This window comes from Serratia sp. KG1D (assembly GCF_037150675.1).
GTDB lineage: Bacteria > Pseudomonadota > Gammaproteobacteria > Enterobacterales > Enterobacteriaceae > Serratia > Serratia nematodiphila.
The window spans coordinates 56,393-112,042 of record NZ_JBAGIH010000007.1 but is presented as its reverse complement, the minus strand read 5'-3'; the positions used below and the strand labels follow the sequence as shown (position 1 = coordinate 112,042).

Annotated in this window: 55 protein-coding genes (1 of these 55 running past the window's edge); 22 read left to right on the top strand and 33 right to left on the bottom strand. The window is 59.8% G+C overall.

Going from position 1 to position 55,650, the window contains the following annotated elements:
• The first annotated feature begins 27 nt into the window (after window positions 1-27).
• A complete protein-coding gene (locus tag WFM45_RS24675) occupies window positions 28-75 on the top strand; it encodes a spot 42 RNA, inhibition of DNA synthesis (RefSeq protein ID WP_071892919.1) in 48 nt (15 codons plus the stop codon).
• Window positions 76-353: 278 nt separating this feature from the next.
• Here the strand turns inward: WFM45_RS24675 and yihA are convergent, their stop codons facing one another.
• On the bottom strand, window positions 354-998 hold the full coding sequence (yihA, locus tag WFM45_RS23675; protein ID WP_004931258.1) for a ribosome biogenesis GTP-binding protein YihA/YsxC: 645 nt from the start codon (window positions 996-998) through the stop codon (window positions 354-356).
• A gap of 734 nt (window positions 999-1,732) precedes the next feature.
• On the opposite strand from yihA, the gene yihI reads away from it, so the two are divergent.
• Together yihI and hemN are read left to right on the top strand one after the other, a co-directional pair.
• Window positions 1,733-2,275, top strand: coding sequence for a Der GTPase-activating protein YihI (gene yihI, locus WFM45_RS23670; RefSeq protein WP_015379455.1), 543 nt, complete (start codon window positions 1,733-1,735; stop codon window positions 2,273-2,275).
• Between the two features lie 182 nt (window positions 2,276-2,457).
• Complete coding sequence (hemN, locus tag WFM45_RS23665; protein WP_336957455.1) at window positions 2,458-3,831, top strand: oxygen-independent coproporphyrinogen III oxidase; 1,374 nt, start codon at window positions 2,458-2,460, stop codon at window positions 3,829-3,831.
• Window positions 3,832-3,865: 34 nt separating this feature from the next.
• Here hemN and WFM45_RS23660 read toward each other — a convergent pair whose 3' ends face one another.
• The 4 genes from WFM45_RS23660 to glnA form a co-directional block, all read right to left on the bottom strand.
• A complete protein-coding gene (locus WFM45_RS23660) occupies window positions 3,866-3,988 on the bottom strand; it encodes a YshB family small membrane protein (protein WP_004931250.1) in 123 nt (40 codons plus the stop codon).
• A gap of 113 nt (window positions 3,989-4,101) precedes the next feature.
• On the bottom strand, window positions 4,102-5,514 hold the full coding sequence (gene glnG, locus WFM45_RS23655; RefSeq protein WP_033631367.1) for a nitrogen regulation protein NR(I): 1,413 nt from the start codon (window positions 5,512-5,514) through the stop codon (window positions 4,102-4,104).
• Between the two features lie 8 nt (window positions 5,515-5,522).
• On the bottom strand, window positions 5,523-6,572 hold the full coding sequence (gene glnL / locus WFM45_RS23650) for a nitrogen regulation protein NR(II) (protein ID WP_004931246.1): 1,050 nt from the start codon (window positions 6,570-6,572) through the stop codon (window positions 5,523-5,525).
• 194 nt (window positions 6,573-6,766) lie between these two features.
• A complete protein-coding gene (gene glnA, locus WFM45_RS23645; RefSeq protein ID WP_004931244.1) occupies window positions 6,767-8,176 on the bottom strand; it encodes a glutamate--ammonia ligase in 1,410 nt (469 codons plus the stop codon).
• Window positions 8,177-8,546: 370 nt separating this feature from the next.
• On the opposite strand from glnA, the gene typA reads away from it, so the two are divergent.
• The 5 genes from typA to fabY all read left to right on the top strand — a co-directional run bounded on the left by typA (window position 8,547) and on the right by fabY (window position 13,475).
• Window positions 8,547-10,370, top strand: coding sequence for a ribosome-dependent GTPase TypA (typA, locus tag WFM45_RS23640; protein WP_004931243.1), 1,824 nt, complete (start codon window positions 8,547-8,549; stop codon window positions 10,368-10,370).
• 166 nt (window positions 10,371-10,536) lie between these two features.
• On the top strand, window positions 10,537-11,127 hold the full coding sequence (gene yihX, locus WFM45_RS23635; RefSeq protein WP_004931242.1) for a glucose-1-phosphatase: 591 nt from the start codon (window positions 10,537-10,539) through the stop codon (window positions 11,125-11,127).
• A gap of 51 nt (window positions 11,128-11,178) precedes the next feature.
• On the top strand, window positions 11,179-12,072 hold the full coding sequence (locus tag WFM45_RS23630) for a virulence factor BrkB family protein (protein ID WP_021504485.1): 894 nt from the start codon (window positions 11,179-11,181) through the stop codon (window positions 12,070-12,072).
• Complete coding sequence (gene dtd / locus WFM45_RS23625; protein ID WP_025304712.1) at window positions 12,069-12,506, top strand: D-aminoacyl-tRNA deacylase; 438 nt, start codon at window positions 12,069-12,071, stop codon at window positions 12,504-12,506. Before WFM45_RS23630 ends, dtd begins: the two co-directional genes overlap by 4 nt.
• A gap of 21 nt (window positions 12,507-12,527) precedes the next feature.
• Window positions 12,528-13,475 carry a fatty acid biosynthesis protein FabY gene (gene fabY / locus WFM45_RS23620; RefSeq protein ID WP_004931235.1) on the top strand — a complete coding sequence of 316 codons (948 nt, stop codon included), beginning with the start codon at window positions 12,528-12,530 and terminating at the stop codon, window positions 13,473-13,475.
• 37 nt (window positions 13,476-13,512) lie between these two features.
• Here fabY and WFM45_RS23615 read toward each other — a convergent pair whose 3' ends face one another.
• Together WFM45_RS23615 and WFM45_RS23610 are read right to left on the bottom strand one after the other, a co-directional pair.
• Window positions 13,513-15,174, bottom strand: coding sequence for an AsmA family protein (locus tag WFM45_RS23615; protein WP_103086274.1), 1,662 nt, complete (start codon window positions 15,172-15,174; stop codon window positions 13,513-13,515).
• A gap of 128 nt (window positions 15,175-15,302) precedes the next feature.
• The gene (locus WFM45_RS23610) at window positions 15,303-16,703 is read right to left on the bottom strand and encodes a nucleobase:cation symporter-2 family protein (protein WP_021504483.1); all 1,401 of its coding nucleotides are present in this window, start codon (window positions 16,701-16,703) and stop codon (window positions 15,303-15,305) included.
• A 240-nt stretch (window positions 16,704-16,943) separates the two neighbouring features.
• Between WFM45_RS23610 and gltS the strand changes: the two genes are divergently transcribed.
• The gene (gltS, locus tag WFM45_RS23605) at window positions 16,944-18,155 is read left to right on the top strand and encodes a sodium/glutamate symporter (RefSeq protein ID WP_060557979.1); all 1,212 of its coding nucleotides are present in this window, start codon (window positions 16,944-16,946) and stop codon (window positions 18,153-18,155) included.
• A gap of 46 nt (window positions 18,156-18,201) precedes the next feature.
• Here gltS and recG read toward each other — a convergent pair whose 3' ends face one another.
• The 6 genes from recG to WFM45_RS23575 all read right to left on the bottom strand — a co-directional run bounded on the left by recG (window position 18,202) and on the right by WFM45_RS23575 (window position 24,892).
• The gene (gene recG, locus WFM45_RS23600; RefSeq protein ID WP_336957448.1) at window positions 18,202-20,283 is read right to left on the bottom strand and encodes an ATP-dependent DNA helicase RecG; all 2,082 of its coding nucleotides are present in this window, start codon (window positions 20,281-20,283) and stop codon (window positions 18,202-18,204) included.
• Entirely contained in the window at window positions 20,280-20,975 is a 696-nt protein-coding gene (gene trmH / locus WFM45_RS23595) for a tRNA (guanosine(18)-2'-O)-methyltransferase TrmH (protein ID WP_004931227.1), read from the bottom strand. Before trmH ends, recG begins: the two co-directional genes overlap by 4 nt.
• Window positions 20,976-20,980: 5 nt before the next feature.
• A complete protein-coding gene (spoT, locus tag WFM45_RS23590) occupies window positions 20,981-23,092 on the bottom strand; it encodes a bifunctional GTP diphosphokinase/guanosine-3',5'-bis pyrophosphate 3'-pyrophosphohydrolase (RefSeq protein ID WP_004931224.1) in 2,112 nt (703 codons plus the stop codon).
• Between the two features lie 18 nt (window positions 23,093-23,110).
• Window positions 23,111-23,386, bottom strand: a complete 276-nt coding sequence (gene rpoZ / locus WFM45_RS23585; protein ID WP_004931221.1) for a DNA-directed RNA polymerase subunit omega — start codon at window positions 23,384-23,386, stop codon at window positions 23,111-23,113.
• Window positions 23,387-23,440: 54 nt separating this feature from the next.
• A complete protein-coding gene (gene gmk, locus WFM45_RS23580; protein ID WP_004931218.1) occupies window positions 23,441-24,064 on the bottom strand; it encodes a guanylate kinase in 624 nt (207 codons plus the stop codon).
• A 210-nt stretch (window positions 24,065-24,274) separates the two neighbouring features.
• Entirely contained in the window at window positions 24,275-24,892 is a 618-nt protein-coding gene (locus WFM45_RS23575) for a trimeric intracellular cation channel family protein (protein WP_025304704.1), read from the bottom strand.
• Window positions 24,893-25,145: 253 nt separating this feature from the next.
• On the opposite strand from WFM45_RS23575, the gene WFM45_RS23570 reads away from it, so the two are divergent.
• Window positions 25,146-25,580 carry a DUF3574 domain-containing protein gene (locus WFM45_RS23570; protein ID WP_336957446.1) on the top strand — a complete coding sequence of 145 codons (435 nt, stop codon included), beginning with the start codon at window positions 25,146-25,148 and terminating at the stop codon, window positions 25,578-25,580.
• 34 nt (window positions 25,581-25,614) lie between these two features.
• Here the strand turns inward: WFM45_RS23570 and WFM45_RS23565 are convergent, their stop codons facing one another.
• Window positions 25,615-26,799, bottom strand: coding sequence for a NupC/NupG family nucleoside CNT transporter (locus WFM45_RS23565; RefSeq protein ID WP_033631364.1), 1,185 nt, complete (start codon window positions 26,797-26,799; stop codon window positions 25,615-25,617).
• A 375-nt stretch (window positions 26,800-27,174) separates the two neighbouring features.
• Between WFM45_RS23565 and WFM45_RS23560 the strand changes: the two genes are divergently transcribed.
• Complete coding sequence (locus tag WFM45_RS23560; RefSeq protein ID WP_033631363.1) at window positions 27,175-27,564, top strand: hypothetical protein; 390 nt, start codon at window positions 27,175-27,177, stop codon at window positions 27,562-27,564.
• 55 nt (window positions 27,565-27,619) lie between these two features.
• Here the strand turns inward: WFM45_RS23560 and WFM45_RS23555 are convergent, their stop codons facing one another.
• Window positions 27,620-28,483, bottom strand: coding sequence for a YicC/YloC family endoribonuclease (locus tag WFM45_RS23555; protein ID WP_015379441.1), 864 nt, complete (start codon window positions 28,481-28,483; stop codon window positions 27,620-27,622).
• A 126-nt stretch (window positions 28,484-28,609) separates the two neighbouring features.
• On the opposite strand from WFM45_RS23555, the gene rph reads away from it, so the two are divergent.
• Both rph and pyrE read left to right on the top strand, forming a co-directional pair.
• Complete coding sequence (gene rph, locus WFM45_RS23550; protein ID WP_025160305.1) at window positions 28,610-29,326, top strand: ribonuclease PH; 717 nt, start codon at window positions 28,610-28,612, stop codon at window positions 29,324-29,326.
• A gap of 96 nt (window positions 29,327-29,422) precedes the next feature.
• A complete protein-coding gene (gene pyrE / locus WFM45_RS23545) occupies window positions 29,423-30,064 on the top strand; it encodes an orotate phosphoribosyltransferase (protein WP_004931204.1) in 642 nt (213 codons plus the stop codon).
• Between the two features lie 31 nt (window positions 30,065-30,095).
• On the opposite strand, the gene slmA is transcribed toward pyrE, so the two are convergent.
• From slmA to coaBC, 3 genes are all read right to left on the bottom strand, one after another.
• Window positions 30,096-30,692: a nucleoid occlusion factor SlmA gene (gene slmA, locus WFM45_RS23540; protein ID WP_004931203.1), complete on the bottom strand. Its 597-nt coding sequence runs from the start codon at window positions 30,690-30,692 to the stop codon at window positions 30,096-30,098.
• A 250-nt stretch (window positions 30,693-30,942) separates the two neighbouring features.
• Complete coding sequence (dut, locus tag WFM45_RS23535) at window positions 30,943-31,401, bottom strand: dUTP diphosphatase (protein ID WP_015379440.1); 459 nt, start codon at window positions 31,399-31,401, stop codon at window positions 30,943-30,945.
• Window positions 31,379-32,596 carry a bifunctional phosphopantothenoylcysteine decarboxylase/phosphopantothenate--cysteine ligase CoaBC gene (gene coaBC / locus WFM45_RS23530; protein ID WP_033633512.1) on the bottom strand — a complete coding sequence of 406 codons (1,218 nt, stop codon included), beginning with the start codon at window positions 32,594-32,596 and terminating at the stop codon, window positions 31,379-31,381. Before coaBC ends, dut begins: the two co-directional genes overlap by 23 nt.
• A gap of 183 nt (window positions 32,597-32,779) precedes the next feature.
• Between coaBC and radC the strand changes: the two genes are divergently transcribed.
• The 4 genes from radC (at window position 32,780) to mutM (ending at window position 35,038) form a co-directional block, all read left to right on the top strand.
• On the top strand, window positions 32,780-33,463 hold the full coding sequence (gene radC / locus WFM45_RS23525; protein ID WP_004931197.1) for a RadC family protein: 684 nt from the start codon (window positions 32,780-32,782) through the stop codon (window positions 33,461-33,463).
• 262 nt (window positions 33,464-33,725) lie between these two features.
• Complete coding sequence (gene rpmB / locus WFM45_RS23520) at window positions 33,726-33,962, top strand: 50S ribosomal protein L28 (RefSeq protein ID WP_004931195.1); 237 nt, start codon at window positions 33,726-33,728, stop codon at window positions 33,960-33,962.
• An 11-nt stretch (window positions 33,963-33,973) separates the two neighbouring features.
• Window positions 33,974-34,141, top strand: coding sequence for a 50S ribosomal protein L33 (gene rpmG, locus WFM45_RS23515; protein ID WP_002442576.1), 168 nt, complete (start codon window positions 33,974-33,976; stop codon window positions 34,139-34,141).
• Window positions 34,142-34,222: 81 nt separating this feature from the next.
• Window positions 34,223-35,038: a bifunctional DNA-formamidopyrimidine glycosylase/DNA-(apurinic or apyrimidinic site) lyase gene (mutM, locus tag WFM45_RS23510; RefSeq protein ID WP_028128080.1), complete on the top strand. Its 816-nt coding sequence runs from the start codon at window positions 34,223-34,225 to the stop codon at window positions 35,036-35,038.
• Window positions 35,039-35,043: 5 nt separating this feature from the next.
• On the opposite strand, the gene coaD is transcribed toward mutM, so the two are convergent.
• From coaD to waaA, 3 genes are read right to left on the bottom strand one after another with little or no spacing between them, the layout of a single operon-like run.
• Window positions 35,044-35,529 (bottom strand): pantetheine-phosphate adenylyltransferase, encoded by a 486-nt coding sequence (gene coaD, locus WFM45_RS23505; RefSeq protein WP_033631353.1) that lies wholly within the window; start codon window positions 35,527-35,529, stop codon window positions 35,044-35,046.
• 3 nt (window positions 35,530-35,532) lie between these two features.
• Window positions 35,533-36,306, bottom strand: coding sequence for a glycosyltransferase family 2 protein (locus WFM45_RS23500; protein WP_172575034.1), 774 nt, complete (start codon window positions 36,304-36,306; stop codon window positions 35,533-35,535).
• Window positions 36,307-37,584 carry a lipid IV(A) 3-deoxy-D-manno-octulosonic acid transferase gene (waaA, locus tag WFM45_RS23495; RefSeq protein WP_015379436.1) on the bottom strand — a complete coding sequence of 426 codons (1,278 nt, stop codon included), beginning with the start codon at window positions 37,582-37,584 and terminating at the stop codon, window positions 36,307-36,309.
• Between the two features lie 125 nt (window positions 37,585-37,709).
• Here waaA and WFM45_RS23490 point away from each other — a divergent pair, with 125 nt between their 5' ends.
• Window positions 37,710-38,723, top strand: coding sequence for a glycosyltransferase family 9 protein (locus tag WFM45_RS23490; protein ID WP_033631351.1), 1,014 nt, complete (start codon window positions 37,710-37,712; stop codon window positions 38,721-38,723).
• A gap of 41 nt (window positions 38,724-38,764) precedes the next feature.
• Here the strand turns inward: WFM45_RS23490 and WFM45_RS23485 are convergent, their stop codons facing one another.
• Genes WFM45_RS23485 through rfaQ form a run of 3 tightly spaced genes read right to left on the bottom strand, consistent with a single transcriptional unit; the run spans window position 38,765 to window position 42,077 of the window.
• The gene (locus WFM45_RS23485; RefSeq protein ID WP_085058912.1) at window positions 38,765-39,868 is read right to left on the bottom strand and encodes a glycosyltransferase; all 1,104 of its coding nucleotides are present in this window, start codon (window positions 39,866-39,868) and stop codon (window positions 38,765-38,767) included.
• Between the two features lie 2 nt (window positions 39,869-39,870).
• Complete coding sequence (locus tag WFM45_RS23480; RefSeq protein ID WP_033631349.1) at window positions 39,871-40,998, bottom strand: glycosyltransferase family 4 protein; 1,128 nt, start codon at window positions 40,996-40,998, stop codon at window positions 39,871-39,873.
• Window positions 40,995-42,077 (bottom strand): putative lipopolysaccharide heptosyltransferase III, encoded by a 1,083-nt coding sequence (gene rfaQ / locus WFM45_RS23475; protein ID WP_033631348.1) that lies wholly within the window; start codon window positions 42,075-42,077, stop codon window positions 40,995-40,997. The genes WFM45_RS23480 and rfaQ overlap by 4 nt, the downstream gene beginning before the upstream one ends.
• Before the next feature lie 210 nt (window positions 42,078-42,287).
• On the opposite strand from rfaQ, the gene WFM45_RS23470 reads away from it, so the two are divergent.
• Complete coding sequence (locus tag WFM45_RS23470; protein WP_033631347.1) at window positions 42,288-43,244, top strand: polysaccharide deacetylase family protein; 957 nt, start codon at window positions 42,288-42,290, stop codon at window positions 43,242-43,244.
• A gap of 8 nt (window positions 43,245-43,252) precedes the next feature.
• Window positions 43,253-44,347: a glycosyltransferase family 9 protein gene (locus WFM45_RS23465; RefSeq protein WP_103086277.1), complete on the top strand. Its 1,095-nt coding sequence runs from the start codon at window positions 43,253-43,255 to the stop codon at window positions 44,345-44,347.
• A gap of 36 nt (window positions 44,348-44,383) precedes the next feature.
• Here WFM45_RS23465 and WFM45_RS23460 read toward each other — a convergent pair whose 3' ends face one another.
• From WFM45_RS23460 to rfaD, 6 genes are read right to left on the bottom strand one after another with little or no spacing between them, the layout of a single operon-like run.
• Window positions 44,384-45,361 (bottom strand): glycosyltransferase, encoded by a 978-nt coding sequence (locus WFM45_RS23460; RefSeq protein WP_166730451.1) that lies wholly within the window; start codon window positions 45,359-45,361, stop codon window positions 44,384-44,386.
• The gene (locus WFM45_RS23455; protein ID WP_033631344.1) at window positions 45,358-46,599 is read right to left on the bottom strand and encodes an O-antigen ligase family protein; all 1,242 of its coding nucleotides are present in this window, start codon (window positions 46,597-46,599) and stop codon (window positions 45,358-45,360) included. Before WFM45_RS23455 ends, WFM45_RS23460 begins: the two co-directional genes overlap by 4 nt.
• Window positions 46,600-46,627: 28 nt before the next feature.
• Entirely contained in the window at window positions 46,628-47,794 is a 1,167-nt protein-coding gene (locus WFM45_RS23450) for a glycosyltransferase (RefSeq protein WP_033631343.1), read from the bottom strand.
• Window positions 47,791-48,756, bottom strand: coding sequence for a lipopolysaccharide heptosyltransferase RfaC (gene rfaC, locus WFM45_RS23445; RefSeq protein ID WP_033631342.1), 966 nt, complete (start codon window positions 48,754-48,756; stop codon window positions 47,791-47,793). Before rfaC ends, WFM45_RS23450 begins: the two co-directional genes overlap by 4 nt.
• 2 nt (window positions 48,757-48,758) lie before the next feature.
• On the bottom strand, window positions 48,759-49,805 hold the full coding sequence (gene rfaF / locus WFM45_RS23440) for an ADP-heptose--LPS heptosyltransferase RfaF (protein WP_103086279.1): 1,047 nt from the start codon (window positions 49,803-49,805) through the stop codon (window positions 48,759-48,761).
• A 22-nt stretch (window positions 49,806-49,827) separates the two neighbouring features.
• The gene (gene rfaD, locus WFM45_RS23435) at window positions 49,828-50,757 is read right to left on the bottom strand and encodes an ADP-glyceromanno-heptose 6-epimerase (RefSeq protein WP_033631340.1); all 930 of its coding nucleotides are present in this window, start codon (window positions 50,755-50,757) and stop codon (window positions 49,828-49,830) included.
• A gap of 240 nt (window positions 50,758-50,997) precedes the next feature.
• Between rfaD and kbl the strand changes: the two genes are divergently transcribed.
• Both kbl and tdh read left to right on the top strand, forming a co-directional pair.
• Window positions 50,998-52,194 (top strand): glycine C-acetyltransferase, encoded by a 1,197-nt coding sequence (gene kbl, locus WFM45_RS23430; RefSeq protein WP_004931154.1) that lies wholly within the window; start codon window positions 50,998-51,000, stop codon window positions 52,192-52,194.
• A 9-nt stretch (window positions 52,195-52,203) separates the two neighbouring features.
• On the top strand, window positions 52,204-53,229 hold the full coding sequence (gene tdh, locus WFM45_RS23425; RefSeq protein ID WP_004931152.1) for an L-threonine 3-dehydrogenase: 1,026 nt from the start codon (window positions 52,204-52,206) through the stop codon (window positions 53,227-53,229).
• Window positions 53,230-53,270: 41 nt separating this feature from the next.
• Here the strand turns inward: tdh and WFM45_RS23420 are convergent, their stop codons facing one another.
• The 3 genes in view from WFM45_RS23420 to gpmM are tightly spaced (at most 9 nt apart) and all read right to left on the bottom strand, a layout consistent with a single transcriptional unit that may run on beyond the window.
• Complete coding sequence (locus WFM45_RS23420; RefSeq protein WP_336957428.1) at window positions 53,271-54,224, bottom strand: divergent polysaccharide deacetylase family protein; 954 nt, start codon at window positions 54,222-54,224, stop codon at window positions 53,271-53,273.
• 2 nt (window positions 54,225-54,226) lie between these two features.
• Window positions 54,227-55,561 carry a murein hydrolase activator EnvC gene (gene envC / locus WFM45_RS23415; RefSeq protein ID WP_048326700.1) on the bottom strand — a complete coding sequence of 445 codons (1,335 nt, stop codon included), beginning with the start codon at window positions 55,559-55,561 and terminating at the stop codon, window positions 54,227-54,229.
• Window positions 55,562-55,570: 9 nt separating this feature from the next.
• Window positions 55,571-55,650 carry the final stretch of a 2,3-bisphosphoglycerate-independent phosphoglycerate mutase gene (gpmM, locus tag WFM45_RS23410; RefSeq protein ID WP_336957425.1) on the bottom strand. The gene runs 1,465 nt beyond the window's last position, so 80 of the gene's 1,545 nt are visible here — the last part of the coding sequence; its start codon lies beyond the right edge, outside the window; it ends in the stop codon at window positions 55,571-55,573.

Here is a 55,650-nt window from a genome sequence, read left to right as displayed (position 1 = left end):
GTTACAGGCGTAGGGTACAGAGGTAAGATGTTCTATCTTTCAGACCTTTTACTTCACGTAATCGGATTTGGCTGAATATTTAGCCGCCCCAGTCAGTATTGACTGGGGCGTTTTTTATTGTAAAAACAGCAGCAAACCATACGTTTTTCCTATCGATAGGCCCCGCTTTTCATTTCAGCTTCCGCTCCCTCAATCCGCGTAATTCGGCGAGACAAGCCCGTTTTGGCAATAAGTCTTTATGATGGCTTTATTTCAAAAGTGTAATTAGATAACAAAAAATCCCGCCTGCGGCCGTTCTGCGGGCATAAAAAAGCCGATGCGGTAAGACATCGGCTCAAACGTGCGATCAGGGCTTATTCGCCGATGTCCTCTTCCGGCAGCACTTCCGGCGGGATCTCGTTAAACCAGGTGTCCAGCTTCTGGCGCAGCTTGTCGACGCCGATCTTTTTCAGCGATGAGAAGGCTTCGACCTGGATATCCCCCATAAACGGCAGCACCGCTTCACGCACCATGTTGAGCTGCGCCTTGCGTGCGCCGGAGGCCAGCTTGTCGGCCTTGGTCAGCAACACCAGCACCGGCGTGCCGACGTCGACCGCCCACTGGATCATCTGCTGGTCGAGATCTTTCAGCGGATGGCGGATATCCATCAGCACCACCAGCCCTTTCAGGCTGTTGCGCATCTGCAGGTATTCGCCCAGCGCGCGTTGCCATTTGCGCTTCATTTCTTCCGGCACTTCGGCGTAGCCATAACCCGGCAGGTCGACCAGACGAATGCCGTCTTCCACTTCGAACAGGTTGATCAGCTGGGTGCGCCCCGGCGTCTTACTGGTGCGCGCCAGGCTTTTTTGGTTGGTCAGCGTATTCAGCGCGCTGGATTTACCGGCGTTGGAACGGCCGGCAAAGGCGACTTCAATTCCTGCATCCCCCGGAAGATGGCGAATATCGGGTGCGCTGGTGACGAAATGGGTCACATGATAGTTGTAGTTCTTGCTGGTCAAAATTTTTCGTCTCCGTGAGGATGGCTAACTGGTTGGCGATTATAACTGCATCAGCGGTAAAAATGGCGTGTTTCTCCGTTTTTAAGCGGCGGGGCGCGATAAAACGACAGTTAAGCCGACCGTACGTTGTGAGACATTTGCCATTCGAATCGCGGGTAATGTCGCTTTATTCGAAAGTGATATTTATGTTTTTATTTTAAAAACAACATGTTATTTTTTCGTTGTGTGAAAATGTCAGTCAAATCGGCGTCAGGTGCCTTGAGCCTTCGCAACAATAACGTAAAGTACTCGTTAACGCAGGGTTGCGCAGGATTAGGGAACATCCGGGAAGGATGACAAATCTCAGGGAATGCACAGGGCGTGCAATGAGTGCCAGGATGAACGCAAAAGGAAGTGACCCTTTCGCACCGGAATAGGCGGCAGGCACATCGGATGGTGAAGTATCGGCAGTTTGGATGCCCGCAGGAAGCGCGCTCGGGAAGAGCGGATGCGAAAGGATTGCGCCATGGACGATTTTCCTTTCAGGATGAAGGACGTAGTGGCAGGGAATGCGGTTATAGCAGAAGGAAAAACCGGGATGTTGCATGTACGCAAGGAGCGCGTAACAGGAATACCCTTCGCAAGAAGGTGCGAAATAGGCGGCAGGTTTAACCTGCCGCCTTTTTTCTTTGTCCGCTTTCTGCTAGATTCCGCCGCAATTCTATACTGAATCTACATACCTAAGAGCACACGCTATGAACCAGCCATCAAAAGCACCTCGCGGCAGCGCGGCGAAGTCAAAAACGAAAAAGAAAAGCCGTATGGAGCTCGATCAGGAAGCGCGCGAGCGCAAACGCCTGAAAAAGCGCCGCGGCCACGCTTCCGGTTCACGCACTCAGGTCGAGTCCGGCAGCCAGAAAAACAAATCGGCGGCGGAAGCCAAAGATCCGCGTATCGGCAGTAAAGTGCCGGTTGCGCTGGTGGTCGACGAAACCAAAGTGAAGGCCAAACCGCAGCCGAAGCCAAAGGCCGAAGCGAAACCGCGTCTGTCGCCGGAAGAAGAGCTGGCGAAGCTGGAAAATGACGAACGCCTGAACGCGCTGCTGGATCGCATCGACGATGGCGAAACGCTGAACGCGCAAGAGCAGGCGTATGTCGACAAGACGCTGGATCGTATCGATGTGCTGATGGACGTGCTGGGCATCGAGCTGGGCGATGAAGACGACGAAGAAGAAGAAGAGAAGCAGGAAGATATTCTGAAGCTGCTGAAAGGCGGTAACCCGAAGGACGCCTTTTAACGCGCCATGTGGCTGATCCCGACAATAGCCCTACTCTTGATGTGTTATCTGCTGTGGTTATTCGGTAAACTATGGCGGCTGTCTAAGCGCAAAGCGCGTTTTCGCAGCGCTTCCGTGGCCAGACAGCGCAGACAACCGCCCCTCTCCCGGCCCGGTAGAAAAAGATATCGGAAGGAGTGAGCATGTCAGAGCAGACGATTGTCTGGGATTTGGCCCTGATCCAAAAATATAACTACTCAGGGCCGCGTTATACCTCATACCCCACGGCGCTGGAATTTAACCAGCGCTACGACGAAGCGGCGTTTCAACGCGCCGCGGCGCGCTACCCTGAGCGGCCGCTGTCGCTGTACGTGCATATCCCTTTCTGCCATAAGCTGTGCTATTTCTGCGGCTGCAACAAGCTGGTGACGCGCCAGACGCACAAGGCCGACGAATACCTGAACGTTTTGGCGCAAGAGATCGCCAGCCGTGCGCCGCTGTTCGCCGGCCGCAAGGTTGGCCAGATGCACTGGGGCGGCGGTACGCCAACCTATCTGGATAAAGCGCAAATCAGCCGGCTGGTGGCGCTGCTGCGCGAACATTTTGATTTTCTGCCCGATGCGGAGATGTCGATCGAGGTCGATCCGCGCGAGATAGCGCTGGATGTGCTCGATCATTTACGCGCCGAAGGCTTTAACCGCCTGAGCATGGGGGTGCAGGATTTCAACAAGCAGGTGCAGCAGTTGGTCAACCGCGAGCAGGACGAAGCCTTTATCTTCGCCCTGATCGAGCGGGCCAAAGCGCTGGGCTTCCGCTCGACCAATATCGATCTGATCTACGGCCTGCCGAAACAGACGCCGGAAAGCTTCGCCTTCACCCTGCAGCGGGTGGCTGAACTGAATCCCGATCGCCTCAGCGTGTTCAACTACGCGCATATGCCGAATTTATTCGCCGCCCAGCGCAAAATCAAAGACGCCGATCTGCCCAGCGCGCAGCAGAAGCTGGATATCCTGCAGCAGAGCATCGCGTTCCTGACTGACGCCGGCTATCAGTTTATCGGTATGGATCACTTTGCACGCCCGGACGATGAGCTGGCGATTGCGCAACGCGAAGGCAAGCTGCACCGCAATTTCCAGGGTTATACCACCCAGGGCGACAGCGATTTGCTGGGGTTGGGCGTGTCGGCCATCAGCATGCTCGGCGACAGCTATGCGCAGAACCAGAAAGAGCTGAAGCGTTACTATGAGAGCGTACCGGCGCAGGGCAACGCCCTGTGGCGCGGGCTGGCGCTGACGAACGACGATTGCCTGCGGCGCGATCTGATCAAAACCCTGATCTGCAACTTTCGGTTGGCGTATCAGCCGCTCGAACGGCAATACGGCATCGATTTCACCGCCTATTTCGCCGAAGACCTGCAGCTGCTGGCGCCGTTTGAACGCGATGGGCTGGTGGAGCGCGACGAGCAGGGCATTCGTGTGACGCCGCGCGGGCGCTTGCTGATCCGCAATATCTGCATGTGTTTTGACCGCTATCTGCGGCAACAGGCGCGCAGCCAGCAGTTCTCACGGGTGATCTGAGGATGAAAAAACAGCCGCTGATGCGGCTGTTTTTTTAACTGAAGAAGTTAATCAGCGCGGCGCACAACACTGCGGCGACCGCCGCCTGCGGGGTGTGGCTGGCGGCGGAGCCCAGCTCCGCGCCCTGAGAAATGAATGCGATGAATGAGTCCAGCATCGTCAACCTCCAGAGTGTGCGACACGATCATACTGCGCCCGCACCTGCTGTAAAGCCTGAGGTTGGCGTTTTTTTGTGCGCCGGACTGCGTTTTTCATCATCCATCCCCGTTCCTATTCCATGCCCAGCTCTTTAAGCTTGCGGGTGAGGGTATTGCGCCCCCAGCCCAGCAGGCGCGCGGCTTCCTGTTTGTGCCCCTGGGTGTGGCGCAGGGCGGTGGTGAGCAGCGTGCGCTCCATTTCCGGCTGTGCTTCCGACAGCAGATTTTGATGACCGGAACGCAGCGCGCGATCGGCCCACTGCGCCAGCAGCGTGGCCCAGCTGTCCGGCAGACTGTGGCTGGGGCTCTCCGGCACAGCGGTTTCGAACAGTTCACCCGGCAGATCCTGAATCAGCACCTCTTGCCCGGCGGCCATCACCGTCAGCCAGCGGCAGGTGTTCTCCAACTGGCGCACGTTGCCCGGCCAGGGCAGGCGGGTCAGCGCGGTTTCGGTTTCCGGATGCAGGTTCTTGGCCTCGACGCCCAGCTCCTTGGCGGCGATCTGCAGGAAGTGGCGCGCCAGCCGCGGGATGTCTTCACGGCGTTCGCGCAGCGGCGGCAGGTGTACGCGGATCACGTTCAGGCGGTGGAACAGATCCTCGCGGAACTTGCCTTCCTGTACCCGCAGCTCCAGGTTCTGGTGCGTGGCGGCGATGATGCGCACGTCGACCTTCACCGGCGCATAGCCGCCGACCCGGTAGAACTGGCCGTCCGCCAGCACCCGCAGCAGGCGCGTTTGCACGTCGAGCGGCATATCGCCGATCTCGTCGAGGAACAGCGTGCCGCCGTCGGCCTGTTCAAAGCGCCCCTGACGGATTTGGTTAGCGCCGGTGAAGGCGCCTTTCTCGTGGCCGAACAGCTCGGACTCGATCAGATCCTTGGGAATAGCGGCCATGTTCAGGGCGATGAACGGTGATTTGGCGCGCGGGCTGTGGCGGTGCAGCGCATGTGCCACCAGCTCTTTACCGGTGCCGGATTCGCCGTTGATCAGCACGCTGATCGACGAACGCGACAGCCGGCCGATGATGCGAAACACGTCCTGCATCGCCGGCGCTTCGCCGATGATGTCCGCCGCCGGATCGCTGGCCGGCTGGCTGCGCACCGGCTGCTGCTGTTCCTGATAATGGCTGATGGCGCGCTCGACCAGCGCCACCGCTTCGTCGATGTCGAACGGCTTCGGCAGGTAGTCGAAGGCCCCTTGCTGATAAGCGCTGACGGCGGCGTCCAAATCCGAATGCGCGGTCATGATGATCACCGGCAGCATCGGGTGGCGCTGTTTGATCTGCTTGAGCAGCGCCAGACCATCAATGCCCGGCATGCGGATATCGGACAGCAGCACGTCGGGGGTTTGCGTGGCCAAGGCTTCCAGCACGTCATTGCCGCCTTCGAAGGTGGCGCAGCTCAGGCCCGCGCCGGTGAGCGCGCGCTCAAGCACCCAGCGGATGGAGCTATCGTCATCGACGATCCAGACTATCCCTCGTTGCATTGCAAACCTCACTGGCGAATGGGCAGGTAGACCGAGAATTCGGTATGACCTGGCCAACTGTTGAACTCAATTTTTCCGCAATGCTGATCGATCAGATTGCGGGCGATGGATAATCCCAGGCCGGTACCGCCTTCACGGCCGCTGACCATCGGGTAAAACAGCGTGTCCTGCAGCTGCGCCGGCACGCCGGGGCCGTCGTCTTCGACGTCGATGCGCGCCGCCAGGCGGTAGCGGGTGCCGTGCAACGTAATCTGAAACGCGGTGCGGGTGCGCAGCGTGATGGTGCCGCCCGCCTCACCCAGCGCCTGCAGCGCATTGCGGGTGATGTTCAGCAGCACCTGTTCTATCTGATCCGGGTCGTGGGCCATTTCCGGCAGGCTCGGATCGTAGTCGCGCACCAGCGTGACGTTATCCGGCATTTCCAGCGACACCAGCTGGCAGACGCGCTCCGCGACCTGATGGATGCTCTGGGTGATGTGCTGGCCGGGCCGCTGCGGTCCGAGCAGGCGATCCACCAGATTGCGCAGCCGATCGGCCTGCTCAATGATCACCTTGGTGTATTCGGTCAGCGCCGGATCGGGCAGCGCCTTGGCCAGCAGCTGCGCCGCGCCGCGCAGGCCGCCCAGCGGGTTTTTAATTTCGTGCGCCAAACCGCGCACCAGATCGCGGGCCGCCACCTGTTGGGCATGCTGCAGTTGTTCCTGGCTCAGGCGGCGCTGATTGTCCATCGGCGCCAGTTCGACCAGGATATAGCCTTCCGGCAGCGCCTGAGCGGTCAGGGAAAGGATATGCGCGCGGCCGTCGACCACCAGAGTCACTTCGTTGTCGGTGAAGCCCTGCCCGGCGCGCAGGCTTTCGCGCATCAAAGAGACGTTCAGCGAAAAATAACCGAGCAAATCGGGCAGCGGCGTGCCGAACAGCTTGCGGGAGCTTTGCGCCAGCAGCTGCTGTGCCGCCGGGTTGGCGTAGTGAACCGCCAGAGAGTCATCCAACAGCAGGATGCTGTTGATGAGTGAATTGAGGATCTGCCCAGCATCGGGCAGCTTGCCAGTTGCCATACAGCAGACTCCTGCACCTTTTTAGTGCATCTATCCTACTCCATCCGGGATCGACACGGTATGGAATAGTTTTGCAGAAAATACGGTGGAGAAAAAAACCCATCCGAAGATGGGCTGAAAGTTTCCACGGCAACAAAAAAGCGATAACAAAAATTGTGGGCGCCGTCCGCCAGGGCAGACGGCGCGGGTAGGGCTTAGACGCTGTAGTACAGTTCGAACTCAACCGGGTGTGGCGTCATGCGAATGCGGTCCATCTCTTCTTTGCGCAGTTCGATGTAGGCATCGATCGCATCGTCGGTGAACACGCCGCCGCGGGTCAGGAACTCGCGGTCTTCGTTCAGTGCGGCCATCGCCTCGTCCAGCGAGCCGGCCACTTTTGGGATCTCGGCTTCTTCTTCCGGCGGCAGGTCGTACAGGTTTTTGTCCATGGCGTCGCCAGGGTGGATCTTGTTGATGATGCCGTCCAGGCCGGCCATCAGCAGCGCGGCGAAGCACAGGTATGGGTTAGCCGCCGGATCCGGGAAGCGGGCTTCGATGCGGCGCGCTTTCGGGCTGGCGACCACCGGGATACGGATGGACGCGGAGCGGTTACGGGCGGAGTAAGCCAGCATCACCGGCGCTTCGTAGCCTGGTACCAGACGTTTGTACGAGTTGGTGGTCGGGTTGGCCAGCGCGTTGATCGCCTTGGCGTGCTTGATGATGCCGCCGATGTAGAACAGTGCGGTTTCAGACAGGCCGCCGTATTTGTCGCCGGCGAACAGGTTGGTGCCGTTCTTGGACAGCGACATGTGGCAGTGCATGCCGGAACCGTTGTCGCCGAACATGGGTTTCGGCATGAAGGTCGCGGTTTTACCGAAGGCGTGCGCCACGTTGTGCACCACGTACTTGTAGATCTGAATTTCGTCGGCTTTCTTGGTCATGGTATTGAAGCGGGTTGCCACTTCGTTCTGACCGGCGGTCGCCACTTCGTGGTGGTGCGCTTCAACCACCAGGCCCATCTCTTCCATGGTCAGACACATGGTGGAACGCAGATCCTGCGAAGAGTCGACCGGTGGAACCGGGAAGTAACCGCCTTTCACCGCCGGACGGTGGCCTTTGTTGCCGCCGTCGTATTTTGTGCCGGAGTTCCAGGCGCCTTCGATGTCGTCGATCGCCACGTGGGAACCGCGGATGCTGCTGCCGAAGCGGATGTCGTCGAACAGGAAGAACTCAGGCTCTGGCCCGAACAGCACGGTGTCCGCGATGCCGGAGGAGCGCAGGAAGTCTTCGGCGCGTTTGGAGATGGAGCGCGGGTCGCGATCGTAGCCTTGCATGGTGCCCGGCTCGAGAATGTCGCAGCGAATGATCAGCGTAGGTTCTTCGAAGAACGGATCCAGAACCGCCGTGCTGGCGTCCGGCATCAGCACCATGTCAGATTCGTTGATGCCCTTCCAACCACCGATAGAGGAGCCGTCAAACATTTTACCTTCTTCGAAGAAGTCGGCGTTTACCTGGTGAGCCGGGATAGTCACGTGCTGTTCCTTACCCTTGGTGTCAGTGAAACGCAGGTCTACGAATTTCACTTCATGCTCATTCAGCATCGTCAAAACGTGTTCAGCGGACATACTTAACTCTCCCGGTTTATCATTGTCGTCGTCGTGGAACGAATCTGTGGAACTGGCTTTTTTTCGCCTTGAAAAGACTAAAGCGAAAAGCGTGCCAACTTTTAAAAAAGGCTTTCATCGCCTTTCTGCGCGGGTTTTACCCAACCACAGTATGCACCATCAGTGATAAATTGCACCGAAATGGTGCAATTGGGGTGAGCGTGGGCACTGAAATGGTGCAAAAGTGCAACGATTGCGGCTTTTTGCACCGTGAAAGGGATCACAAACTGACCGGTACGCGGTTGTTTATAAGAGATGGTTGTGATCTTGTTTAGTCCCTCGCTTAATACGTGTACAATAGCGCGCTATTTCTAATGCCCGAGGCAAAGCTGTGATCGAAAATTTGCGTAACATCGCCATTATTGCCCACGTTGACCATGGTAAAACCACCCTGGTTGATAAGCTGCTGCAACAATCCGGTACTTTCGGAGAGCGTGCGGAAGCCACCGAACGCGTAATGGACTCCAACGATTTGGAGAAAGAGCGTGGGATTACCATCCTCGCAAAAAACACCGCCATTAATTGGAACGGTTACCGTATCAACATCGTGGATACCCCGGGACACGCCGACTTCGGCGGCGAGGTAGAGCGCGTGATGTCGATGGTTGACTCGGTGCTGCTGGTTGTGGATGCAATGGATGGCCCTATGCCGCAAACCCGCTTCGTGACCAAGAAGGCCTTCGCCAACGGTCTGAAGCCGATCGTGGTCATCAACAAGGTTGACCGTCCTGGCGCGCGCCCTGACTGGGTTGTGGATCAGGTGTTCGACCTGTTCGTGAACCTCGACGCGACCGACGAGCAGCTCGACTTCCCGATCATCTACGCTTCTGCGCTGAACGGCATCGCCGGCGTCGACCACACCGACATGGCGGAAGACATGACCCCGCTGTATCAGGCGATCGTCGACCACGTGTCTGCGCCGCAGGTTGAGCTGGAAGCGCCATTCCAGATGCAGATCTCCCAGTTGGACTACAACAACTACCTGGGCGTTATCGGCATCGGCCGCATCAAGCGCGGTAAAGTGAAGCCGAACCAGCAGGTCACCATCATCGACAGCGAAGGCAAAACTCGCAACGGTAAAGTGGGTAAAGTGCTGGGTCACCTGGGTCTGGAGCGTATCGACAGCACCCTGGCGGAAGCGGGCGACATCATCGCCATCACCGGCCTGGGCGAGCTGAACATCTCCGACACCATCTGCGACACCAACGCCGTAGAAGCGCTGCCGGCGCTGTCCGTCGACGAACCGACCGTCACCATGTTCTTCAACGTCAACACCTCGCCGTTCTGCGGTAAAGAAGGCAAGTACGTGACGTCGCGTCAGATCCTGGATCGTCTGAACAAAGAGCTGGTGCACAACGTGGCGCTGCGCGTCGAAGAAACCGACGATGCGGACGCCTTCCGCGTCTCCGGTCGTGGCGAGCTGCACCTGTCGGTGCTGATCGAAAACATGCGTCGCGAAGGTTTCGAGCTGGCGGTTTCCCGTCCGAAAGTTATCTTCCGCGAAATCGATGGCCGCAAGCAGGAGCCATTCGAGAACGTGACGCTGGATATCGAAGAGCAGCATCAGGGTTCCGTGATGCAGGCGATGGGCGAGCGTAAAGCTGACCTGAAAAACATGGATCCGGACGGTAAGGGCCGCGTGCGTCTCGACTACGTGATCCCAAGCCGCGGTCTGATCGGCTTCCGTAACGAATTCATGACCATGACTTCGGGTACCGGCCTGCTGTACTCCACCTTCAGCCACTACGACGACGTGCGTCCGGGCGAAGTGGGCCAGCGTCAGAACGGCGTGCTGATCTCCAACGGCCAGGGCAAAGCGGTCGCGTTCGCGCTGTTCGGCCTGCAGGATCGCGGCAAGCTGTTCCTGGGCCACGGTGCGGAAGTGTATGAAGGCCAGATCATCGGTATTCACTCACGTTCCAACGACCTGACCGTAAACTGCCTGACCGGTAAGAAGCTGACCAACATGCGTGCTTCCGGTACTGACGAAGCGACTACCCTGGTTCCGGCCATCAAAATGACCCTGGAGCAAGCTCTGGAGTTCATCGATGACGACGAACTGGTAGAAGTAACGCCAACCTCGATCCGTATCCGTAAGCGTCACCTGACGGAAAACGATCGTAAGCGTGCCAGCCGCGGTCCTAAAGACGCTTAATCGCTGATTGAGTGTCTCATGCTTAGGGCGCGGTTCTCGCGCCCTGAGTTTTTTCCTCTGTTGTTCCCCGTTTGTGCGGCGCGCTATGCGCTTTTCCGTTCGCTCCCTGTTCAGCTGTTCCTTTTCCCGCTACAGTGAAATCTCACCGGCCCATCAGGAGAGGACTATGCTGTATATCTTTGATTTAGGTAATGTGATCGTCGATATCGATTTCAAGCGTGTGCTGGGCGTGTGGAGCAATTTGAGCGGCACGCCGTTGGCGGTGCTGTCCGATCGTTTCGCCATGGGTGAGGTGTTCCAGCAACATGAGCGCGGTGAAATCAGCGATGAAGACTTCGCCGGCAAGCTGTGCGATGAAATGGGCATTGCGCTCAGCTTCGAACAATTTGCCACCGGTTGGCAGGCGGTATTTGTCGCGCTGCGCCCGGAAGTGATCGACATCATGCAGCGCCTGCGCAACGAAGGCCACCGGGTGGTGGTGCTGTCGAACACCAACCGCCTGCACTGCAACTACTGGCCGCAGCACTATCCTGAAGTGGCCGCCGCCGCCGATCATCTCTATTTGTCGCAAGATCTCGGCATGCGCAAGCCGGAGGCCGATATCTATCAACATGTGCTGGCCGCGGAAAACACCGCCGCCGCCGACGCGGTGTTCTTCGACGATCACCCGGCGAACGTCCTCGCCGCGCAGGCGCTGGGGATCAAGACGGTGCACGTCACCGATCGCGACGTGGTGCCGGCCTATTTTGCTCAATGAGCGCAGGGCGCGTTAAGCTTAAGGCGTATCAACGGACATCAAGGAGTGACCATGTCGTTTTTCCGCCGCAAGAAGCTGCCCTCTGCGATTAAGCCCGGCGTCACCTTCGGACGGCTGCTTTACCAGCGTATCGATCATGATGGCCTGACGATGTTGGCGGGCCATCTCGCCTATGTTTCCCTGCTGTCGCTGGTGCCGCTGGTCACCGTGGTGTTCGCGCTGTTCGCGGCTTTCCCGATGTTTTCCGACATCAGCGAGCAGCTGAAGAGCTTTATCTTTTCCAATTTCGTGCCGGCCGCCGGCAACGTGATCCAGAACTACCTGGAACAGTTCGTCGCCAATTCCAACAAGATGACCGCCGTCGGCACCTGCGGGCTGATCGTCACTGCGCTGTTGCTGATTTCCTCGGTGGACAGCGTGCTGAACACCATCTGGCGCAGCAAGAACAAACGGCCGATCGTCTTCTCCTTCGCCGTGTACTGGATGGTGCTGACGCTTGGGCCGCTGCTGGTGGGCGCCAGCATGGCCATCAGTTCTTACCTGCTGTCGCTCAACTGGCTGGCGCAGACCGGCGTCAATGGCCTGGTGGATCAGGTGCTGCGCATCTTCCCGTTGATTTTGTCGTGCATCTCCTTCTGGCTGCTGTATTGCATCGTGCCGACGGTGCGCGTGCCGCCCAAAGACGCGCTGATTGGCGCGGTGGTGGCCGGATTGCTGTTCGAGCTGGGCAAGAAGGGATTCGCGCTGTACGTCACCATGTTCCCTTCCTATCAGCTGATTTACGGCGTGCTGGCGGTGATCCCGATTTTATTCCTGTGGGTCTACTGGAGCTGGTGTATCGTGTTACTTGGCGCGGAAATCACCGTGACCATCGGCGAATATCGCGACTACCGCCGGCAGAAGGCGGAGCAACAGGAACCAAAAGCAGAAGGGCAGCAGGAATGATTGCGTTGATTCAACGGGTGTTAAACGCCAGCGTCACGGTGGGTGGCGAGACGGTAGGCAAAATTGGCCCCGGTTTGTTAGTGTTATTGGGCGTGGAGCAGGGCGATAACGAGCAAAAAGCGCAGCGCCTGTGCGAACGCGTGTTGGGATACCGCATTTTCGGCGACGAGAACGACAAGATGAACCTCAACGTCCAGCAGGCCGGGGGCAGCGTGCTGGTCGTTTCGCAGTTCACCCTGGCGGCGGACACCCAGAAAGGCATGCGGCCCAGCTTCTCGCGCGGCGCCGCGCCGCAGGAAGCCGATCGGTTGTATCAATATTTTGTTGGCCAGTGCCGCGAACGCGGCGTAGAGACCCAGACCGGCGAGTTCGCCGCCGACATGCAGGTGGCGCTGGTCAACGATGGTCCGGTGACATTCTGGCTACAGGTCTAAGCATTCGGAGAACAGGCGTCTATGTATCACCTACGAGTACCCGTAACAGAGCAAGAACTGAAAGAGTATTACCAGTTTCGCTGGGAAATGCTGCGCAAGCCGCTGCACCAGCCGGTGGGTTCGGAAAAGGATGCCTATGACGCCATGGCCCATCACCAAATGGTGGTGGACGAGGCCGGTAAAATCGTCGCCATCGGGCGGCTGTACATCAATGCCGACAACGAGGCGGCGATCCGTTTTCTGGCGGTAGACCCGACGCTGCAGGATAAAGGGCTGGGGACGCTGGTGGCGATGACGCTGGAGTCCGTCGCGCGGCAGGAAGGCGTGAAGCGGGTGGTGTGCAGCGCCCGTGAAGATGCGGTGGATTTCTTTGCCAAGCTGGGGTTCGTCAATCAGGGCGAGATCACTGCGCCGCAGACCACCCCGATCCGCCACTTTTTGATGATCAAACCGGTAGCGACGCTGGACGATATCCTGCATCGCCCCGACTGGTGCGGCCAATTGCAGCAGGCCTGGTATGAACATATCCCCCTGAGCGAAAAGATGGGCGTGCGCATCAGCCAGTACACCGGCCAGCGCTTCGTCACCACCATGCCGGAGATCGGCAACCAGAACCCGCACCATACGCTGTTTGCCGGCAGCCTGTTCTCGCTGGCGACGCTGACCGCCTGGGGGCTGATTTGGCTGCTGCTGCGCGAGCGCCATCTCGGTGGCACTATCATTCTGGCGGACGCGCACATTCGCTACAGCAAACCGATCACCGGCAGGCCGCGGGCGGTGGCGGATCTCGGTTCGCTAAGCGGTGATTTGGCGCGTCTGGCGCGAGGCCGCCGCGCGCGCGTGCACGCCGAAGTGCATCTGTTCGGCGATGAGGATAAGGGCGCGGTGTTCGAAGGCACTTACATGGTGTTGCCGGCCGAGCCGGATGTGCCGCTGGATCAGGGCGGTTCCGAAGCGCTGGAAGAGTAAAACGGCGGCCCTGCCTGGCGGCGGGCCGCGCGATAGATTACGGCAGCTGTTGGTTCACCGTCTGGCCGTCGCCGGCGGTGGCTTGCAGAGTCCCCTTCAATGAAGCTTTGAACGGCCCGTCGCTGTTCAACAGCCCTTTCAACTGCAGCTCAAGGTTGCCGTCGCCCGTCAGCGGCACCGGCTGCCATCCCCATTGCTGCAAGGTATTGAGCGGTACCGAACGGCCGTGCAGCGTCAGCTGGAACGGCTTGCCCGGCAGCTGATCGACGGTCGCGTTGGCCTCAAGCAGCCCATTGGGCATAAAGGCGCTGAGTTCGGTGACGGCGATCTGGTTGGCGTCGGCGTTCAGCGCCAGCGAAGGGCGCCGCACATCGATTTTGTTGAAGGTGGCCTCGCTGCCGTTCAGGTTTAACGAACCGGACCAAATGCCCCACTGGTGGTCGCGCGCCAGCAGCAGGTTGCTGCCGTAACCGTCCAGCGCGGTGATCTGGAACGGGAATGCCGGGTTGATATCGATAATCAGATTGCGGTTGGTGGTCAGCTTGGTGACGTACACCTCCGCCAGCCATTCCGGCAGCGGTTTCAGCCACAGCTCGCGCCAGTCGATAGGCAGGGTGTACTCCAGCGCCGCCATGGCCACTTCATCCAGCTGCAGGCGTTTGCCGGCGCGCAGCCAATTGCCGGAGGTGCGCAGCAGCCCGCCTTCCCAGCGGGTGGTGAATTGCTGAATGGCGATGCCGGCGGAGGAGAGGCGCAGGGTGGCGATCGGGTCGATCAGGTGGAAACCGCCGTTGATCACATCGCTGGCATTGACGTTGAGCGAGCCGTCTTCGCTGCGCCAGTCGCCTTTTTCGATGCTGACGTTTTGCAGCGACAGATCGAGATCGTTAAACGCCCACGCCTTGCCTTCCAGGCGCGCGTCGATCAGATCGAAACGCTTGAGGGTGACCGGCGGCAGGGTGGTAAAGCGCTGCATGAATTCCGCCAGCGTCAACGGGGTCTGCATGCGCACGCCGCTCAGCCGCAGGCGATCCACTTGCCAACTGCCGTCGGCGGCGCGGCTGGCCACGCCGGTCAGGTCGCCCTGCGCCAGATCGGCGCCGAAGTTGTTCAATAGCAGCTGGCCCTGTTTTTGCTCCCCCTGCACCAACACCTTCGAAGCGGGAATGCCGTTCAGCGTCATCGAACCGGCGCTGAACTGGAACTGATTGTTGTCCCCCAGCAGATGGCCGGCCAGCGGGCGCCACGGCGTGATGCCGGCATTGACCCGCTGCGCGTTGAGCTGCCACTCGTTATCGTTGGATTGCAGCGCCATGTTGCTCAGCTGCAGCACGTCGGCCTGTACAGGCAGCGCAGCAGTCTGCGGCTGCACGTTCAGCGTGCCGTCACGCAGCGTGACGCTGTGGAAATAGCGCGGTTCGGTGATTTGGCGCAGGCTGAGGCCGAGATCGACGCGTTTGGCGGCCAGCGCCTGCGGCTGGCCATTGCGCGCCAGCTGCACCTCTTCCAGACCGATCTGGCCCGGCTGATTCCACGAGTGGGTGATTTTTCCTATCGACAGGCGGTATTCGCTGTTGTCGCTGATCCAGGCGCTCAGGCGGCCTGCCGCCCAGCGGGTTTGCCCCACCAGATACAGCACCACCGCCGCCAGCACGGTCAGCAGCAGCAACGTCAGCAACAGCTTTCCGATAAATTTCATCGTCTACATCCGCATCGGTCAAAAAAGATACCCTGTTTATGCCGCAATTGGCCGGGCATCTCAAGGGCAATGGTCTGATAGACAATAAAAAACGGCCGCAAGCGGCCGTTTGAACGTCAATGGACGGGTTACTTTTTCTCGTGTTCCTGCGGGAACACCAGGTTCAGCACGATGGCGGTAATGCCGCCTGCGGCGATGCCGGAAGAGAGCAGGGTTTTCAGCCAGTCCGGCGCGAACTGCAGGATCAGCGGCTGCTGGGAGACGCCCATGCCGACGGCCAGCGACAGCGCCATGATCATGATGGCGCGCCGGTTCAGGCGCTCGCGCGACACGATGCGCACGCCGGAGGCGGCGATGGTGCCGAACATCACGATGGTCGCGCCGCCCAGTACCGGCTCGGGAATGTGCTGCACGAAGCCGGCCACCGCCGGGAACAGCCCCAGCGCGATCAGCATCAGCGCCACCACGAAGCCGACGTAACGGCTGGCGACGCCGGTCAGCTGGATCACGCCGTTGTTCTGGCCGAAGCAGGAGTTGGGGAAGGTGTTGAACACCGCCGACAGCATCGAGTTCAGGCCGTTGGCCAGCACGCCGCCCTTCAGGCGCTTCATGTACAGCGGCCCGCTGACCGGCTGTTCGGAGACGTCGGAAGTGGCGGTGATGTCGCCGATGGTTTCCAGCGAGGTGACCATAAAGATCAGCATCAGCGGCAGCAGCAGGTTCCAGTCGAAGCCCAGGCCGTAATAGAGCGGCGTGGGGATGGTGATCGCCGCCGTTGGGGCTGCCGATGCGCCTGCGGGCAGCATGTCCATCGCCCAGGCCAACAGATAGCCGACCGCCATGGCGATCACCAGCGAAGCGACGCGCAGGTAAGGGTTGCGCTGGCGGTTCAGCAGGATGATGACCGCCAGCACCGCGCCGGCCAGCAGCAGGTTTTTCGGTGAGCCGAAGCTGTGATCGTTCATCGCGGCGTAGCCGCCGCCGATCGAGGTCAGACCGACCTGAATCAGCGACAGGCCAATGATCATCACCACGATGCCGGAAACCAGCGGGGTGATAATGCGGCGCGCCAGATGCAGCACGCGCGACAGTAAAATTTCGGTGCAGGAAGCGACCATCAGCGTGCCGAACAGCGCGGCCATCATGGTCGGCACGTCGGCGCCGCCGTTTTTCAGCGCCAGACCGCCCATGATCAGCGGCGAAACGAAATTGAAGCTGGTGCCCTGAATCGACAACAGCCCGGAACCCACCGGTCCCCAGGTTTTGATTTGCAGAATGGAAGCCAGACCGGAGGCGAACAGCGACATGCTGATGATGTGCTGGGTATCCTGTGCCGGCAGGCCCAGTGCCTGGCAGATCAGCAGCGCCGGTGTGATCACCGCGACGAACATCGCCAGCAGATGCTGGCCGGCGGCAAACAGCGTTTGCGGTAGCGGCGGGCGATCTTCCAGGCGATAAATCAGTTCACTGGCGCGGGGTTCTGAGGCGGCTTGGCGCGCGGCATCAAGCTCGGAGGATGACATGCTCATGGTGTGGCGTTTCCAGATACGGCAAAGCAGGCATTTTAATGCCCCGCCCCGCAAAAGCAAACGGTTGCGCGTAAATATTATGTTGCCGACTTTCCCGTTTATGTCGCATTTTCATTCATTTTTTCTTGTCATCTCAGCGTTTTTTACTTCTAATCCTGCACTCATCAAGTTTAAAAACTAAGTGGTTTTCTATAACTTATTATTTTTATTTGGATCTTTTCCCTTACATGGAGTACCTGGATGTTTCATCTTGATACTTATGGCACGTTAGTCGCGGCGACGCTGGTTTTGCTCCTCGGAGGCAAGTGCGTCAGAACCATTCCCCTGCTGCGAAAATATACCATTCCCGCTCCCGTCGCCGGCGGTTTGCTGGTGGCCCTTCTGCTGTTAGCCCTGAAAAAGCTCGTCAACTGGGAAGTCAGTTTTGACATGTCGCTGAAGGATCCGCTGATGCTGGCCTTCTTCGCCACCATCGGCCTGAACGCCAACCTGGCGCGTTTGCGCGCCGGCGGCAAGGTGCTGGTAGTGTTCCTGTTCGTGGTGCTGGGGCTGCTTATCGTGCAGAACGCCATCGGCATCGGCATGGCGAAAATGCTGGGGCTGGATCCGCTGATGGGCCTGATTGCCGGATCGATCACCCTGTCGGGGGGCCACGGCACCGGGGCGGCCTGGAGCAAGCTGTTCATCGAGCGCTACGGTTTTGAAAACGCCACGGAAGTCGCCATGGCCTGCGCCACCTTCGGCCTGGTGCTGGGCGGCCTGATCGGCGGCCCGGTGGCGCGCTATCTGGTCAAACACTCCTCTACGCCGGAAGGCACCCCGGATGACAGCGTGCAGCCGAGCGGTTTTGAGAAGCCGGAAAGCGGCCGTCTCATCACCTCGCTGGTGATGATCGAAACCATCGCCATGATCGCCATCTGTCTGAGCCTGGGGCAGTTGATTGCCGGCCTGCTGGGCGGCACGGTGTTTGAACTGCCGAACTTCGTTTGCGTGCTGTTCGTCGGGGTGATCCTCAGCAACACGCTGGCCTTCACCGGCTTCTATACCGTGTTCGAGCGGGCGGTGTCGGTGTTGGGCAACGTCAGCCTGTCGCTATTCCTGGCGATGGCGTTGATGAGCCTGCGCCTGTGGGAGCTGGCCTCGCTGGCGCTGCCGATGCTGGCGATCCTGGCGGTGCAGACGCTGGTGATGGCGCTGTACGCGATATTCGTCACCTACCGGGTGATGGGCAAGAACTACGACGCGGCGGTGCTGGCCGCCGGCCACTGCGGCTTCGGCATGGGTGCCACGCCGACGGCGATCGCCAACATGCAGGCGATCACCGATCGCTTCGGCCCGTCGCACGTGGCGTTTTTGGTGGTGCCGATGGTGGGGGCGTTCTTTATCGATATCGCCAACGCCATCGTCATCAAGCTGTATCTGCTGCTGCCGGTGTTCCCGGCGGTGGGGTGATATCGCGAGCCAGAAAAAAAGAAGAGGGCGCCGTCGGCGCCCTTTTTTATGCGTTGGAGTAGCGCGCCTTCTCCGGCAGCCAGCGTTCAATCAGCGCCTGGGCGTGTTCCGGGTAGTGCTGGTGGAGGTGGCGAGCGACGCGCTGCACTTCGGGGATCATCGCCTGGTCGCGCAGCAGGTCCGCCACTTTGAATTCGGCGCTGCCGGTCTGGCGGGTGCCGAGCAGCTCGCCCGGGCCGCGGATCTCCAGATCGCGCTGGGCGATGACAAAGCCGTCGTTGCTGTCGCGCAGCACCTGCAGGCGCGTTTGCGCGGTTTTGCTCAGCGGCGTTTTGTACAGCAGCACACAGTGTGAGGCCACCGCGCCGCGCCCTACGCGGCCGCGCAGCTGGTGCAGCTGCGCCAGGCCCAGCCGTTCCGGGTTTTCGATGATCATCAGGCTGGCGTTCGGTACGTCGACGCCGACTTCGATCACCGTGGTGGCGACCAGCAGCTGCAGCTCGCCCTGTTTAAACGCCTGCATCACCGCCTGCTTCTCCTGCGCTTTCATGCGGCCGTGCACCAGCGCCACCTTCAGCTCCGGCAATGCGGCTTTCAATTCCTCCCAGGTGGCTTCCGCCGCCTGCGCTTCCAGCAGCTCAGATTCCTCGATCAGCGTACACACCCAGTAAGCCTGCCGCCCCTCTTCCAGGCAGGCGCTCTTCACCCGTTGAATGATGTCGGCGCGGCGGGTATCGGGAATGGCGACGGTGGTCACCGGCGTGCGGCCCGGCGGCAGCTCGTCGATGACCGAGGTGTCGAGATCGGCATAGGCGGTCATCGCCAGCGTGCGCGGGATCGGCGTGGCGGTCATGATCAGCTGATGGGCGTGGAAGCCTTGCTCTTCGCCTTTCTCCCACAGCGCCAGCCGCTGATGTACCCCGAAGCGGTGCTGCTCATCGATGATCACCAGCGCCAGGCCGTTGAACTGTACCTGCTCCTGGAAGATGGCGTGGGTGCCGACCACCATTGACACCTGGCCGCCGGCGATGGCTTCCTGCTGCGCGATGCGCGCCTTGCCTTTCTGTTTGCCGGCCAGCCAGCCGACCTCCAGCCCCAGCGGTTCAAACCACTGGCGGAAATTGTTGGCGTGCTGCTCGGCCAGCAGCTCGGTCGGCGCCATCAGCGCCACCTGTTTGCCGTGCGCGATGGCGCGCAGCGCCGCCAGCGCCGCCACCAGCGTTTTGCCGGAGCCGACGTCGCCCTGCACCAGCCGCATCATCGGGAAGTCTTTTTGCATATCGGCTTCGATGTCGGCCACCACGCGCGTTTGCGCGCCGGTCGGCGAAAACGGCAGCTGGGCGAGAAAACGGTTTTTCAACCGATCGTCCGGCAGCAGCGGCTGCGCCCGGTAACTCTGGGCGCCGGCGCGCACCGCCAGCATGCTGAGGTTATGCGCCAACAGCTCTTCGAGGATCAGGCGTTTTTGCGCCGGGTGTTTGCCCAGCTCCAGATCCGCCAGCTGGATGTCCGGCGGCGGGCGGTGCAGTGTGTGCAGCGCCTGCGGCAGGCTCATCAGGCCGCCGCTCAGCTCCGGCGGCAGCAGTTCGGCGATGGCGCAGGTATCCAGCAGCGCCAGCGCCTGATCGGTCAGCTTGCGCAGCGTGGCCTGCCGCACCCCTTCGGTAGTGGGGTAAACCGGCGTCAGCGACTCCTGCAGCTCAACCTCGCTGGCTTCGCCCTGAATGCGGTATTCCGGATGGATGATTTCCGCGCCGTGGTTGCCGCGTTTGATCTCGCCGTAGGCGGTCACGCGGCGGCCGGTGGCCAGGCTGTTTTTCATTGCGGCGTTGAAGTTGAAGAACCGCATGGTGAGGATGCCGGTGCCGTCGCTGATCTGGCTGGTCAGCATGCGGCGGCGGCCGAAACTGATGTCGCTGCGCAGCACTTCCCCCTCTACCGTGGCGTAGATGCCCGGCAGCAGATCGTTGATCGGGTAGAGGCGGGTGCGGTCTTCGTAGCGCAGCGGCAGGTGCAGCAGCAGATCCTGAATGGTGTCGAGGCCGAGTTTGGCCAATTTGCCCGCCTGGCTGGCGCCAACCCCGGAAAGCGTGGTGAGTGGGACAGCATCCAGCAGGCGGCCTTTCATTTGCGCACCGTCGCCTGCATGGCCGCCCACCATTCGGCGCTGGCGACCACCTGGCCCTGTTCATCGATCTGCGGGCGCGGCAGCCCTTTGCGCTTGGCCACGTTGGCCAGCACCGGGTAACCGCCTTCGAACAGCAGACGCTGCTGCTCTTCTTCGTCCAGCATGCTGTTGTCGCGACGGTACAGGCCGGCGTTTTGCCGCTGGCGCTGCGCCTCATACAGGATCAGCGCCGAAGCCACGGAGACGTTGAGCGATTGCACCATGCCGATCATCGGAATGACGATGTCCTGATCGGCCAGCGCCAGCGCTTCTTCGGTGATGCCGGTTTTTTCCTGGCCGAGCAGCACGCAGGTTGGCCGGGTGTAATCCACCTCGCGGAAATCGACCGCGCGCGCAGACAGGTTGGTAGCCAGAATTTGCATGCCCTGCGCTTTCAGGTGCCCGACCGCGTCGCCGATGGTGCGGTGGGTTTTAACGCTGACCCAGCTGTTGCTGCCGGCGGCGGAGGAGACCAGGGTGCGCATGCGGGTGGTGGGCCACACGGCGTGGACCTGATGCACGCCGACGGCGTCGGCGGTACGGATAATGGCGGAGACGTTATGCGGCTTGTGCACCTGCTCCAGGCAGACCGTCAGATCCGGCTGCCGGGTCGCGAGCATTTCACAAATCCGCGCATAGCGTTCAGGACTCATAAGCGCTAGTTTCGGTTGCGGTTAACTTTGATCACATCCGGCATGATACGGATTTTACGCATAATGTTTGCCAAATGGATGCGATCGCGGGTGGTCAAGCGGATAAAGGCGCTATAAACCCGACCGTCTTTCTCTTCGGTGTTCAGGCTCTGAATATTGGACTCGGCCGCGTTGATCGCCGCCGTCAGGTTGGCCAGCGCGCCCTGGTGGTTAAACATATCCACCTTGATCTCGGCGATGAACTCCTGCTCGGTCTCTTTATCCCACTCGACCGCCATGAACTTCTCAGGCTCTTTCTGATAGCCGCGAATATTGCGGCAGGATTCATGGTGGATCACCAGCCCTTTGCCCGGGCTGACGTGAGCGATAATCGGGTCGCCCGGAATCGGACGGCAGCACTTGGCGAAGGTGATCAATACGCCGTCGGCGCCCTTGATGGCCAGGTTGCGCACGCCGGAAGAGGTGCCCAGGCTGGACTGATCGCCCTGCAGGTTCTTCGCCACCACCACGCTCATAGCGTTGCCGAGGCCGATTTCCGCCAGCAGATCGTCCAGCGTCGCCAGCTTCATGCGGTCCAGCTCGTGCTGAATGTTTTCCTGCGGGATTTCGGCTAGTTTGCGGCTGCCGCCCAACGCATGGTTGAGCAGACGGCGGCCGAGGCCGACGGAGTCGTCGCGCTTGAGGTTCTTCAACATCTGGCGAATCTTGGCGCGCGCTTTCGAGCTCACCACGAAGTTCAGCCAGGCGGCGTTGGGCCGCGCGCCCGGCGCGGTGATGATCTCGACGGTCTGGCCGCTGGTCAGCGACTGCGACAGCGGGTACGGCTGACGATCGACGCGCGCGCCGACGCAGGCATGGCCGATATCGGTATGCACCGCATAGGCGAAGTCGACCGGCGTGGCGCCGGCGGGCAGCTCGACGATGCGGCCTTCCGGGGTGAAAACGTAAATCTCATCCGGGAACAGATCGGATTTGACGCTCTCGATAAATTCAAACGAACTGCCGGCGCTTTGCTGCAGCTCCAGCAGGCTTTGCATCCAGCGCTGGGCACGGATCTGCGCCGTGGTGCCGGTTTCGCCCTGTTCTCTTTCCTTGTAAGCCCAGTGCGCGGCCACCCCCATCTCAGCCATCTGATCCATGTCTTCGGTGCGGATCTGCACTTCGACCGGCACGCCGTGCGGGCCGATCAGCGAGGTATGCAGCGATTGATAGCCGTTGGCCTTGGGAATGGCGATGTAATCTTTCACCCGCCCCGGGCGCGGTTTATACAGGCTGTGCACCTGGCCGAGCACGCGGTAGCAGGTATCGACCTCTTTGACGATCACCCGGAACGCGTAGATATCCATGATGGAATGAAAACGCTGTTCTTTCAGGTGCATCTTGAGGTAGATGGAATAGAGGTGTTTTTCCCGCCCGCTGACGCGGCAGGCGATGCCGGCTTCCGTCAGCCGCCCTTCGATCTCGGAGAGGATTTTTTGAATCATCTCTTTGCGGTTGCCGCGCGCGGCTTTCACCACTTCCTTGATCACGCGGTAGCGGTTTGGGTACAGCGCCTCGAAGCCCAGCTCTTCCAGCTCGGTTTTCAGGTGATGAATACCCAGGCGGTGGGCGAGGGGGCTGTAGATTTCCAGGGTTTCACGCGCGATGCGCCGGCGTTTGTCGGGGCGCAGCGAACCGAGGGTGCGCATGTTGTGCGTACGGTCGGCCAGCTTGATCAGCACGACGCGGATATCCTGCACCATCGCCATGATCATCTTGCGGAAGTTTTCCGCCTGCGCTTCTTTCTTGTCCTGGAACTTCAGCTTGTCGAGCTTGGAGACGCCCTCGACCAGTTCGGCGACGCTCTTGCCGAACAGCTGTTCCATATCTTGATAGGTGGCCGGGGTGTCTTCGATGACGTCGTGCAGCAACGCCGCCATCAGCGTCTCGTGATCGAGACGCATTTCCGCCAGGATGCAGGCCACGGCGACCGGGTGAGTAATGTAGGGCTCACCGCTGGAGCGTGTCTGGCCCTCGTGCGCGTCGCGCGCGACGAGGTATGCCTGTTTGAGGCGCTTAATCTGCTCCTCGGGCAGGTAACGTTGAATCAGCAGATTCAGGCTTTCAAACAGGTACAAGGCGGACTCGCTGTCTAATTAACGACGACCTTCAGCAATCGCGGTAACCGCTTGAATCTCTGCGGCTTCCTGCTCTTGCTGCTCCTGGCGCTCACGCACGTCGAGGATCTGGCTGGTGATCAGGCCTTCTTCGATTTCGCGCAGGGCGATAACGGTGTACTTGTCGTTCTCTTCCGGAACCAGTGCATCTTTGCCGCCGGTCTGGATCTGACGCGCCCGACGAGCAGCGACCAACACCAGGTCAAAACGGTTACCAATTTTCTCTACAGCGTCTTGAACAGTTACGCGTGCCATATTTGTGCTACTCCACAGGTGACGAAAAGACTGGGCATGATACTGAAACTGCCTTCAGTCTGCCAATAGTTTGCTGATTAAAGCGTCATGCCGCAGCAACTGGCGGCCCAAACGCAGGCGTTCGGCGCGAATGATAGTCTTCAGATCGGACAGCGCCAGATCGAAATCATCGTTCACGATCAGGTAATCGTACTCCGCGTAATGCGTCATTTCCGCCACGGCCTGGGCCATGCGTTTGGCGATCACCTCTTCGGAATCCTGCCCGCGCCCGCGCAGGCGGCGGCCCAGTTCTTCCTTCGACGGCGGCAGAATGAAGATGCTGCGCGCCTGCGGCATTTTGGCGCGGATTTGCTGCGCGCCCTGCCAGTCGATATCCAGAAACACGTCTACGCCGGTCGCCAACACTTGTTCGATGGCGGCGCGCGAGGTGCCGTAATAGTTGCCGAACACTTCGGCGTGCTCAAGAAACGCATCCTGCTCGATCATCCGGCGGAATTCGTCTTTCGAGACGAAGAAATAGTGCTCGCCGTGATTTTCACCCGGGCGGCTGTCGCGCGTGGTGTGCGAAACCGAAACCTGCGTGTCGTACAGCGGTTGCGTCTTTAACAAAGCCTGAATCAGACTTGATTTACCTGCGCCACTGGGAGCAGAGACAATATAAAGCGTGCCTTGAGCCATGATGATGTTCGTTGATAACGGTTGATATGCCAAAAACAGCGGATGTGTATTTTCTCCGCACAGTATACACGGCTAACGCGCCGGGTGCAGCGTTAGCTCGCATTTTGCCCGTGGCTTTGCGCGGAAAAAGCGTCGAATGCGCGAATATGCGCGCTGAAGAGCGATATTTTGGCAGTTTTGGCCCAGCGGCGGCGCGCTGCCGCCCCGGGATCAGTGATCCGGATGTTGGTAGTTGAACACTGGCAGACCGAGGCGGAAGCGCAGGGCGATCAGACGCGCGCTCAGGCCGGCGACCAGCGTGAGGATCACCACCAGATTGTGCGGCAGGCTGAGGTGCTGCAGGCCGATATACAGCCAGGCGGCGCTGAAGGAGATGCCGGCGTAGATCTCTTTCTGGAAAACCAGCGGGATACGGTTGCAGAACATGTCGCGCAGCACCCCGCCGAAGACGCCGGTGATCACCGCGGCGATGGCGGCGATAATGGCGCTGTGCCCCATATCCAGCGCCACCTGCGCGCCGATGATCGAGAAGACAATCAGGCCGACGGCGTCGAGCACCAGGAACAGGCGGCGCAGATGGCGCATCAGGGGGGCCACCCAGGTGGTGACGATTGCCGCTATTGCGACGATGACGATGTATTCCGGGTGTTTGACCCAGCCCAACGGAAAATGCCCGAGCAACATATCGCGCACCGACCCGCCGCCGATCGCGGTGACCGAGGCGATGATGATCACGCCGAACATGTCCATTTGGCGGCGGCCGGCCGCCAGCGCGCCGGTCATGGCTTCGGCGGTGATGCCGATGATATAAAGGATGCTCAGTAACATAAGGGATTCACAGCGTACTTGCGTCAGAATGATGGCCGGCAGGGTAATCGCCGCCGAGGACGCGCGCCACTGAGTTTTTTTCACCGATGGCATTTCGGATTAATATAGCTAATCCAAAATCCATTTTTATTGCCGATAACCAGCCTTTTTTAACATCTGGCTGTTGATAGAAGCATTAGAAATTTCGCGCTGGTTTCCATCGCTGACTATGCTTTTTGCAGCTAATCCTTCAACCGAGAAACCGAGAATGCAGATGAAAAACTCCCCGAGACTGGCCGCCGGCGCCGTGGTGGCTATCCTGCTGCTGAGCGGCTGCGTGGCGCCAGGCCACCAGGCTGTTTCCCCCGCCCCGGCTTGCCGCACCGGCGATCCGCTGGTGCAGACAACGCTCTACTTCGGCCTGAACCGGCCGGCGGGGCCGGCGATCACCGCCGCCGAGTGGCAAACCTTCGTCGATAGCCAGGTGACACCACGTTTTAAAGACGGGCTGACGGTGTTTGATGCCAAAGGGCAGTGGCTGGGCCACGACGGCAAACTGGCGCGCGAGAACAGCAAGGCGCTGCTGCTGATCCATGCGCCGGGCAAAGAGAGCGAGGCGAATATCGAGGCGCTGCGCAGCGGCTATAAGCAGCAGTTTGCGCAGGATTCGGTAATGCGGGTGGATGCGCCGGTGTGCGTGGCGTTTTAAAGCGAACTCCCGGCCTTATGGCCGGGAGTGGAGATTACAGCACCAGGCCGGCGATGGCCGCCGACAGCAGGCTCACCAGCGTCGAACCGTAAACCAGCTTCAGGCCAAAGCGGGAAACTACGTTGCCTTGCTGCTCGTTCAGTCCTTTGATGGCGCCGGCGACGATGCCGATGGAGGCGAAGTTGGCGAACGACACCAGGAACACCGACAAAATGCCCAGCCCGCGCGGCGACAGCTCCGCCGCGATCTTCTTCAGTTCAATCATCGCCACGAATTCGTTGGCCACCAGTTTGGTCGCCATGATGCTGCCCGCCTTCAGGGCCTCCTCCGCCGGGATGCCGATCAGCCAGGCCAGCGGATAGAACACGTAGCCGAGGATCTGCTGGAAGCTGATGCCGAGCACCGCCGAGAACAGCGCATTGACGGCGGAGATCAGCGCGATAAAGCCAATCAGCATCGCCGCGATGATCATCGCAATCTTGAAGCCGGCCAGAATGTACTCGCCCAGCATTTCGAAGAAGCTCTGATCTTCGTGCAGCTTGTTCAGCTTCAGCTCCGGCTCGTCTTCGACCTGATACGGGTTGATGATCGACAGGATGATGAAGGTGCTGAACATATTAAGGATCAACGCCGCCACCACGTACTGCGCGTCGATCATCGACATGTAGGCGCCGACGATGGAGAGCGATACCGTCGACATGGCGGTTGCGGCCATGGTGTACATGCGGCGCGGCGAGATGTCGCCGATGATGCCCTTGTAGGCGATGAAGTTCTCTGACTGCCCCAGCACCAGCGTGCTGACGGCGTTGAACGATTCCAGCTTGCCCATGCCGTTGACCTTGGACAGCAGGGTGCCCACCATGCGGATGATCAGCGGCAGAATGCGGAAATGCTGCAAAATGCCGATCAGGGCGGAAATAAAGATGATAGGACACAAAACGCCGAGGAAGATGAACGCCAGGCCATCCTTGCTCATGCCGCCGAATACGAACTCCGATCCTTGGGCGGCGTAGGCGAGCAGGGTGTCGAAGAAGCCGGCGACGTGTTTGATCACGCTGAGCCCGCTGGCGGAGTGCAGGAAGAAGTAGGCCAGCGCGCCTTCGATCACCAACAGCTGGATGATATAGCGCAGGCGGATTTTCTTGCGATTATTGCTGACCAGCAGCGCCAGGGCGATGATCACCACCAGGGCCATAATAAATTGCAGAATTTGTGGCATAAACGGTCCGTACGGTTCACGGGCAGGAAAAAAACACATTTAGCCACAGCATCGCCGTCCTTTCATTACCTTGCGTGATAATTAGAACAAAATACTTATGGCGTGCGGGATATCTTGCCAAATGTCATCCACACGTGCTGCTCGGCAGTTTTTCATAAGCCCCCGAAGTGCCTCAGTGAGCCGTCTTCCATGATGCCTGCCGGCTCGCAGCCTGATGTAACCACCGTCCCGTACGTTCAGGCGCCTGGAATCTGGCTCGCAATAGGCGATTTTTCCCGGCGCAAAACATGGTTTTCTCGGCTAAGGCGGAGAAACATGTTTGGGCAAGGCGCCGGTCGCGATCGGCACGCATTTTATCGAACAAGGAGGCGAACGATGAATACCGGCACGTTGCTCAGGGCGCTGGCCAACGGCGTTAATCCCGACACCGGCGAGCTGTTGAGACCGGCTTCGGCGGCCTGCGCGCCGGAGGCTATCCGGCTGCTGTTCGCGTTGGCCAACGAGTTTGACGGTGAATCCGAACTGCAGAAAAAAGCCCGGCTGACGCCGGAGGAGAAGCGGCAGAAGAATCTGGCCGAGGGGCGGCCGGCCAATGCCTACTTCCCCTGGCCGGAAGAGGAAAAGCTGCGGCTGCGCGAGAGCCATGCGGCCGGGACGACGCTGGAAGCGCTGAGCGATGAGTTCGAGCGCTCAACCTGGAGCATTGCGGTGCAGCTGCAGAAAATGGGGTTGATCGGTGAGGAGCAAGCGGCCGCCTATCGCTGATCTGCAGCCGGAAAAAAGCCCGCGTGGCGCGGGCTTGATGGCGTGCGGAGCGGGATCACTCGATGTTCTGGATCTGCTCGCGCATTTGCTCGATCAGCACCTTCAGCTCGATGGCGGAGGCGGTGACGTCGGCATTGATCGACTTGGAGGCCAGGGTGTTCGATTCGCGGTTGAACTCCTGCATCATAAAGTCGAGGCGGCGGCCGACGGCTTCTTTCTTCTTCAGGATGTTGTGCGTCTCTTTCACGTGCGCTTCCAGGCGGTCCAGCTCTTCGGCGACGTCGATGCGCTGCGCCATCAGCACCAGCTCCTGCTCCAGGCGGGTGTTTTCCAGCTGCACCTGCGCCTCTTCCAGCTTGCTGACCAGGCGCTCGCGCTGCCATTGCAGGATGTTCGGCATCTGGGCGCGCACTTTGACCACTTCGGCGCTGACGCCGTCGAGGCGCTGTTCGATCAGCGTTTTCAGCGCGGCGCCTTCGCTTTCGCGTGCGACGATAAAGTCATCCAGCGCGCCGTCCAGCGCCTGCATCAGCTCGGCGCTGATGGCATCCAGATCCTGCTCCTGCGCGGACATCACGCCCGGCCAGCGCAGCACGTCGATCGGGTTGATTTCCCCTTCGTCGCTCTGCATTTTCACCCAGTTGGCGGCTTCGACCAGCTGTTTGGCCAGCTTTTCGTTCAGGATCAGCGAGCTTTGCGCGCTTGGATCCAGTTCGAAACGCAGGTTGCATTCGACTTTGCCGCGGGTCAGGCGGCCACGGATACGTTCACGGATCACCGGCTCCAGGCTGCGGAATTGTTCCGGCAGGCGGATGTAGGTTTCTAAGTAGCGCTGGTTAACGGAACGCAGCTCCCAGGCTGCGCTGCCCCATTCACCCTTGATTTCACGCCGGGCGTAGGCGGTCATGCTGCGGATCATTGATGCGTACCCGTAATAGGAAAAGATGGGGCGATTATAGCGTCGCGGCTGCGGGCAGGATAGGCATTACGTCACGAAGCCCGTATAATGCGCAGCCAATAGTTGATTTGAAGCCGGAGAGAGCCCATGCGTCCTGCAGGCAGAGCACCACAGCAAGTTCGCCCACTGACACTGACCCGTCACTATACCAAACACGCTGAAGGTTCAGTGCTGGTTGAGTTTGGCGATACCAAAGTCTTGTGCACCGCCACGGTAGAAGAGGGCGTTCCGCGCTTCCTGAAAGGCCAGGGGCAAGGTTGGATCACCGCCGAGTACGGTATGCTGCCGCGCTCCACCCACAGCCGCAACGCCCGTGAAGCCGCCAAAGGCAAGCAGGGCGGCCGCACGCTGGAGATCCAGCGCCTGATCGCCCGCTCGCTGCGTGCCGCGGTGGATCTGAAAAAGCTCGGTGAATTCACCATCACCCTCGACTGCGACGTATTGCAGGCCGATGGCGGTACCCGCACCGCCTCCATCTCCGGCGCCTGCGTGGCGCTGGCCGACGCGCTGAACACCCTGGTGGCCAACGGCAAGCTGAAAGCTAACCCGATGAAGGGCATGGTGGCGGCGGTTTCCGTCGGCATCGTCAATGGCGAAGCGCTGTGCGATCTGGAGTATGTGGAGGATTCCGCGGCGGAAACCGACATGAACGTAGTGATGATGGAAGACGGCCGCATGATTGAAGTGCAGGGCACCGCCGAAGGCGAGCCGTTCAGCCACGATGAGCTGTTGGCGCTATTGGCGCTGGCCCGAGGGGGCATCGAAACCATCTTCCAGGCGCAGAAAGCGGCGCTGGCGGACTGATTTTTCAAGGCGACTGAGAAGTCGCCTTTTTTATGCCCGGCGATCGGGCGGCAGTAATGACAAGACCCAAGCAGATTCAGACGAGGAGAAGCAGTAATGAAAGCCTATCAGCGCCAGTTTATCGAGTTCGCGCTTAACAAGCAGGTATTGAAGTTCGGCGAGTTCACCCTGAAATCCGGCCGCACCAGCCCGTATTTCTTCAACGCCGGCCTGTTTAATACCGGGCGCGATCTTGCGCTGTTGGGGCGCTTCTACGCCGAAGCCCTGATGGATTCCGGCATCGATTTCGACCTGCTGTTTGGCCCGGCCTATAAAGGCATTCCTATCGCCACCACCACGGCGGTGGCGCTGGCGGAACACCATGAGCGCGACGTGCCTTACTGCTTTAACCGCAAGGAAGCCAAGACCCATGGCGAAGGCGGTTCGCTGGTGGGCAGCCCGCTGCAGGGGCGCGTGATGCTGGTGGACGATGTGATCACCGCCGGCACCGCGATCCGCGAGTCGATGGAAATCATCGGCGCCAGCGGCGCTTCGCTGGCGGGCGTGCTGATCTCCCTCGACCGCCAGGAACGCGGCCGCGCGGATATCTCCGCCATCCAGGAAGTGGAACGCGACTATCACTGCAAGGTGATTTCGATCGTGACGCTGAAAGACCTGATCGCCTACCTGGAAGAGAAACCGGAGATGGCGGACCACCTGGCGGCGGTGCGCGCTTACCGCGAGCAGTACGGAGTATAAATAACAACGCCGGGCATGCCCGGCGTTTTCGTTATTGCAGCTGTGCCGCTAATAGCGGCCAGCGGGCGTCGAATTCCTGCGTGGGGCGATAGCGGAATTCCGAACGCACATAGCGCGACAACATGCCTTCGCAGAAGGCCAGCAGTTGGCTGGCCAGCAGCGTTTCATCGACGATAAAGCCTTTGCCTTCGCGCAATTTGCGCTCTTTCAGCACCTGACGCAGCTGCGCCTCGATGCGCTCGAACAGCTGGTTGATGCGGCCCTGCAGGCGATCCTGTTCAAACATCAGCGCGTGGCCGGTCATGATGCGCGTCAGCCCTGGGTTGCGCTCCGCAAAGCCCAGAATCAGCAGCAAAATCAGGCGCAGACGATTAAACGTCTCTTTCTCGTCCTGCAAGATCAGGTTGATGCGGGTGATCAGGCTGTCTTCGATAAACTCGATCAGACTGTCGAACATCCGTGTCTTGCTGGGGAAATGCCGGTACAGCGCAGCTTCAGAAACACCCACGTTCGCGGCGAGCTTGGCGGTGGTGATGCGTTGGCTGCCGTCGCTGGACTCCAGCATCTGGGCTAACGCCTGCAATATTTCCTCGCGCCGATTCCTTTTCGTCTTTTCTTTTTCTGCCATGTCTGATTAGACCCTTGCTAAAACTTAACTGACGGAAACCCGCGCACCGGCCGCTGCAGAGCAGGCTCTGTGCGGCTTATGTGATAGCTTTTTTACGATGCTGGGGTCAGCGGCCTTAACGGCCTTTTTCCGCGCTGCCTGGTGTGCGCTGCAATTGTCGCGGTAAAACCTTGCCGCAGAGACATCCATCTCCCCGGAAAGCAAGGTTCAGGCGACGTTTCCCTGCCGGCCCTCGTGCATTGGGTGGCGCTTAGTGGCGCCCCGAGTGGCCGAAGCCGCCTTCGCCGCGCTCGCTGCTGTCGAACTCTTCCACCAGGTTGAACTCGGCCTGCACCACCGGCACGAAGACCATCTGCGCGATGCGTTCGCCCGGCTCGATGGTGAAGTGCTTCTGGCCGCGGTTCCAGACGGACACCATCAGCTGGCCCTGATAATCGGAGTCGATCAGGCCGACCAGATTGCCCAGCACGACGCCGTGCTTATGGCCCAGGCCTGAGCGCGGCAGGATCACCGCCGCCAGGCTGGCGTCGGCGATGTGGATCGCGAGACCGGTAGGCAGCAGCGTGGTTTCACCCGGCGCCAGCTCTACCGCGCTGTCCAGGCAGGCGCGCAGGTCGAGACCGGCGGAGCCCGGCGTAGCGTAGGTCGGTAGCGGGAAATCCTGACCGATGCGCGGGTCGAGGATCTTAACGTCGATTTTTTTCATCATAACGGCTGACTATCTCGTCTATTAAACGTTGGCCAAGGAGTGCCTTGTCGCTCAGCGCCAGGCGTTTCTCTCCATCCTGCCAAAAAAGATGCAGGGCATTGGTGTCGCTGTTGAACCCGTGCTCTGCAAGCGATACATCGTTAGCGCAAATCAAATCCAGCTTCTTACGCGCCAGTTTTTGCCGCGCGTATTCTTCCACATTCTGGGTTTCGGCGGCAAACCCCACGACAAACGGTCGATTTTTGGTCATCGCCGCCACGCCGGCGACGATATCGGGGTTTTTTACCATCTTGAGGACGATTTCATCACCCTGTTTTTTTATTTTTTCATCGGCGATCCGCTCGGGGCGATAGTCGGCCACGGCGGCGCAGGAGATGAAAATCTGCTGCTGAGCGGCGCGTTGTTGCACTGCCTGCTCCATCTCCAGCGCGCTGGTGACGTCCACGCGTGTGACCTTCGGCGGCGTCGGCAGGCTCACCGGCCCGGCGATCAGCGTCACCTGCGCGCCGCGGGCGGCGGCGGCGCGGGCGATGGCGAAGCCCATTTTGCCGGAGCTGTGATTGCTGATGAAACGCACCGGATCCAGCGCTTCACGCGTCGGGCCGGCGGTGATCATAACCTGCAAATGTTGCAGATCCTGCGGGGCGGAGAAATGACCGCTCGCCAGCTCGACGATGTCCAGCGGATCCAGCATGCGGCCCGGGCCGACGTCGCCGCAGGCCTGGCTGCCGCTGTCCGGCCCCCAGAGCAGCATGCCGCGCGCCTGCAGCGTTTGCAGGTTGGCCTGCGTGGCGGCGGCGCGATACATCTGCTGGTTCATGGCGGGCGCGGCGGCGATAGGGGCGTCGGTCGCCAGGCAGACGGTGGTCAGCAGATCGTTGGCCATGCCGACAGCGACGCGCGCCAGCAGATCGGCGGTCGCCGGCGCCAGAATCACCAGATCCGCCCATTTGCCGAGCTCGATGTGGCCCATGGCGGCTTCGGCGGCGGGATCCAACAGATCGTCGGACACCGGATGGCCGGAAACGGCCTGCAGCGTCAGCGGCGTAATGAACGCCTTGGCGGCGTGGGTCATCACCACGCGCACTTCCGCGCCCCTGTCGCGCAGGCGGCGCACCAGCTCTGGGCACTTGTAGGCGGCGATGCCGCCGCTGATGCCAAGCACAATATGTTTGCCGGAAAGTCCCGTCATCATCATTGTCCGATTGAAAGCCGAAAGATGCGCCATTTTAGCATATCCGCCGTTCAGGTGAGCGATTCCGCAATGGCTGCAGGGCGTTACATTGTGCTTTGCGAAACACTTCGCAATGTTATCAAACACCTGTCGAACGCGTCGGGTGGCGCATGGCATGCTGTAGCCCTTTCAGGGAGGAACACGATGAGCAACCCGATTGTGGCGTGCTGGCCGGGCGCGTTGGCGCCGCGTGAAAAGCTGTTGATGCAGGGGGCGGCGTCGCTGTCTGACGCAGAGCTGTTGGCCATTTTCTTGCGCACCGGGTTGCCCGGCGTGCATGTGATGCAGCTGGCGGAGCAACTGCTGCGCCGATTCGGCTCGCTTTATCACCTGATGTCGGCCGACCATCAGGCTTTTTGCAGCCAAAAAGGCCTGGGCGACGCCAGCTATACCCAACTGCAGGCGATTGCCGAGCTGGCGCTGCGCTTCTTTTCCAGCCACTTGTCGCAGGAAAACGCCATGCTCAACCCGCGCGTCACCCAGCATTATCTGCAAAGCCTGCTGGCGCATCGCGAGCGAGAGGTCTTTTTGGTATTGTTTTTAGACAATCAGCATCGGGTTATTCGCCATCAGGAGATGTTTGCTGGTACCATCAGCAGCGTCGTCGTCTATCCGAGAGAAATTGTGCGTGAAGCGTTGAAGGCTAATGCCGCCGCGCTGATTCTCGCGCATAATCACCCTTCGGGTAAGGCTGAACCCAGTCATGCCGACCGTTTGATAACGGAACAGGTGGTGAAAGCCTGTCAGTTATTGGAGATCCGAGTGCTTGATCATTTGGTGATCGGTCGGGGTGAATGCGTCTCTTTTGCCGAGCGCGGATGGCTTTAAGCGATTTTTTCGCGATCCTTGTGGGATCTTTAGCTGTTCGGGACTTGAGCACTTACGCTTCAGAGCGTATACTACGCCACCTTTGAGAATCTTGGGTTTGGCGCAAGAGCCTATCTCAGCAGGTTTCTGACCTGATGTGTGGTTTCTACCTGATGACGAGAGTCTCCTCAGTATGAAGTTTGCTGAGATGGGCTCTAAAAGCCTGACGAGGCGGCCATACCCTATACGAAGCTCGAGCTGATTTGATTTTTGGAGAATAGACATGTCCCGAGTCTGCCAAGTTACTGGCAAGCGCCCGGTGAGCGGTAACAACCGTTCCCACGCAATGAACGCGACCAAACGCCGTTTTCTGCCTAACCTGCACTCACACCGTTTTTGGGTTGAGGCTGAGAAGCGCTTTGTAACTCTGCGTGTATCTGCTAAAGGTATGCGTGTTATCGATAAGAAGGGTATTGAGACGGTTCTGGCCGATCTGCGTGCCCGTGGTGAGAAGTATTAAGGAACTGAATCATGGCTAAAGGTGTTCGCGAGAAGATCAAGCTGGTTTCTTCTGCTGGTACTGGTCACTTCTATACCACCACGAAGAACAAGCGTACTAAGCCGGAAAAATTGGAACTGAAGAAATTCGATCCAGTTGTCCGTCAGCACGTAGTATACAAAGAAGCTAAAATTAAATAATTTTAGTGGATTAATGAAAAACCCGGCCTTGGCCGGGTTTTTTGTTTTATAAAGGGTAGAAAACGTCGGAGGGGAAGCCAGATGCCTGAATTACCGGAAGTTGAGACGAGCAGACGCGGTATAGAGCCTTATCTTGTCGGCCACAGCATTCAGTATGCGGTGGTGCGCAATGCGCGCCTGCGCTGGCCGGTTTCCGAGCAGATCCTGACGCTGAGCGATCGGCCGGTGCTCAGCGTGCAGCGCCGGGCCAAATACCTGCTGATCGAGCTGGAGAACGGTTGGATTATCGTGCACCTGGGCATGTCGGGCAGCCTGCGCATGCTGCGCGAGGAAAACGAAGACGAAGCCGGCAAACACGACCACGTCGATCTGGTGATCAGCAACGGCATGATCCTGCGCTATACCGATCCGCGCCGTTTCGGCGCCTGGCTGTGGTGCGAAGACCTGGCGACCAGCAGCGTGTTGGCGCATCTGGGGCCGGAACCGCTGAGCGAAGCGTTCAACGGCGACTACCTGTATGAAAAATCACGCAATAAGCGCACGCTGATCAAACCGTGGCTGATGGATAACAAGTTGGTGGTCGGCGTTGGTAACATTTACGCCAGCGAATCGCTGTTCAGCGCCGGGATCCTGCCCGATCGTCCGGCGGGATCCTTGAGCAAAGCCGAAGCGGAACTGCTGGCGAAGACCATCAAGGCGGTGTTGCAGCGCTCTATCGAGCAGGGCGGCACGACATTGCGCGACTTTTTGCAGTCGGATGGCAAACCGGGGTATTTCGCGCAGGAGTTGCAGGTTTACGGCCGGGCGGGAGAACCGTGCCGCGCGTGCGGCACGCCGATCGAATCCGCCAAGCACGGGCAGCGCAGCACCTTCTTTTGCCGCCGCTGCCAGCGCTGAGCCGATCACTCGGCGGCGAGCTTCGCCATCAGCGCCTGGGTGACCACATCGGGCAGGAAAGGCGCGATATCGCCGCCGTGACGGGCGACCTCCTTCACCAGTGAGGAGGAGATGAACGACCACTCTTCGGAAGGCATCAGAAATACGCTTTCCAGCGTTGGCATCAAATGGCGGTTCATGTTCGCCAGCTGCAATTCATATTCAAAGTCAGACACCGCACGCAGGCCACGCACCAGGATATTGGCATTCTGGTGCGCGGCGAAGTGTGCCATCAGTTCGCTGAAGCCCAGTACCTCAACATTGCCCAGATGTGAGGTGACCTGCGTCGCTAACGCCACGCGCTCATCCAGGCTGAACAGCGGTTTTTTGCTCGGGCTGGCGGCGATGGCCAGAATGACGTGATCGAACATTAGCGACGCGCGCGTCACTAAATCCAGGTGGCCGTTGGTCATGGGATCGAACGTCCCGGGATAGATGGCTTTGCTGGTCATGATTCACTTCTCTGAGTAGTTGCGGCCCAATGCCCATAATGCGGCATATTTATTGAAGGTATATTGCGCGTTGACCACCGCTAACAGCAACCCCTGTTTGCCATCCAGGAAGCCGGCGCGCAGCAGCCAGGTTTTGACGAAGGCGCCGAGCGTGTGGGTCAGGATAGACAAATAGCCGCAACGCTTGCCGGCCCGGTGGCGCTGCGTGGCCCACTCTTCGGCATAGCGCAGCTGTTTGCGCTGGAAGGCGAAGAAATCGCGGCAGGTCAGGTGCAGCATATCGCCGCTGAGGGGGATCACTTTGGCGTCGCCGATGTTCAGCGACTCGTGCACCAGATCGTCGTTATAGCGATAGCGTTGGTTGGCGTACAGGCGGTTGACGCGGTCGGGATACCAGCCGCTGTGGCGCATGAAACGGCCGAGGAACAGGTTGCGCCGCGCGCAGCTGTAGACGGCGCCGTCCTCCGGCGCGTTCAACACCTGTTCGATAGATTGCCGCAGCTCGGGTGTAACGCGTTCGTCGGCGTCGATCATCAAAACGTAGTCATGGCTGGCGTAGCTTTGCGCCAGCTGACGCTGCTTGCCAAACCCTTGCCAGTCGGTGTGGGTGAAGACTTTGGCGCCCAGGCTTTCGGCGACGGTGACGCTGTCGTCCTCGCTGCCGGAGTCCAGCACGATGATTTCATCGGCCCATTCGACCGAGCGCAGGCAGTCCGGCAACAGCCCGGCTTCGTTTTTGGCGATCATCACCGCCGACAGGCTTTTGCGGCTGCTCATTCAGTGACTCCGGGGCGGCAGGTGCGGTTCCAGCAGCTGCAGCAGGCGCTGCAACGCTCCCTGATTCTGATACAGCACTTCCACCGCATGGCGGCCGTAGTAACGGCGGTAGTCTTCGTCGGTCAGCAGGGTTGCCACTTCCTTCACCAGCGAATCGACATCGGTCACGGTGATCAGGCCTTCGGCCTGCGAAAGCTTGGCGCAGATGTCTTTAAAGTTGAAAGTATGCGGGCCCATCAACACCGGGATGGCGTGCGCGGCGGCTTCCAGCGGGTTGTGCCCGCCGCGTTCCACCAGGCTGCCGCCGACAAAGGCCAGATCGGCGATGCCGTACAGCAGCATCAGTTCGCCCATGGTATCGCCGATCACCACCTGGGTGCTGCCGGACGGGATTTCGCCGCTGCTGCGCAGGGTGTAACTGAAGCCGGCCTTCTGCACCAGCTCTTTGGCTGTCGGGAAGCGTTCCGGGTGACGCGGCACCAGGATCAGCAGCAGGTCAGGGTGTTTTTCCAGCAGTTTGCGGTGCGCTTCCAGCAGGATGGTCTCTTCACCGTCGTGGGTGCTGGTGGCGATCCACACCGGGCGGCGCGGCGCCCATTGGCGGCGCAATGTAACAGCGCGGGCGGCCAGCTCCGGGGTGACGGAGATATCGAATTTCAGGCTGCCGGTTACGGCCAACTGCGAGCGTTTCAGGCCCAGTTCGATAAATCGATCGCCATCTTCCTGGTTCTGTGCGGCGATCAGCGTGATGCGGCGCAGCATATCGCGCATGAATCCGCCAATTTTCTTATAGCCGGCGGCGGAGCGGGCCGACAGACGCGCATTGGCGATCACCAGGGGGATTTGCCGCTGATGCAGCGCGTTGATCAGGTTAGGCCATAGCTCGGTTTCCATGATGATCACCAGCTTGGGATTCACCTGGTCGAGGAAACGGTTCATGGCGCCGGGCAGATCGTAGGGCAGATAGACATGATGCACGTCTTTGCCGAAAGCGGACTGGACGCGTTCTGAACCTGTCGGGGTCATTGTGGTCACAGTTATCGGCAAAGCGGGGTAACGATGGCGCAGCGCCCGCACCAGCGGGATGGCCGCCAGCGTTTCGCCGACGGAGACGGAATGCAGCATGATGCCGCCTGGCACGACTTTCCCGGCGCAGAAGCCATAGCGTTCCGCCCAGCGTTTACGGTAGGCTGGAGCTTTGCGGCTGCGCAGCAGTAAGCGGAGCCAGATCAGGGGTTGGATGAGGTAGAGTAGTACCTGATATAAACGCAGCAACATTCTATCAATTTCATTTATATGGGTTATTCGGAATAGTACCATAACTGGAAGGGAAAGGCGCTAATTTGGTAACCTTGGGTGTCAGTTTCAGACAACCGGCGAGCGATTTCGCCGACAGGCTCGGAATGAAGAATATTTTAATTATTCGCCGCGACAACATCGGCGATCTTGTTTGCACCACGCCCTTGATTGAGGGGGTGAAAATTGCCTATCCGGACGCAAAAGTTTATCTGCTGATCAATAAAGTCAGCCAGGATGTTGTTAAAAACAATCCTCATCTCGAGAAAGTCTTTGTCTATAAAAAGGCCAAGCACAAGGCGAAAAATGAGACCACGTTGGGCGTTTATTTCGAACGCATGATGATCTTCCTGAAGCTGCGCAAAATAAAGTTCGATGCGGTTATTCTGGCCAACCCGGTGCCTTGCAAATACAGCCTGCGTCTAGCGAAAATGGCCGGCGCCACCCATATCATCGGCGCCGATCTGGGCACGAAAGATATTCATCGCCCGTTCCGCAAGGACGATTTCCGCGGCCTCCATCAGGTCGAGCACACCTACAGCTATTTATCGGCGATAACCGATCAATCCATTCCGATCCCGCCGGTGCGGGTGTTTCTGGCGCCTGAAGAGCGGCAATTGGCGGCGCAGCGGCGGCAGGAACGTCTGCCGCCGGTCGAGCGCGTATGCGCCGTGCACATCAGCAGCCGCAGCCCGAAACGGCGTTGGCCGGTTGAGCGCTATGCCGAAATCATCAACCGTCTGGTTGCCGATCCCCGCACCGGTGTGCTGATCTTTTGGTCGCCGCAGGGCACGTTGGCACCGGACGACATCGGCGATCAGCAGCGCGCCGAACAGCTGCTGGCGCTGTGTCAAAACGAACGCGTCGCGCTTTATCCGACGGCGTCGGTGCGTGAGCTGTTGGGCGGGTTTGATTTATGCGACCGGGTGCTGTGCAGCGACGGTGGGCAGATGCATCTTGCTGCTGCGTTGAATAAGGACATGGTGGTGTTCTTTGGCGATACCGATAAAGTGTCCTGGCATCCATGGACTGGCCGCCATCATATTTTGCAAAGTGAATCGGGGCACTGTGAAGATGTTTCTGTCGATGAGGTTTGGCAGAAAATGCAGGCGCTCAACTAACGAAGAAAATAAGGCAGGCATCCCCTGCCTTATTTATTTTTTTATTGTTCTTCTTTCAGCTCAATATATTGATGGCAAATAGGCTCAAGCCCATAGCTCAGCAATTGCTGTTGATTTATCTGCGGCGGGTTGGCGTAAAACTCCGCCATTTTTTCTGCCAGCGACGCTTCGTTTAATTCCGCCAGCGCGTTAGCCATGCCGGCTTTTTCCAGAATTTCCGCAGGGCCGCCCGGGCAGCGAGTGCTGACCACCGGTGTGCCGCACAGCAGCGATTCTACCAGTACGTTGCCAAACCCTTCGCTGTCGGAGCTGAGCACCAGCAGCGAGGCATGGCGAATAAACGGGTAGGGATTGCTCTGGAAACCGAGGAACAACACGCGCTCTGCGATGCCCAAGTCTGTCGCCAGACGTTTGACCTCGGCGACTTTGGCGTCGTCACCGGACCCGATCAAGGCCAGCGGTGCCTGAATGCCGGAGAGCGCATAGGCTTTCAACAGGCGGTCATGCCGCTTGGTGGTGTGAAAGCGGCCGACGTGCACCAGATAGTCCTGGCCGGCCAGTTCGCAAGGCGCCGCCGCCTGTTGCTGAATAGCGTCGATGTCGAACGGGTTGTTGATGACCGCCAACCGGCGCGGGCGGATCGGCAAGTTCCGCTGCAGATCGTCGCCGACCGCCTGTGAAACGGCGACGATATTTCTTCCCTGGTAAACGTTGGCGATTTTGCGTTGCTTCAGCCAGCGATCCAGACCCTTGCGGTGACCGAGGTAGGAGGTGGAGAGGATGCCGTGAATGCAGAACCACAGGCGATCCGCGGCCAACCGCTTGCTGCGGCTGACGATGCGATCGGTTTTATGCAGGTTGGAGAACACCAGATCGAACGCGCCGTGTTGGCGCTCGTGTTCGGCTATAGCGCGATCCAGCGCGGCGGCGCGGCGCGACAGCTCGGTCAGCTTGCGCCAGGGGGCACGGCTGCGATCGGCCAGCACCTGATAATCAATGCCCGGTGGAATAGGGTAATTGCAGACGTCGCGCAGCGAGATCAGACTGACGTCGTGCCCCTGTTGCTGCATGCCCTGACACAGGGTCAGCACCACTTTTTCCGCGCCGCCTCCCGGCAGGCCGTCGATGATCATCAGAATACGCATAGCTAATCCAGTAACCGGTTATAGAGGGAAATCAGCTGTTCGGACAGATGCGCCGGCGTAGCCGTCATAATGCGCAATCTCGCCGCTTCGCCCATGGATGATCCCAGCGCCTGGCGCGGCAGTGCCCGAATAGCCTCCGTGATGGCCGGTACATCGAGCGCGTCGGTCACGAAGCCGTTCTGGCCGGGGGTGATAAACTCGGCGCCGCCGCAGGTGGTGCTGGTGATAACCGGCAGGCCGCACGACATCGCTTCCAGAATTACATTCGGGAACGGATCGTACAGCGTCGGCAGCAGCAGCGCGTCCGCGGCCTGATAGAACGGCAGGGTCTGCTTCTGTACGCCCATAAAGTAAATGCGATCGCCGCAGCCCAGCGACTGCGCCAGCGCCCGGTAGCGTTTTTCGGCTTTGTCTTTACCGACTACCAGGAGGTGACTGTCGGTCGCCGCCACGGCGCGGATGGCGGCAGCCAGCCCTTTGCGCTCGAAACCGGAGCCGACGAAGATCAGGCAGTGCGCCTGTTGCGGGATCTGATATTGCTCGCGCAGACGTTGACGCAGGGCCTCGTCGGCGGGCGGGAACTTTTGATTGTCGATGGCGTTATAGATCACCGTGATCTTGTCGGCGGGCACGCCAAAGTCGGCGATGATTTCCTGCTTGATCATCTCGGCGTTGCAGATGACGGCTTTCAGCTCGGGCGCGGCGTACATGGCGCGTTCGGCGCACATCACATAGCGGTGATAGCGATTGGAGAACAGCCACTTGCGGCGCCATTCCGGCAGCAGACGCGCGCGTTGCAGCAGCCAGCGGCGGTGTACGCCGTCGCCGGCGCGATAGATGTCGCAGCCGGGAATGCGCTCGTGGCTTTGCACCAGATCGAAGCGCTCTTTCTGCCACAGCGCCCTGGCTGCCACGGCGAAGCCTCGCTCGCGGCTGATGCGGCCGAGCTTTAACGGGTTACACAGGTGGATATGCCAGTTGGGATTGGCGTCGCCCTGCCATTCGCGAGTGATGACGTTCAGATCGAGATCCTGTTGCTCCAGCGCTTCCAGGGCGCGGGAAACGAAACGTTCGGCTCCGCCGTCCGGGCGGTATTTTTGGCGAACGATCGCCAAACGGAATGCTTTCATGCCAGCGTGCTCCGCGCGGCTGCAATCACCGCGTCTGTAGGAATAAGGTCGAGATACCGTTCGTCGGTGCCGGTATCGATGGCGTCCGGATCGGGCAGTTCGCCGAAGTCGCCGGCCCAGATCACGGCGCCGGTAGCTTGCCACGGCCGCCAGAAAGTCAGCTTGGAAGGGCCGAACAGCGCCACGCACGGCGTTTGCAGCGCGGCGGCCATGTGCATCGGCACCGAATCCACGCCGATAAACAGCTTGGCGTGGTCGATCAGGGCGGCCAGTTGGCGCAGCGTCAGCTGGCCGGCCAACGAGATCACGCCCTGTGGCGGGCAGAGCGCCAAAATGCGCTCGACCATGGCTTGTTCTCTGGCGTCGGGGCCGGAGGTGATCACAAGCTGGTGGCCGTCGGCCTGCAAGGCGGTGAGGGTGGCGGCCATTTTCTCTTCGCTCCAGCATTTGAAGAACCAGCGCGAGGTGGGCTGCACCACAATATAACTGCCGGCGACGCCCTGTTTCTGCAACCGTTGCTCACAGGTCTGCCAATCCTGCGGATCGTAACTCATGGTCACATGTTCATTGAGCGCGGGCAGGTTCAGCGGCGCCAGCAGCGAAAGATTCTGTTCGACGGTATGCAGGTGGGCGTGATTGTCGACCGGCACCAGCTGGGTGTGGCAATGGCGCCACAGGAAGCCGCGGCGTTTGGGGAAATCGAAGCCCAGACGGATACGCGCACCGGTCAGGCGCGTGAGGATGGCGCTGCGCCATTGATCGGCCAGGTTGACCACCAGATCGTAGCGTTGCGCCTTCAGGCGACGCAGCAGCGCCAGTTCGTGCCCCAGGTGCGCGCGGGTGCCCTGTTTTTTCCATTGACGGTCAATGGCGAACAGCGTCGACAGTTCCGGATTACTGGCCAGCATTTCCTGCGTTTCCTGATACAGCAGCACATCGATCTGCGCCTGCGGGTAGTTTTGCCGCAGGCTGCTGATGACCGGCGTGACCAGCAGCATATCGCCGTGATGGCGCAGTTTTATGATCAAAATACGCTGTACGGATGGGGCGGAAGTTGGGGCTGGCGCGTCGTTCATCATGAGTCGCTTTCTGGGAAACCAATCTTTGATTCTAAATGACACGATCGCATGTGGCTACTGTTGCAAGGTTTTCTTGCCTGGCCGTAAAAAAATCGCCGAGCCGGGGACGAATGCGCTTCAACGTTGTCCAAACCAGGCAGCAAAGTCGTTTGCCCTGGCGAAACGGCCTGCGTAACATAGTGCATTCTGTTGATATCAGGCTCGATATTCATGACTAAACCGGCGTTTCTCATCACCATTGATACCGAAGGCGATAATCTGTGGCAAAACCACGATCGCATCGCGACCGAAAACACGCGTTTCTTGCCGCGCTTTCAGGCATTGTGCGAAAAATACGCCTTCAAACCGGTTTATCTCACCAACTATGAAATGGCGATGGACCCGGCTTATGTCGAGTTTGCGCGCGACGTGATCGCTCGCGGCACGGGTGAAGTGGGCATGCACCTGCATGCCTGGAACAGCCCGCCGCTGACGCCGCTGACCGACGACGACTGGCGCCACAAGCCTTATTTGATCGAGTATCCCGCCGATCAGATCCGCGCCAAGGTCGATCACATGACCAAGCTGCTGGAAGATGCCTTCCAGACCAAAATGCTCAGCCATCGCGCCGGCCGCTGGGCGTTCAACGAATATTATGCCTCGCTGCTGCTGGAGTATGGCTATCAGGTGGACTGTTCGGTGACGCCGCGGGTCAACTGGCAGTTTTCGCCGGGCAATCCGCAGGGCAACGGCGGCACAGACTATAGCCGGTTCCCGTCGCAGGCCTATTTCATCGATCCGCAGAACATCGCCAAACCGGGCGCTTCGTCGTTGCTGGAAGTGCCGATGAGTATCCAGTACAAGCACTCGGCGCTGATGAATGCCTTCAAGCAGGGCTATGACCGGCTGCGCGGCAAGCGGCGTTCGCCGTCCGTCAACTGGCTGCGGCCGAGTGGCGGCAATGTGGCCAAGATGATAAGCGTGGCTGAGACATCGCTGGCGCAGGGGCATGACTACGTCGAATTCATGCTGCACTCCTCCGAATTTATGCCGGGCGGCAGCCCGACGTTCAAAACCGAGCAGGATATCGAAGGGCTGTACCGCGATCTGGAGCAGCTGTTTGACTGGCTGCAGCAGCGCACGGTGGGCATGACGCTGGCCGAGTATTATCAACTTAAAGCGAATTAAGCACGCACATGTCGAAGAAATGGAAAATCAAGGTTGCCGACTGGTTCTTGCGGCGCTATACGGCGAAGTACGGCCGTTTTCAGGATAAGGCGACGTTCGACGGCGCCCAGCAGTTTGACAATATCGTCATCTATTCCACCACGGCGTTGGGCGACTTCATGTTCAACACGCCGGCACTGCGGGCGATGCGGGAACGCTACCCCAACGCGCACATCACGCTGGTGGTGCACAAGAAAAACCGCGAGCTGGTGGAAAACGGCCGCTATTACGATCGCGTGGTGTATTGGGACAGCAAGATCAAGACGATGCGCCCGTTGCTGAAATCGCTGCGCGAACATCAGCCGGATTTGGCGCTGATCCTGCATTCCCATCTGCCTTATGACATCATCAGCGCCGTACTGGCCGGGGCGAAGTACATTATCAGGGATAACTACAGTTCAGGCATTTGCGGGCTGGAGCCTTGGCTAACCAACTACGTCTTCCATTATTACGGCCACTTCGTGCGCCGCAAGCTGGAGCTGATTTCCATTTTGGGCTGCCGCAGCGACAATCCGACGATGGAAATTCCCGTGGATTATCAGCGCGGCGTCAAAAGCAGCGAGCATCCCACCATCGGTTTTCAGCTGGGGGCGTCAACGGAGTCGCGTTGCTGGCCGGTTGCGCACTATGCGCGGCTGGCCGATGAGCTGGTGGCGAAGCACCCAAATGTACGCATCGTGCTGATTGGCGCACCGTTTGACGACGGCAAGGCCAAACAGTTTTTGAGTCTGATCGGCCCGCAAACGCAGGCCTGCGTGGATAACCAGATCGGTAAAACGGGGCTGCAAGGTTTGCTGACGTTGCTCGACAGTTTCCATGTTCTGGTTACCGGCGATACCGGGCCGTTGCATCTGGCGGTGGCGTTGAAGGTGAAAACCATCAGCCTGTTCGTGACCGCCGACTCACGTTCCACCGGGCCGATTCAGGATCCTGAACTGCACCGCATCATTCAGGTGTCTCGTACCGGCTATACGATGCCGCTGGAGGCGGAAGGCCCGATGGGGGTTATCCAACCGCAGCGGATTTATGACGAGTTGGTCGCGCACGTGCCTTTAGCGCGCTAAAGGCGAGACGACGCATCGGCCGCCCGGCCGATGCGGTTAGTGCGGCCTGCGCCCGCGCAGCTTCGAAAGAAAGGTATCCACTCGCGCATAGCGCATCTGGCGGACTTTTTTGCCCGGCACGTCGCTGTTGCGGCAGACAGCGGCGGCGCGGCGCAGGATATGCAGCGTTGCCGGCGCGTAATGGTAATAGCCGTATACCGCCTTCGACATGCTTTTCACCTCGGAAAAGCAGTTGGCCAGCATCAGTGCGGCTAACCGGCGCAGCGGCTCATCCCCGGGATGCTGCGCCACAAAACGCAGCATCTTCTCCATGGCGAACAGCAGATCTTCAATATCTTTGGGTTTGATATTGCGGGTGATGCCCTGGCTGTTGTCCCGATAGAAGTAGAGTTCGCAGTCAAGATGGGCGATGCGGCGAGTTTTGAAATACTGAAAAGGCGTGAAAATCACGTCTTCGTAGCGCCTGCCGTCTTCGAACGCTTCCCCTTCCAGCAGCGTGCGTTTATATACCCGGCTCCAGAGATGCCACATCGAGCGTGCAAACAGCGGTTGCAGGCAGCCGAGCCCCAACTGTGAAAAGTCGTAGGCTGCGGGCTGCGTCGCGCGGTTATCCGCTGTCGACGGATGTTCGGTGAACTTCTGATAATTAAAATCGATCAGGTCATATTCACCGGCGATCAACAGGGGGCGCAGGATCGCCAGATAGTCGTCGCTCAGCAGATCGTCGCCGTCGAGAAAGGTGACATAGCGCCCGGTGGCCCGCTGTAGCCCGACGTTGCGGGCGTGCGCAATGCCGCCGTTGGCCTGTGAAGTAAGGACCGCGCGCGGATGCCGCCGCTGCGCCAGATAGTGGCTGACCAGCGCGCCGGAGGCGTCGGTGGAGCCATCGTCGATGATCACCACCTCGATATCGTCGCCAATCTGTACAAATAACGAATCCAGCGCAGCGATAACGAACGCTTCATTATTATAAAACGGCACGATAACGCTGAGCAGCGGCTGCTGAGGATTCACAAGGCGGGCTCCTGAACTGGGGGCTGTTTCGTAACGGAAAGAACGGCGGCGATCAGCGCCAGGCAGAACATGACGGTGCCTTCCGTGCTGAAGAAGATGACGTCGCTCAGGCCGTAAACGAACAGGCTGGCGCTGACGCTCAGCAGTAACGCGTTGCGCTGCGGCCGGAACGAAGAGAAGAGCAGGCCGGCGTAGAGCGCCAGCAGCAGCAGTGCGCCCCAGACGCCCTTGAGCGAGTAGGTTTCCAGCAGTTCGTTGTGCAGGTGGACGTTGATGTAGGGCATGACGCCGTACAGATGTGGCTGCTGCGCGACGATGGTGCGGATCTCTTCACCGCGTTGTTCGGCGGATTGGCCCCAAGGGGCTTGTGAACCAGTACGCCATGCCAGCGTTTGCATCGACAGCCGGGAAATGATCGAGTTATCTATCTCGGGTTTATCGATCAGTTGCATGTTGGTTTTGAAGTCGGCAATGCGTTGTTCAATCTGCGCTTTAAAGACGAATCCGCAGATGAGCAGCAATAATGGCACCGAGGAGACCAGCAAAAACTTGTGTTTTCTGGATACCAGATGCTTGGTCGCCAGCAGCGACAGGCAAACCGCCACCGGGTAAACCAGCATGGCCGCGCGCGTGCCGGTGAGCACCAGCGCAGAGAAGGACAGCAGGAACGCCGCAATGTACAACACCAGACGGTAGCGGGTGCGCAGCATCAGGATGGCTTGCATCATCACCAGATCGATGGCGGTCATCAGGTAGGCAACGACCGTGGCGCGATCGAAGTTGAGCTCCACGCGCGGAATATCCAGCCGCAGCCCCTGATAGAGTGAATAACCGTTGACCGCCAGACCGGTAATGAGGGCCACGACAACGAGCAGGCGCTGCACGCACAACCGCTCATTAAGCGCAATCAGCAGGATGAAGGCGGTTGCCAGTTGGAGTTTACCGGTCGACATATAAGAGCGGTAAATGTTGATGTATTCACCCGGCTGTTTGAAGTGGTGCATCCAGAGGATGGTTCCCATGCCTACGCTGAACATCAGCGCGGGCAGCAGCAGATTTCTAACGTTGCTGAAGTAGTAGCGCGGATACAGGCAAACGGCGATAAAGGCGATGTAGCTGGAAACATAAAACAGATTGCGTCCGGTCGCGGAACCGAAAGGAATGGTGCAAAAAGCGATGGCGCACCCCAGATAGATCAGATAGCTAAAGGCAGGGTGCGGTGTTCTGTGTTTTAACATTGGGCGTGTTTTCCGGCTCACGTTTTAATTAAGCGATGAAGGAGCGCAGCGTGTCGTCGAACTCAACTTTGAACTGAGCATAGTTGAAATGATCCGCAGGATAGCGCTGCGCATTTCGGCTCAGAGTCTGGTAGGTTTCTCGCTCCAGCAATTTCTCAACGGCATCTGCACAGTCGATATGCGACAGCAGCTTGGGCGCCACCAGGCTGTCGGTCTGCGGATCGTAGACCTCATGCGGGAAGTCGACCTCGATATCGGTGAGCTGCCGGTGTTGTTCGATGGTGACCGACGGCGTTAGGCCAAGGCCGCAGACCCCGTCCCTGACCGCTTCCGGCTGGCCGTCGACCCGCGGGAAAATGACCGGCACGCCGAAATAGAGCGATTCCATGCAGGACAAGCCGAACGGCTCGGTGATTGGCGTGCTCATGTAGATGTGCGTGCGATTGAAGAAACCGGCGACGTCATCCTGATAACCGCTGAAGGTGACGCGATCGCCGAGCTGCAGCCGTGCCGCCAGCGCTTCGAACGCCGCGCGATCCGGCCCTTTGCCGGCCACTTCCAGCGTGACGTCATGCCCGCGCCGCAGCAGTTCCTGCATCATCAATAATGAAACGCTGATGCCTTTCAGGCTGACCAGGCGTGAGGCAGTGCCGATCCTGACCGGCTGCGACAGCGTTTTCGGCGCAGCGTCGATCCCCGCCGGCGTCTTGATGCGGTTGATCACCACGTGATTTGGGCAAGGCAGATTAAAGCGCAGCGCCATCACCCGCTTCGACGCGTGTGAGGCGGAAATGACGCCGTCCAGCATGGCGAAGAAACGCAGCGTCTTTTTATTCTTGGGGTAACGCCAGGAGCAGCCGTGATCGTAGTAAACCAGCTTGCCGCGCTTGGGTTTGGCCGCCAGCCCCGGCACCAGGTCCCAGACGATCACCACGTCAGCGTTCGCCCGTTCAATTTTCCATTTCAGCAAAAATTTGCGCAGGAACTGCGGGCAACGCAACGGCAGCGCATTGATAAGGCGGTTGGCGAAGGTGACGGGCTGATGCGCCGGCAACTGGCGGCGGATCTCTTCGCCAATGTCGCCGCTGATGCACAGGACCTGGTTGCTGCCGTCGGTGGTATCGTTGATGTACTGCAGGAACAGGCGCTCGACGCCGCCCATTTTACCCAGGTTGATAATGTGCAGTTTTTTCATGCTATAACCTTTTGCAACGCCTGCCATGCCGTATCGGCGTCGATTGTCGCCATGCTTTTTTCCGGCGAAATCAGCGAGTGCTGATTTTGCCCGTAACCGCCGATCAGGCCGGGATCGGTCGGCCCGAACAGCGTGATGTTCGGTTTGTCGAGCGCGGCGGTCAAATGGCTGAGCCCGGTATCGACCGAGACCACACCCCTGGCGCCGGCCAGCACCTCGGCCACCTGCTGCAGGCTGAGTTTCGGCAGCACCTCGACATGTGGAAAACCTTCCGCCAAGCGCAGCGCGCGCTGATGTTCATGCTCTGCGCCCCACGGCAGTTTGATCTTCAGCCCGCTGTCCGCCGCCAGCGCGATCAGCTCACGCCAGTTTTGCTCCGGCCAATGCTTATCGTCACGGGTCGTCGCGTGCAGAAACACCAAATACTGCCCGGCATCGGCCGGCGGGCGGCTGAGAAAGCGTGCGGCGATGGCGTAATCGCCGTAGCTGCCCGGTTTATCGTAGCCGAGGCTTTTGGCGAACAGTTCGCGCGTGCGTTCCACCGCGTGCTGCTGTTTGTCTACCTCATGGCGCACGTTGTAGAACCAGCTGGCGAACGGCTCGCGCGCGCTCTTGCAGTCCGGGCCATGTTTGTTGCCTTTGGCGATGCGCGTGATCAGCGCGGCGCTTTTGATCAGGCCCTGCGCGTCGATCACCACGTCGTAACGGCGTTCTTGCAGCGCGCGCTTGAAGTCGCAGCGCTGTTGCCGAGTATCGTTGCCGAACCAGTTTTTTCGCCAGCGGCGAATGGCCACCGGGATCACGCGATCTACCGCCGGGTGCCAGGTGGGGATTTGGCTGAAGCCTTCTTCCACCACCCAGTCGAAGCGGATATCGGGAATGGCCTGCAGCGCGTCGGTCAGGGCGGGCAGCGTATGCAGCACGTCCCCCATCGAGGAGGTTTTTACAATTAACACCTGCATGACTATTCCTCGCTGGCGACAAGTAACGGCGTCAGCGCATCCAACACTTGCTGCGGCTGAATATCGATCAAACTTTGGTGGTATCCCTGCTCGGCATCGCCCTTACGCACCTTGTGGTAGCCGCTGATCAGGCGAATGACCCGCGCCTTGTCGGAAAGCGGCGGCGTGAAGTCGGGGCTGCTTGGGCCGTATAAGGCTATCAGCGGTTTGTTCAACGCTGCGGCAACGTGCATTAAACCGGAGTCGTTGCTGACCACCGCCCGGCAGGCTGCGATCAGGATAACTGCTTGCTCCAGCTGGGTTTTCCCGGCCAGATTAAGGCAGAAATCGCGGGCGTCGTCCTGCAATGCGGCGCGGATCTGTTCGCCGGCCTCATGGTCTTTTGCCGAACCGAACAGCGCGATTTGATAGCCGCCCTCGATCAGCCGCTGAGCCAGAGCTGCGTAGTGATAGTGCGGCCAGCGCTTGGCGGGGCCGAACTCCGCGCCTGGGCAGAAGCCGACGATCGGGCGGCTGTCGGTCAGGTTGAAGGCCGCGGTGGTGTCGGCGATCTCTTCGTCGCTCACCTGCAGCCGCGGCCACAGCAGCGGCTGCGGCAGATCGTCGGCGCGCAGAACGCGGCCTTTGTCATAGGCCAGCGCCACATAGCGTTGCACCATCAACGGGAAGGCGCTCTTGTCGAGCACGCGGACGTCGTTCAGCAGGCCGTAGCGCATTTCGCCCCGCCAGCCGATGCGCTGCGGGATATCGGCGAAGAAGGGCACCAGCGCGGATTTGAACGAGTTGGGCAGAACGTAAGCGCGATCGTAACGGTTGGCGCGCAGAGCGCGCCCCAGGCGGCGGCGCTCGCCGAGCCCCAGCGCGCCGTGGCCCAGCGGCATCGCCAGCGCCTGATTGACTTCCGGCATGCGCGCCAGCAACGGGCGGCACCAGGCCGGCGCCATCACATCGATCTCCGCCGACGGGTATTCGGCCTTCAGGGTGCGATAGAGACTTTGCGACATCATCATGTCGCCAACCCAAGAAGGGCCGATAACCAGTATTTTCATACCCAGCGTTAATTCCTTCAGCTTATGCGGTGCGGTTCAACCAGGCCATGTACTCTTTCACGCCTTCGGCGACCGTTTTGAACGGTGCGTTGTAGCCGGCGGCGCGCAGCTTGGTCAGATCGGCCTGGGTGTACGCCTGATAGCGGCCTTTCAGCTTCTCCGGGAACTCGATGTATTCCACAGCGCCTTTCTGATGGAAGTCCACCACCGCGTCGGCTACCGCCTGGAAGGTTTCCGCTCGGCCGGTGCCGCAGTTGAAGATGCCGGATTTGCCGGTTTCCCAGAACCACAGGTTAACCGCCGCAACGTCGCCGACGTAGATGAAGTCACGCTTGAAGTTTTCGCTGCCGGCGAACAGTTTCGGGTTTTCGCCGCGGTTGATCTGGGTATTCAGGTGGAAGGCGACGCTGGCCATGCTGCCTTTGTGGCCTTCGCGCGGGCCATAAACGTTGAAGTAGCGGAAGCCGCAGATCTGCGAGTCCGCTTCCGGCAGGATCTCGCGCACGTACTGATCGAACAGGAATTTGGAGTAGCCGTAAACGTTGAGCGGCGCTTCATACTCACGCTCTTCGATGAACTCTTCGCGGCCGCCGTAAGTGGCGGCGGAGGAGGCATACAAGAACGGGATTTCGCGATCCAGGCAGTAGTGCAGCAGGTCTTTGGAGTACTGATAGTTATTGTCCATCATGTACTTGCCGTCCCACTCGGTGGTCGCGGAGCAGGCGCCTTCGTGGAACACCGCTTCGATATCGCCCAGATCGTCGCCGGCCACGATGCTGGCGATAAAGTCTTCTTTATCGATATAGTCGGCGATGTCCAGATCGACCAGGTTGACGAACTTGGTGCCGTCTTTCAGGTTATCCACCACCAGGATATCGCGATATCCCTTGTCGTTCAGTGCCTTAATGATGTTGCTGCCGATCATGCCGGCGCCGCCTGTGACGATAATCATTGGGTTACCCCTGCTAAGCTGCCTGGCGGGGCACAATGCCCCACGCTCAATGGCGGTTATAATAGCATTTCATGCCGCGGCAAACAGCGGAAGGGCTCCGAATATCCCGCATTGCCATTGAAGTCCGCCGTTTGCCGTGATATCTGCTGCAATTTTAATATTCTCTCCCGCGCATTCTCGTCAGTTTGGTTACAAATCAGTAAAATATGCCGCAAATAGCCCAATCCTGGAGATAACCGAATGTCAGCGTCTTTTTATCAGCAGTTGGAACAACAGCTTGCCGCCACGCGCAGTGAAGGGCTGTTCAAGGAAGAACGCATCATCACCTCCGCGCAACAGGCGGATATCGCCGTCGCCGACGGCAGCCATGTGATCAACTTCTGCGCCAATAACTACCTGGGCCTGGCCAACCACCCGGCGCTGATCGCCGCCGCCAAGTCGGGCATGGACAGCCACGGTTTCGGCATGGCGTCGGTGCGCTTCATCTGCGGCACCCAGGACAGCCACAAGCAGCTGGAACAGAAACTGGCGGCCTTTTTGGGCATGGAAGACGCGATCCTGTACTCCTCTTGCTTCGACGCCAACGGCGGGCTGTTCGAAACCCTGCTCGGCCCGGAAGACGCCATTATCTCCGATGCGCTGAACCACGCGTCGATCATCGACGGCGTGCGCCTGTGCAAGGCCAAGCGCTATCGCTATGCCAATAACGACATGACCGAGCTGGCCGCGCAGCTGAAGCAGGCCAAAGCCGACGGCGCGCGTCACATCCTGATCGCCACCGACGGCGTCTTCTCTATGGACGGCGTGATCGCCAACCTGAAAGGGGTTTGCGATCTGGCGGACGAATACCAGGCGCTGGTGATGGTGGATGACTCTCACGCGGTGGGCTTTGTCGGCGCCAACGGGCGCGGCACCCATGAATACTGCGAAGTGATGGGCCGCGTCGATATCATCACCGGTACGTTAGGCAAAGCGCTGGGCGGCGCGTCCGGCGGCTACACCGCCGCCAAGAAAGAAGTGGTGGAGTGGCTGCGCCAGCGTTCGCGCCCGTACCTGTTCTCCAACTCGCTGGCGCCGGCGATCGTCGCCGCGTCGATCAAAGTGCTGGAACTGCTGGAAGAGGGCGATGCCCTGCGCGATCGCCTGTGGGCCAATGCGCGTCTGTTCCGCGAAAAAATGACCGCCGCCGGCTTCACGTTGGCCGGCGCCGATCACGCCATCATCCCGGTGATGCTGGGTGAGGCGAAGTTGGCGCAGGAATTCGCCAATGCGTTGCTCAAGGAAGGCATCTATGTGACCGGTTTCTTCTATCCGGTGGTGCCGAAAGGCCAGGCGCGCATCCGCACCCAGATGTCCGCCGACCACACCCCGGAGCAAATCGAACGCGCAGTGGCGGCGTTTACACGTATCGGTAAGGATCTTGGCGTTATTGCATAAGGTAAAACCATGAAAGCACTGTCAAAACTGAAAGCGGAAGAAGGGATTTGGATGACCGACGTGCCTCAGCCGGAGCTGGGCCACAACGACATCATGATCAAAATCCGCAAAACCGCGATCTGCGGCACCGATGTGCATATCTACAACTGGGACGAGTGGTCGCAAAAGACCATTCCGGTTCCGATGGTGGTCGGCCATGAATACGTGGGCGAAGTGGTGGCGATCGGTCAGGAAGTCAAAGGTTTCAACATCGGCGATCGCGTGTCCGGCGAAGGCCATATCACCTGCGGCCACTGCCGCAACTGCCGCGGCGGCCGCACGCACCTGTGCCGCAACACCGTCGGCGTGGGCGTGAACCGCCCGGGCAGCTTCGCGGAATACCTGGTGATCCCGGCGTTCAACGCCTTCAAGATCCCGGATAACATCTCCGACGAACTGGCTTCGATCTTTGATCCGTTCGGTAACGCAGTGCATACCGCGCTGTCGTTCGATCTGGTTGGGGAAGACGTGCTGGTGTCCGGCGCCGGCCCGATCGGCATCATGGCGGCGGCGGTGTGCAAACACGTCGGCGCCCGCCATGTGGTGATCACCGACGTTAACGAATACCGCCTGGAACTGGCGCGCAAGATGGGCGTGACCCGTGCGGTGAACGTCAGCAAGGAAAACCTCAGCGACGTGATGGCCGAACTGGGCATGACCGAAGGGTTCGACGTCGGCCTGGAAATGTCCGGCGCGCCGCCGGCGTTCCGCACGCTGCTCAATGCGATGAACCACGGCGGGCGCATCGCCATGCTGGGCATTCCGCCTTCGGATATGTCGATCGACTGGAATCAGGTCATCTTCAAAGGGCTGTTTATCAAAGGGATTTACGGCCGTGAAATGTTCGAGACCTGGTACAAGATGGCGGCGCTGATCCAGTCCGGCCTGGATTTGACCCCGATCATCACCCACCGTTTCTCGATCGACGAGTTCCAGCAGGGCTTCGACGCCATGCGCTCCGGCAAGTCGGGCAAAGTGGTGCTGAGCTGGGATTGATCTCGGCAGGCGTGAAAAGGGCCGGAATTCCGGCCCTTTTTTTATGTTTGCGGTTTGGTTTGCGTCCAGTGCTGCCAATGACGCTTGATGAAGGTCACCGGCGGCGAGGTGGCAATGCTGTCGGCGATAACGCCCAGCGCGGTGCCGGCGTTGGCTTTTTCCTTCGGCGGTTTGACCTTGCACTGCTTGATGCCGCCGCTGAACGGGTTCTTCGGCTGCGGTTTTTGCGGTTTGACCGGCGGCGGGACGTAGCTGCCACCACCATTGCCCTGCGGTTCGTTCAGCAGCGCGCTTGGTTTGACCAGCACGATATCGGCGGGCAGCGACGGCAGCATCTGCTGCAGCACCTTCACCGTCGCCGGGCGCGGGTGGCCGATGGCGATGGCGGATCCGTTGCGCCGCGCCAATTCGACCGCGCGGTTGAACTGGCGGCGGATGTCGGCTTCGTTCGCGGTATCGTCGAGGAACACCCTGCGTTTGATCACTTTCACGCCGGTGCCGGCCGCGGCGCGGGTCGCCTGGCTGCTGCCGATGGTCATGCTGTCGAGGAAGTACAGGCGGTAGCTTTCGAGCGCCTGAATCACTTTCTGCATGCCCGGCAGGCTGGAGGTCATGGCGCTGCCCATGTGGTTGTTCATGCCGACCGCGTAGGGCACGTTGTTCACCGCGTTGCGGATGATGCGCTGTATCTCGTCGCTGCTCATGGAAGGCTGCAGGGTATCGCGTTCCAGCGGCTGCTTGCTGAGCGGCGCCATCGGCATGTGGATCAAGACTTCGCGGCCCTGGCTGTGGGCGCGGGTGGCCATCAGGCGGGCATGCGGCGCGTTGGGCAACACTGCGACCGAGATCGCCGTCGGCATTTGCAGCACCGCGTTTTCTTCGTGAGGGCGGTAGCCCACGTCATCGATGACGATGGAGAGTTTTCCTGCCTGCGCAGCGTAAACCTGCAGCAGACAGCCGATTAACAAAGCTGTACGGGTTTTGACATAACGCAAATCTATCTTCCCAACCACGGCAGTGGGTTAACCGCCTGTCCCTGACGACGGATTTCGAAATAGAGCGACGGCGTTCCCTGGCCGCCGCTGGTGCCGACCAGAGCGATCGGCTGGCCGGCGCGCACCTGCGCCCCGACGTTGACCAACGCGCTTTGGTTGTAGCCGTACACGCTCATGTCGCCTTTACCGTGTTCGACCACCACCATCAGGCCATAGCCTTGCAGCCAGTCGGCCAGCAGCACGCGGCCATCGGCGACGGCTTTCACTTCGCTGCCTTCGCGGGCTTCGATCACCATGCCTTTCCAGCGTAGCTCGCCCTGCTGCTGCTCGCCAAAGCCGTGCAGCGTGCGGCCGCGCACCGGCCACATCAGCTGGCCGGCCGGACGACCGAGGCCGCCGGTTCGCGCCATCAGCGAGCGATCGGCTTCGCTAGGTTTGTAGGTGGTGCCGGTTTTCTTCGCCTGCTGTTCCTTGATGCGCACCTGTTCGCGCACTTTGGCCGCTTCACGCGCTTCGCGTTCGGCGCGCGCACGGGCTTCGCGCTCCGCCCGGGCGATCTTGTCGCGCATGCGGGCTTCGTTCTGGCGCAGTTCCACCAGGCGTTGTTGGTCTTTTTCCAGCGAGGCTTCCAGCGCGGTCAGCGTTTTCTTGCGGGCGCCGCGCGCCTGCTCCAGCTTCTGCTGCTGTGTCTGTTGCTCGCTCAGTAAGGATTTTTGCTGGCCCTGTTTGGCCACCAGCGTGGTTTTTTGCTTCGCCAGCTCGGTGCGGGTCTGTTTCAACTCTTCGATGGTTTTCTGGCGCGCTTCGTTCAGATAGCCGAAATAGGCCAGAATACGTTCGCTGCGCTGGCTTTCTTCACCGCTGAGGATCAGCTGCACGGCGCTGTGCTGCCCTTGCCGGAAGGCGGCATCGAGCTGTTTGGCGAGGAGATTTTGCTGGGTCGATTGCTGCTTTTGCAGTTTGGCGATCGAGGCGTTCAGGCCGGAAATGTCCTTGCCCAACTGGGTGAGCGTGCCCTGGGTGTCGCGCAACTGGCGGCTGGCCTGGGCGATGGTTTTTTCCTGCTGCCGCAGCTGATCCTGCAGCGAGCTGCGCTGCTGTTGCTGCTGCTTCACCGCTTTTTCTTTCTCGGCGATGCTCTGCTGAATGTCTTTCAGCTGGGATTTATTGTCTTCCGCCGCCTGGCCGGCGAGCGGCAACAGCAAGACGCCAGCGCAAAATACGCTGGCGCACATGGCGGTGAACGTCCTTGGCGCGGTGCGTTCAGGCAGCGGCCGGCTGCCTGCGTTTGCGCTTCGGGTTACCCTTGATAGTGCAAAAAACGCCTTCTCCCTCATGGAGAAGGATTATTCCACGATGAACAGCGGCTTACCAGTCATCTCTTGCGGGATTTCCATTCCCATCAGCGTTAACAGGGTTGGCGCGA

Bases quoted from the DNA above. Each gene is read 5' to 3' on its own strand.
- yihI (WP_015379455.1), top strand. From the start codon at position 1,733: ATGAACCAGCCATCAAAAGCACCTCGCGGCAGCGCGGCGAAGTCAAAA.
- hemN (WP_336957455.1), top strand. From the start codon at position 2,458: ATGTCAGAGCAGACGATTGTCTGGGATTTGGCCCTGATCCAAAAATAT.
- WFM45_RS23660 (WP_004931250.1), bottom strand. From the start codon at position 3,988: ATGCTGGACTCATTCATCGCATTCATTTCTCAGGGCGCGGAGCTGGGC.
- glnG (WP_033631367.1), bottom strand. From the start codon at position 5,514: ATGCAACGAGGGATAGTCTGGATCGTCGATGACGATAGCTCCATCCGC.
- glnL (WP_004931246.1), bottom strand. From the start codon at position 6,572: ATGGCAACTGGCAAGCTGCCCGATGCTGGGCAGATCCTCAATTCACTC.
- glnA (WP_004931244.1), bottom strand. From the start codon at position 8,176: ATGTCCGCTGAACACGTTTTGACGATGCTGAATGAGCATGAAGTGAAA.
- yihX (WP_004931242.1), top strand. From the start codon at position 10,537: ATGCTGTATATCTTTGATTTAGGTAATGTGATCGTCGATATCGATTTC.
- WFM45_RS23630 (WP_021504485.1), top strand. From the start codon at position 11,179: ATGTCGTTTTTCCGCCGCAAGAAGCTGCCCTCTGCGATTAAGCCCGGC.
- dtd (WP_025304712.1), top strand. From the start codon at position 12,069: ATGATTGCGTTGATTCAACGGGTGTTAAACGCCAGCGTCACGGTGGGT.
- fabY (WP_004931235.1), top strand. From the start codon at position 12,528: ATGTATCACCTACGAGTACCCGTAACAGAGCAAGAACTGAAAGAGTAT.
- WFM45_RS23615 (WP_103086274.1), bottom strand. From the start codon at position 15,174: ATGAAATTTATCGGAAAGCTGTTGCTGACGTTGCTGCTGCTGACCGTG.
- WFM45_RS23610 (WP_021504483.1), bottom strand. From the start codon at position 16,703: ATGAGCATGTCATCCTCCGAGCTTGATGCCGCGCGCCAAGCCGCCTCA.
- gltS (WP_060557979.1), top strand. From the start codon at position 16,944: ATGTTTCATCTTGATACTTATGGCACGTTAGTCGCGGCGACGCTGGTT.
- recG (WP_336957448.1), bottom strand. From the start codon at position 20,283: ATGAAAGGCCGCCTGCTGGATGCTGTCCCACTCACCACGCTTTCCGGG.
- trmH (WP_004931227.1), bottom strand. From the start codon at position 20,975: ATGAGTCCTGAACGCTATGCGCGGATTTGTGAAATGCTCGCGACCCGG.
- rpoZ (WP_004931221.1), bottom strand. From the start codon at position 23,386: ATGGCACGCGTAACTGTTCAAGACGCTGTAGAGAAAATTGGTAACCGT.
- gmk (WP_004931218.1), bottom strand. From the start codon at position 24,064: ATGGCTCAAGGCACGCTTTATATTGTCTCTGCTCCCAGTGGCGCAGGT.
- WFM45_RS23575 (WP_025304704.1), bottom strand. From the start codon at position 24,892: ATGTTACTGAGCATCCTTTATATCATCGGCATCACCGCCGAAGCCATG.
- WFM45_RS23570 (WP_336957446.1), top strand. From the start codon at position 25,146: ATGAAAAACTCCCCGAGACTGGCCGCCGGCGCCGTGGTGGCTATCCTG.
- WFM45_RS23565 (WP_033631364.1), bottom strand. From the start codon at position 26,799: ATGCCACAAATTCTGCAATTTATTATGGCCCTGGTGGTGATCATCGCC.
- WFM45_RS23560 (WP_033631363.1), top strand. From the start codon at position 27,175: ATGAATACCGGCACGTTGCTCAGGGCGCTGGCCAACGGCGTTAATCCC.
- WFM45_RS23555 (WP_015379441.1), bottom strand. From the start codon at position 28,483: ATGATCCGCAGCATGACCGCCTACGCCCGGCGTGAAATCAAGGGTGAA.
- rph (WP_025160305.1), top strand. From the start codon at position 28,610: ATGCGTCCTGCAGGCAGAGCACCACAGCAAGTTCGCCCACTGACACTG.
- pyrE (WP_004931204.1), top strand. From the start codon at position 29,423: ATGAAAGCCTATCAGCGCCAGTTTATCGAGTTCGCGCTTAACAAGCAG.
- slmA (WP_004931203.1), bottom strand. From the start codon at position 30,692: ATGGCAGAAAAAGAAAAGACGAAAAGGAATCGGCGCGAGGAAATATTG.
- dut (WP_015379440.1), bottom strand. From the start codon at position 31,401: ATGATGAAAAAAATCGACGTTAAGATCCTCGACCCGCGCATCGGTCAG.
- coaBC (WP_033633512.1), bottom strand. From the start codon at position 32,596: ATGATGACGGGACTTTCCGGCAAACATATTGTGCTTGGCATCAGCGGC.
- radC (WP_004931197.1), top strand. From the start codon at position 32,780: ATGAGCAACCCGATTGTGGCGTGCTGGCCGGGCGCGTTGGCGCCGCGT.
- rpmB (WP_004931195.1), top strand. From the start codon at position 33,726: ATGTCCCGAGTCTGCCAAGTTACTGGCAAGCGCCCGGTGAGCGGTAAC.
- rpmG (WP_002442576.1), top strand. From the start codon at position 33,974: ATGGCTAAAGGTGTTCGCGAGAAGATCAAGCTGGTTTCTTCTGCTGGT.
- mutM (WP_028128080.1), top strand. From the start codon at position 34,223: ATGCCTGAATTACCGGAAGTTGAGACGAGCAGACGCGGTATAGAGCCT.
- coaD (WP_033631353.1), bottom strand. From the start codon at position 35,529: ATGACCAGCAAAGCCATCTATCCCGGGACGTTCGATCCCATGACCAAC.
- WFM45_RS23500 (WP_172575034.1), bottom strand. From the start codon at position 36,306: ATGAGCAGCCGCAAAAGCCTGTCGGCGGTGATGATCGCCAAAAACGAA.
- waaA (WP_015379436.1), bottom strand. From the start codon at position 37,584: ATGTTGCTGCGTTTATATCAGGTACTACTCTACCTCATCCAACCCCTG.
- WFM45_RS23490 (WP_033631351.1), top strand. From the start codon at position 37,710: ATGAAGAATATTTTAATTATTCGCCGCGACAACATCGGCGATCTTGTT.
- WFM45_RS23485 (WP_085058912.1), bottom strand. From the start codon at position 39,868: ATGCGTATTCTGATGATCATCGACGGCCTGCCGGGAGGCGGCGCGGAA.
- WFM45_RS23480 (WP_033631349.1), bottom strand. From the start codon at position 40,998: ATGAAAGCATTCCGTTTGGCGATCGTTCGCCAAAAATACCGCCCGGAC.
- rfaQ (WP_033631348.1), bottom strand. From the start codon at position 42,077: ATGATGAACGACGCGCCAGCCCCAACTTCCGCCCCATCCGTACAGCGT.
- WFM45_RS23470 (WP_033631347.1), top strand. From the start codon at position 42,288: ATGACTAAACCGGCGTTTCTCATCACCATTGATACCGAAGGCGATAAT.
- WFM45_RS23465 (WP_103086277.1), top strand. From the start codon at position 43,253: ATGTCGAAGAAATGGAAAATCAAGGTTGCCGACTGGTTCTTGCGGCGC.
- WFM45_RS23455 (WP_033631344.1), bottom strand. From the start codon at position 46,599: ATGTTAAAACACAGAACACCGCACCCTGCCTTTAGCTATCTGATCTAT.
- WFM45_RS23450 (WP_033631343.1), bottom strand. From the start codon at position 47,794: ATGAAAAAACTGCACATTATCAACCTGGGTAAAATGGGCGGCGTCGAG.
- rfaC (WP_033631342.1), bottom strand. From the start codon at position 48,756: ATGCAGGTGTTAATTGTAAAAACCTCCTCGATGGGGGACGTGCTGCAT.
- rfaF (WP_103086279.1), bottom strand. From the start codon at position 49,805: ATGAAAATACTGGTTATCGGCCCTTCTTGGGTTGGCGACATGATGATG.
- rfaD (WP_033631340.1), bottom strand. From the start codon at position 50,757: ATGATTATCGTCACAGGCGGCGCCGGCATGATCGGCAGCAACATCATT.
- kbl (WP_004931154.1), top strand. From the start codon at position 50,998: ATGTCAGCGTCTTTTTATCAGCAGTTGGAACAACAGCTTGCCGCCACG.
- tdh (WP_004931152.1), top strand. From the start codon at position 52,204: ATGAAAGCACTGTCAAAACTGAAAGCGGAAGAAGGGATTTGGATGACC.
- envC (WP_048326700.1), bottom strand. From the start codon at position 55,561: ATGAGGGAGAAGGCGTTTTTTGCACTATCAAGGGTAACCCGAAGCGCA.